50 protein-coding genes and 3 pseudogenes (1 of these 53 cut by a window edge) are annotated in these 56,824 nt (G+C 64.3%); 27 read left to right on the top strand and 26 right to left on the bottom strand.

Annotation, left to right across the window (positions count from 1 at the left end; translation table 11 throughout):
* From clpA to AC07M7_RS12020, 3 genes are all read left to right on the top strand, one after another.
* Positions 1–912, top strand: the final stretch of a protein-coding gene (clpA, locus tag AC07M7_RS12030; RefSeq protein ID WP_046982911.1) for an ATP-dependent Clp protease ATP-binding subunit ClpA. It extends 1,374 nt beyond the left edge of the window; 912 of the gene's 2,286 nt are visible here — the last part of the coding sequence; its start codon lies off the left edge, out of view; it ends in the stop codon at positions 910–912.
* A 114-nt stretch (positions 913–1,026) separates the two neighbouring features.
* Positions 1,027–1,371, top strand: coding sequence for a type II toxin-antitoxin system RelE/ParE family toxin (locus AC07M7_RS12025; RefSeq protein WP_495207479.1), 345 nt, complete (start codon positions 1,027–1,029; stop codon positions 1,369–1,371).
* 8 nt (positions 1,372–1,379) lie between these two features.
* Positions 1,380–1,667, top strand: a complete 288-nt coding sequence (locus AC07M7_RS12020) for a HigA family addiction module antitoxin (protein ID WP_482998745.1) — start codon at positions 1,380–1,382, stop codon at positions 1,665–1,667.
* A 56-nt stretch (positions 1,668–1,723) separates the two neighbouring features.
* Here AC07M7_RS12020 and AC07M7_RS12015 read toward each other — a convergent pair whose 3' ends face one another.
* The 4 genes from AC07M7_RS12015 to aat all read right to left on the bottom strand — a co-directional run bounded on the left by AC07M7_RS12015 (position 1,724) and on the right by aat (position 3,720).
* The gene (locus tag AC07M7_RS12015; protein ID WP_495207478.1) at positions 1,724–2,101 is read right to left on the bottom strand and encodes a hypothetical protein; all 378 of its coding nucleotides are present in this window, start codon (positions 2,099–2,101) and stop codon (positions 1,724–1,726) included.
* Positions 2,102–2,230: 129 nt separating this feature from the next.
* The gene (locus AC07M7_RS12010) at positions 2,231–2,503 is read right to left on the bottom strand and encodes a hypothetical protein (protein ID WP_495207477.1); all 273 of its coding nucleotides are present in this window, start codon (positions 2,501–2,503) and stop codon (positions 2,231–2,233) included.
* A 171-nt stretch (positions 2,504–2,674) separates the two neighbouring features.
* A complete protein-coding gene (gene infA / locus AC07M7_RS12005; protein ID WP_005409596.1) occupies positions 2,675–2,893 on the bottom strand; it encodes a translation initiation factor IF-1 in 219 nt (72 codons plus the stop codon).
* Positions 2,894–2,979: 86 nt separating this feature from the next.
* Positions 2,980–3,720: a leucyl/phenylalanyl-tRNA--protein transferase gene (gene aat / locus AC07M7_RS12000; RefSeq protein ID WP_495207519.1), complete on the bottom strand. Its 741-nt coding sequence runs from the start codon at positions 3,718–3,720 to the stop codon at positions 2,980–2,982.
* A 72-nt stretch (positions 3,721–3,792) separates the two neighbouring features.
* Between aat and AC07M7_RS11995 the strand changes: the two genes are divergently transcribed.
* Positions 3,793–5,061, top strand: coding sequence for a hypothetical protein (locus AC07M7_RS11995; RefSeq protein WP_495207476.1), 1,269 nt, complete (start codon positions 3,793–3,795; stop codon positions 5,059–5,061).
* Positions 5,062–5,188: 127 nt separating this feature from the next.
* Here AC07M7_RS11995 and AC07M7_RS11990 read toward each other — a convergent pair whose 3' ends face one another.
* Complete coding sequence (locus AC07M7_RS11990; protein ID WP_253078850.1) at positions 5,189–6,313, bottom strand: GNAT family N-acetyltransferase; 1,125 nt, start codon at positions 6,311–6,313, stop codon at positions 5,189–5,191.
* 101 nt (positions 6,314–6,414) lie between these two features.
* Positions 6,415–7,386, bottom strand: a complete 972-nt coding sequence (gene trxB / locus AC07M7_RS11985) for a thioredoxin-disulfide reductase (RefSeq protein WP_032970167.1) — start codon at positions 7,384–7,386, stop codon at positions 6,415–6,417.
* A gap of 232 nt (positions 7,387–7,618) precedes the next feature.
* Between trxB and AC07M7_RS11980 the strand changes: the two genes are divergently transcribed.
* The 5 genes from AC07M7_RS11980 (at position 7,619) to AC07M7_RS11960 (ending at position 14,688) form a co-directional block, all read left to right on the top strand.
* Positions 7,619–9,979, top strand: a complete 2,361-nt coding sequence (locus tag AC07M7_RS11980) for a DNA translocase FtsK (RefSeq protein WP_046982916.1) — start codon at positions 7,619–7,621, stop codon at positions 9,977–9,979.
* Positions 9,980–10,017: 38 nt separating this feature from the next.
* A complete protein-coding gene (locus tag AC07M7_RS11975) occupies positions 10,018–11,961 on the top strand; it encodes a DUF3857 domain-containing protein (protein WP_495207475.1) in 1,944 nt (647 codons plus the stop codon).
* Between the two features lie 111 nt (positions 11,962–12,072).
* Complete coding sequence (lolA, locus tag AC07M7_RS11970; protein ID WP_495207474.1) at positions 12,073–12,711, top strand: outer membrane lipoprotein periplasmic chaperone LolA; 639 nt, start codon at positions 12,073–12,075, stop codon at positions 12,709–12,711.
* Positions 12,712–12,963: 252 nt separating this feature from the next.
* Positions 12,964–14,241, top strand: coding sequence for a replication-associated recombination protein A (locus AC07M7_RS11965; protein WP_495207473.1), 1,278 nt, complete (start codon positions 12,964–12,966; stop codon positions 14,239–14,241).
* Positions 14,242–14,316: 75 nt separating this feature from the next.
* The gene (locus AC07M7_RS11960) at positions 14,317–14,688 is read left to right on the top strand and encodes a DUF805 domain-containing protein (RefSeq protein WP_046982920.1); all 372 of its coding nucleotides are present in this window, start codon (positions 14,317–14,319) and stop codon (positions 14,686–14,688) included.
* 72 nt (positions 14,689–14,760) lie between these two features.
* Here AC07M7_RS11960 and AC07M7_RS11955 read toward each other — a convergent pair whose 3' ends face one another.
* Entirely contained in the window at positions 14,761–15,135 is a 375-nt protein-coding gene (locus tag AC07M7_RS11955; protein WP_482998085.1) for a hypothetical protein, read from the bottom strand.
* Positions 15,136–15,417: 282 nt separating this feature from the next.
* Here AC07M7_RS11955 and AC07M7_RS11950 point away from each other — a divergent pair, with 282 nt between their 5' ends.
* The 9 genes from AC07M7_RS11950 (at position 15,418) to AC07M7_RS11910 (ending at position 25,440) form a co-directional block, all read left to right on the top strand.
* Positions 15,418–16,446: an alpha/beta hydrolase gene (locus AC07M7_RS11950; protein ID WP_495207472.1), complete on the top strand. Its 1,029-nt coding sequence runs from the start codon at positions 15,418–15,420 to the stop codon at positions 16,444–16,446.
* Positions 16,447–16,568: 122 nt separating this feature from the next.
* Positions 16,569–17,945: a YncE family protein gene (locus tag AC07M7_RS11945; protein WP_295380783.1), complete on the top strand. Its 1,377-nt coding sequence runs from the start codon at positions 16,569–16,571 to the stop codon at positions 17,943–17,945.
* A gap of 51 nt (positions 17,946–17,996) precedes the next feature.
* Entirely contained in the window at positions 17,997–19,043 is a 1,047-nt protein-coding gene (locus AC07M7_RS11940) for a heme/hemin ABC transporter substrate-binding protein (protein WP_253078844.1), read from the top strand.
* Entirely contained in the window at positions 19,040–20,083 is a 1,044-nt protein-coding gene (locus AC07M7_RS11935; protein ID WP_014037165.1) for a FecCD family ABC transporter permease, read from the top strand. Before AC07M7_RS11940 ends, AC07M7_RS11935 begins: the two co-directional genes overlap by 4 nt.
* Positions 20,080–20,841, top strand: a complete 762-nt coding sequence (locus tag AC07M7_RS11930) for a heme ABC transporter ATP-binding protein (RefSeq protein WP_253078842.1) — start codon at positions 20,080–20,082, stop codon at positions 20,839–20,841. Before AC07M7_RS11935 ends, AC07M7_RS11930 begins: the two co-directional genes overlap by 4 nt.
* Positions 20,842–20,905: 64 nt before the next feature.
* Entirely contained in the window at positions 20,906–21,655 is a 750-nt protein-coding gene (locus tag AC07M7_RS11925) for a hypothetical protein (RefSeq protein WP_046982926.1), read from the top strand.
* Between the two features lie 403 nt (positions 21,656–22,058).
* Positions 22,059–24,095, top strand: coding sequence for an elongation factor G (gene fusA, locus AC07M7_RS11920; protein WP_495207471.1), 2,037 nt, complete (start codon positions 22,059–22,061; stop codon positions 24,093–24,095).
* Positions 24,096–24,301: 206 nt separating this feature from the next.
* Positions 24,302–24,574 (top strand): hypothetical protein, encoded by a 273-nt coding sequence (locus AC07M7_RS11915; RefSeq protein WP_006366874.1) that lies wholly within the window; start codon positions 24,302–24,304, stop codon positions 24,572–24,574.
* 110 nt (positions 24,575–24,684) lie between these two features.
* Entirely contained in the window at positions 24,685–25,440 is a 756-nt protein-coding gene (locus AC07M7_RS11910; protein ID WP_495207470.1) for a SapC family protein, read from the top strand.
* Here the strand turns inward: AC07M7_RS11910 and AC07M7_RS11905 are convergent, their stop codons facing one another.
* From AC07M7_RS11905 to AC07M7_RS11855, 11 genes are all read right to left on the bottom strand, one after another.
* Entirely contained in the window at positions 25,441–27,768 is a 2,328-nt protein-coding gene (locus AC07M7_RS11905; RefSeq protein ID WP_495207469.1) for an ATP-binding protein, read from the bottom strand.
* Positions 27,765–28,391, bottom strand: a complete 627-nt coding sequence (locus AC07M7_RS11900; protein WP_430766522.1) for a LuxR C-terminal-related transcriptional regulator — start codon at positions 28,389–28,391, stop codon at positions 27,765–27,767. The genes AC07M7_RS11905 and AC07M7_RS11900 overlap by 4 nt, the downstream gene beginning before the upstream one ends.
* Positions 28,392–28,561: 170 nt before the next feature.
* Positions 28,562–29,095: a lipocalin family protein gene (locus AC07M7_RS11895; protein ID WP_046982930.1), complete on the bottom strand. Its 534-nt coding sequence runs from the start codon at positions 29,093–29,095 to the stop codon at positions 28,562–28,564.
* A gap of 8 nt (positions 29,096–29,103) precedes the next feature.
* Positions 29,104–30,177: an SAM-dependent methyltransferase gene (locus AC07M7_RS11890; protein WP_495207468.1), complete on the bottom strand. Its 1,074-nt coding sequence runs from the start codon at positions 30,175–30,177 to the stop codon at positions 29,104–29,106.
* Entirely contained in the window at positions 30,174–30,959 is a 786-nt protein-coding gene (locus AC07M7_RS11885) for a DUF1295 domain-containing protein (protein WP_495207467.1), read from the bottom strand. Before AC07M7_RS11885 ends, AC07M7_RS11890 begins: the two co-directional genes overlap by 4 nt.
* Positions 30,956–31,504: a DUF2878 domain-containing protein gene (locus AC07M7_RS11880; RefSeq protein WP_495207466.1), complete on the bottom strand. Its 549-nt coding sequence runs from the start codon at positions 31,502–31,504 to the stop codon at positions 30,956–30,958. Before AC07M7_RS11880 ends, AC07M7_RS11885 begins: the two co-directional genes overlap by 4 nt.
* A gap of 1 nt (position 31,505) precedes the next feature.
* Positions 31,506–32,765, bottom strand: coding sequence for a class I SAM-dependent methyltransferase (locus AC07M7_RS11875; RefSeq protein ID WP_495207465.1), 1,260 nt, complete (start codon positions 32,763–32,765; stop codon positions 31,506–31,508).
* Positions 32,762–33,529 (bottom strand): DUF1365 domain-containing protein, encoded by a 768-nt coding sequence (locus tag AC07M7_RS11870; protein ID WP_480982790.1) that lies wholly within the window; start codon positions 33,527–33,529, stop codon positions 32,762–32,764. The genes AC07M7_RS11875 and AC07M7_RS11870 overlap by 4 nt, the downstream gene beginning before the upstream one ends.
* Positions 33,526–34,803 (bottom strand): NAD(P)/FAD-dependent oxidoreductase, encoded by a 1,278-nt coding sequence (locus tag AC07M7_RS11865; protein WP_495207464.1) that lies wholly within the window; start codon positions 34,801–34,803, stop codon positions 33,526–33,528. Before AC07M7_RS11865 ends, AC07M7_RS11870 begins: the two co-directional genes overlap by 4 nt.
* Before the next feature lies 1 nt (position 34,804).
* Positions 34,805–35,755, bottom strand: coding sequence for an acyl-CoA desaturase (locus tag AC07M7_RS11860; protein WP_495207463.1), 951 nt, complete (start codon positions 35,753–35,755; stop codon positions 34,805–34,807).
* Positions 35,756–35,836: 81 nt separating this feature from the next.
* Positions 35,837–36,604: a hypothetical protein gene (locus AC07M7_RS11855; RefSeq protein WP_495207462.1), complete on the bottom strand. Its 768-nt coding sequence runs from the start codon at positions 36,602–36,604 to the stop codon at positions 35,837–35,839.
* Positions 36,605–36,737: 133 nt separating this feature from the next.
* Here AC07M7_RS11855 and AC07M7_RS11850 point away from each other — a divergent pair, with 133 nt between their 5' ends.
* Genes AC07M7_RS11850 through AC07M7_RS11840 form a run of 3 tightly spaced genes read left to right on the top strand, consistent with a single transcriptional unit; the run spans position 36,738 to position 38,743 of the window.
* Positions 36,738–37,361: a sigma-70 family RNA polymerase sigma factor gene (locus AC07M7_RS11850; protein WP_495207461.1), complete on the top strand. Its 624-nt coding sequence runs from the start codon at positions 36,738–36,740 to the stop codon at positions 37,359–37,361.
* A complete protein-coding gene (locus AC07M7_RS11845; protein WP_495207460.1) occupies positions 37,358–38,038 on the top strand; it encodes a ChrR family anti-sigma-E factor in 681 nt (226 codons plus the stop codon). The genes AC07M7_RS11850 and AC07M7_RS11845 overlap by 4 nt, the downstream gene beginning before the upstream one ends.
* A gap of 21 nt (positions 38,039–38,059) precedes the next feature.
* The gene (locus AC07M7_RS11840) at positions 38,060–38,743 is read left to right on the top strand and encodes a Rossmann-fold NAD(P)-binding domain-containing protein (protein ID WP_480982798.1); all 684 of its coding nucleotides are present in this window, start codon (positions 38,060–38,062) and stop codon (positions 38,741–38,743) included.
* Positions 38,744–38,772: 29 nt separating this feature from the next.
* Here AC07M7_RS11840 and AC07M7_RS11835 read toward each other — a convergent pair whose 3' ends face one another.
* The 3 genes from AC07M7_RS11835 to AC07M7_RS11825 form a co-directional block, all read right to left on the bottom strand.
* Entirely contained in the window at positions 38,773–39,258 is a 486-nt protein-coding gene (locus AC07M7_RS11835) for a TspO/MBR family protein (protein WP_495207459.1), read from the bottom strand.
* A gap of 72 nt (positions 39,259–39,330) precedes the next feature.
* A complete protein-coding gene (locus AC07M7_RS11830) occupies positions 39,331–41,526 on the bottom strand; it encodes an AsmA family protein (RefSeq protein ID WP_495207458.1) in 2,196 nt (731 codons plus the stop codon).
* 317 nt (positions 41,527–41,843) lie between these two features.
* Positions 41,844–42,692 carry a helix-turn-helix domain-containing protein gene (locus tag AC07M7_RS11825; RefSeq protein ID WP_495207457.1) on the bottom strand — a complete coding sequence of 283 codons (849 nt, stop codon included), beginning with the start codon at positions 42,690–42,692 and terminating at the stop codon, positions 41,844–41,846.
* Between the two features lie 89 nt (positions 42,693–42,781).
* Between AC07M7_RS11825 and AC07M7_RS11820 the strand changes: the two genes are divergently transcribed.
* The 5 genes and pseudogenes from AC07M7_RS11820 (at position 42,782) to AC07M7_RS11800 (ending at position 49,377) form a co-directional block, all read left to right on the top strand.
* Positions 42,782–43,243: a DUF6265 family protein gene (locus tag AC07M7_RS11820; RefSeq protein WP_295380820.1), complete on the top strand. Its 462-nt coding sequence runs from the start codon at positions 42,782–42,784 to the stop codon at positions 43,241–43,243.
* Positions 43,244–43,889: 646 nt separating this feature from the next.
* Positions 43,890–44,257: pseudogene (locus AC07M7_RS11815) on the top strand (transposase); the annotation flags it as partial.
* Between the two features lie 518 nt (positions 44,258–44,775).
* Positions 44,776–45,058: pseudogene (locus tag AC07M7_RS11810) on the top strand (DUF1153 domain-containing protein).
* Positions 45,059–45,924: 866 nt separating this feature from the next.
* Positions 45,925–47,181, top strand: coding sequence for an HlyD family secretion protein (locus AC07M7_RS11805; RefSeq protein WP_495207456.1), 1,257 nt, complete (start codon positions 45,925–45,927; stop codon positions 47,179–47,181).
* A 114-nt stretch (positions 47,182–47,295) separates the two neighbouring features.
* Positions 47,296–49,377 (top strand): peptidase domain-containing ABC transporter, encoded by a 2,082-nt coding sequence (locus AC07M7_RS11800; protein WP_495207455.1) that lies wholly within the window; start codon positions 47,296–47,298, stop codon positions 49,375–49,377.
* Between the two features lie 43 nt (positions 49,378–49,420).
* Here the strand turns inward: AC07M7_RS11800 and AC07M7_RS11795 are convergent, their stop codons facing one another.
* Together AC07M7_RS11795 and AC07M7_RS11790 are read right to left on the bottom strand one after the other, a co-directional pair.
* Entirely contained in the window at positions 49,421–50,452 is a 1,032-nt protein-coding gene (locus tag AC07M7_RS11795) for a DUF6624 domain-containing protein (RefSeq protein WP_495207454.1), read from the bottom strand.
* 33 nt (positions 50,453–50,485) lie between these two features.
* Positions 50,486–50,677, bottom strand: coding sequence for a hypothetical protein (locus tag AC07M7_RS11790; RefSeq protein WP_495207453.1), 192 nt, complete (start codon positions 50,675–50,677; stop codon positions 50,486–50,488).
* Between the two features lie 401 nt (positions 50,678–51,078).
* On the opposite strand from AC07M7_RS11790, the gene AC07M7_RS11785 reads away from it, so the two are divergent.
* Positions 51,079–52,194 (top strand): MvdC/MvdD family ATP grasp protein, encoded by a 1,116-nt coding sequence (locus AC07M7_RS11785; RefSeq protein WP_495207452.1) that lies wholly within the window; start codon positions 51,079–51,081, stop codon positions 52,192–52,194.
* A gap of 273 nt (positions 52,195–52,467) precedes the next feature.
* Here AC07M7_RS11785 and AC07M7_RS11780 read toward each other — a convergent pair whose 3' ends face one another.
* From AC07M7_RS11780 to AC07M7_RS11770, 3 genes and pseudogenes are all read right to left on the bottom strand, one after another.
* Positions 52,468–53,382 (bottom strand): hypothetical protein, encoded by a 915-nt coding sequence (locus AC07M7_RS11780; protein WP_495207451.1) that lies wholly within the window; start codon positions 53,380–53,382, stop codon positions 52,468–52,470.
* Between the two features lie 576 nt (positions 53,383–53,958).
* Positions 53,959–54,924 (bottom strand): annotated as a pseudogene (locus tag AC07M7_RS11775) (TniQ family protein); the annotation flags it as partial.
* Between the two features lie 171 nt (positions 54,925–55,095).
* On the bottom strand, positions 55,096–56,610 hold the full coding sequence (locus tag AC07M7_RS11770) for a P-loop domain-containing protein (protein WP_495207450.1): 1,515 nt from the start codon (positions 56,608–56,610) through the stop codon (positions 55,096–55,098).
* Positions 56,611–56,824 lie beyond the last annotated feature (214 nt).

Genomic DNA, 56,824 nt, shown 5'->3' with positions numbered 1-56,824 from the left:
AACCTGAAGATGGTGATCTTCGGGCAGGATCCGGCCATCGATACGCTGGCTTCGGCGATCAAACTGGCCCGTTCCGGGCTGGGCAATCCGGAAAAGCCGATCGGCAACTTCCTGTTCGCCGGCCCCACCGGCGTGGGCAAGACCGAGGTGACCAAGCAGCTGGCGCTGCAGCTGGGCATCGAGCTGGTCCGTTTCGACATGTCCGAGTACATGGAGCCGCACTCGATCAGCCGCCTGATCGGCGCGCCTCCGGGCTACGTCGGCTTCGACCAGGGCGGCCTGCTGACCGAGAAGATCGTCAAGACCCCGCACTGCGTGCTGTTGCTGGACGAGATCGAGAAGGCGCATCCGGACATCTTCAACATCCTGTTGCAGGTGATGGACCGCGGCGTGCTGACCGATACCAACGGTCGCGAGGCCAACTTCAAGAACGTGGTGCTGGTGATGACCACCAATGCCGGTGCGGCGCAGGCCTCGCGGCGCTCGATCGGCTTCACCAAGCAGGACCATGCCACCGACGCGATGGAAACCATCCGCCGCAGCTTCACCCCGGAATTCCGCAACCGCCTCGATGCGGTAGTGCAGTTCCAGGCGCTGGGCTTCGAGCACATCCTGAGAGTGGTCGACAAGTTCCTGATCGAGCTGGAGATGCTGTTGCAGGACAAGCACGTCAGCCTGTCGGCCACCCCGACCGCGCGCGACTGGCTGGCCCACCACGGTTTCGACCCGCTGATGGGTGCTCGCCCGATGGCCCGCGTGATCCAGGACAAGATCAAGCGTCCGCTGGCCGACGAGCTGTTGTTCGGCAAGCTGGTCAATGGCGGCAGGGTCAGCATCGACGTCCGGGACGACGAGTTGGTGGTCGAGACGCAGGCCGAGCCGGAGCGGTTGTTGCCGGTGACGGTGGAGTGAGCTGACGCCAGGCTTGGCGCGATAGACCTGAAATGACAAGGGCGGCTTCGGCCGCCCTTGTTGTTTTCAGCGGGCTTGTCGCCTGCGGCCTTGCAGGTGGGAATGGAAGTGCCAATGCTGTTTCGTGATCGCGATGGAGTGTCGCCCCTCTTGTATCGCGAAACGATACAGGATACGGTAACGATCATCGATTTCCGCCACAAGGGCCTCGAGCGGCTCTACCGCTCAGGTAGCAGCAGTGGAATCCGGCACAGCCACGCCAGCAAGGTGCTGATGATCCTGTCGATCCTGGATGTGGCATCGGGCCCTGGGGATCTCGCCATGCCTGGTTTGCGCCTGCACAAGCTGCGAGGCAGCCTGAAAGGGCATTGGTCCGTTTGGGTCAATGGAAACTGGCGGATTACCTTCCGTTTCACCGGTGGCGACGTGGAGTTGCTGGATTACCTGGACTATCACTGAGGCCGCGCATGATTCATCACCATCCACATCCAGGGCAGGCGATCAAGGCAATGGTCTTTGATCCGATGGATCTCTCCGTGACCGAGGCGGCCGAACGATTGGCAATGTCGCGCGTAGCGCTTTCGAGGGTACTTAATGGCAAAGCAGGCATCAGTCCTGACCTGGCCATCCGCCTGGAGATGGCAGGGGTGAGTACCGCGGCTTTCTGGATGGGGCTGCAATCCAACTACGATCTCTGGCTGGCGCGGCAGCGCGAGCAGCCGACGGTGTTGCCGCTGGTTGCCGCAGCGCGTTGACATGCATCGCGACAAGGCCACAAGGGCGGCTTCGGCCGCCCTTGTCATGTCCGGCGTCAGCGGCTGCGGTGGCGTGCTTCGCGCTTGAACCGCTCGGCGTCGATCGGCTCGATGCGCGACACTTCGCAGCTGCCGCGGCCGGTATCCAGTTCGCTGCGTCCATCGCTGCACAATTCCCCAGCCTCCTTGCCGTCGGTCTTGAAGCTCAGGCGGCGGGCCAGCACGGACGAGGTGCAGCTGTTGCGGAAATGCACGACATAGTGGTCTGCGCCGGAGCGGAACAGGATGTTCTTGTCTGCCCCGGCACGAACAATCTGCTGCTCGCCAGACAGTGGTGTGCATTGGGCTGGCGGGGTGTCGGCTGCATGTGCAGGCGACGCCAGCAGGGTGGCGGCGGACAGGGTCAGGGGGATGAGCAGCGAGCGAATGTTCATGGGGGAGCATGGGGTGGCGATCCGGACTGGATCGGATCCCACGATGCCGCCGCCGGCACCTTTGCGAATCTGCCGCAAGCAGGGCTGACCTACGCCACGGTGTGGTCGGTCACGATGACCTTTGGCGACTCAGGCGGCGATCGAGCGGAACCCCTGCTGGCGACCCTGGTCGCCGCCGTCCTCGATGACGAAGGCGACTGCCTCGTGCGGGATGTGCATGCACTGCTTCAGGGTGCTGCCCATGTGCGGGATCTCGCGCTGTACGGCCAGGTACAGCGGATGCGTGGCATCCATGCTGGTGCAGAACAGGCAAGGCTGGCCGAACCAAGTGCCGTCCGGGCCCTTGCTGGCATAGCAGCGGCTGGTGACGGACTGTGGATCCAGGGCGATCAGGTAGGTCATGCACGCAACGCCATCTGTGAAGAACGCATTGAGCCTGGATCGCCTGTGCAGCGCTGGATCTCAGACAAGGCCGAAAAGTGAGTGATCTCGAGAATCGCCACTTTGTTACGCGCACGACAAAGGGCCAGCAGCAAGGCCGGCCCTGTCGGAGTGGCGCCAAGCGCCGACCGCTTACTTCATGCGGTAGGTGATACGACCCTTGGTCAGGTCATACGGGGTCATTTCAACCTTGACCCGGTCACCGGTGAGGATGCGGATGTAGTTCTTGCGCATGCGGCCGGAGATGTGGGCGATGATTTCGTGCCCATTTTCCAGGCGAACGCGGAAAGTGGTGTTCGGCAGCGTCTCGCTGACGGTGCCCTCGAACTCGATGGAATCGTCTTTCGACATGTAGTCCTGTGCGGTTCAGAAAACGGCCACGCTGGGCCTAAGGCGCGGTATTTTACGCGTGATGGGCCCAGCTTGCAAAGTTTGTGTTAACCCCCGGCCAAACGCCGTGCTGGCAAACGCCCCACCGCCTGGGTCCAGGGGCCTTCACGGCCATCCTGGTGGATGGCCTGGCGCACGTGATCGAGGAATTCTGCGCGCGGCAGGTGTTCGGCACCCATCCGCAGCAGGTGCGGATTTTCCACCTGGGCATCAATCAGTTGCCAGCCCCAGCCGCGCAGCGTGGTCGCCAATGCGGCCAGGGCGATCTTGGAGCCGCCACTGGCGCCACTGAACATGCTCTCGCCAAAAAACATGGCGCCGATCGCGACGCCGTAGATGCCGCCGACCAGCGTCTGCCGGTCCCAGACCTCGAAGGAATGGGCGAAGCCGAGGTCGTGCAGTTGGCTGTAAGCCTCGACCATCGCCGGACTGATCCAGGTGCCGTCCTGGCCGGGGCGTGGCGCTGCGGCGCAGGCGTGCATCACCCGGCTGAAGGCGGTGTCGGCGGTGATCTCCCACGTGCTGCTGCGCAACTGGCGGCGGAAGCGGCTGGACAGATGCACGCCATCAGTACGGAATACCATGCGCGGGTCCGGTGACCACCACAGGATCGGCTCGCCCTCGCTGAACCACGGGAAGATGCCGCCGGCATAGGCATTGAGCAGGCGCATCGGGTGCAGGTCGCCGCCCACCGCCAGCAGGCCGTCGGGCTGGCGCAGTGCGGTCTCGGCCGGAGGGAAGGGGGCGTCCGGCGCATCGGCCAGGCGCCAGGGCAGCTGGCGGGTCATGCCGCCATTGTATTCGTCGTGGTGATCGCTGATGTCTGGCACCATCAGCGTCCAACGGCAAGGAGCCCACGCATGAGCGACGCGATCACCGCCATCCTCGATGTGCACGACACCCCGCGCACGCGCAACGACAGCCAGGGCATGCTGCTGATGCTGGCCGCTGAGCAGCCGCGCCAGCTCGGTGCGTTGATGCTGCAGGCACTGGCGCGACGCTCGCCGAGCTCAGCCTTCCTCGACATGGCGCTGGACCTGCTACCGGATGATGCGGTGCCCGCAGTCGTGGCCGAAGCATGGCGTCGCTATCGTGATGGCGAGCGCGGCGAGCTGCTGGCCAGCGTGATGGAGTTCGCCAGCTATCAGGCGCCACAGCTGCTGCAGGACGACTGGGAGGCATTGCTGGCGATCGTTAGTGAGGATGAGCTGCAGCTGGCTTCGCAGGTATGGCGGGGCCTGCCCTCTGCCACTGCCGCGCAGTGGGCGCAGATCCTGGCTGAAGCCGATGACGATCGCGAAATGGCGCGGGCCCGGGCGCTGCTGCTCGCCGCCCAGCCCGAGACCTACGCCATTGCTCGCGGCTACGTGGTCGACTGGGGGCGGTTGGATGCCGAGGTCTGGGCGCACTGGGCCGGCGTCGCCGACGGACCGCAGCCGCGGCGCCTGCATGGGGAGCGGCCGCTGCACATCCGCTTCGGCCGCGAGCAGCATCGTGCGCAGCAGGCGGACGAGCCGAGCTGGCGCAAGCGCATCTGGCGCCTGCATCCAACCTGGAATGGTGGCCAGGTGCATCACGCCGGGCACATGGGAGGACCGCTGGAAGCGCTGTGCGGTGGTTGTCACGCGCCGCTGCAGCGGCTGCTGCAGACCGATGCTGCTGCGCTGCAGCCGGGCGCGTCCGGTGAGGTCACGCTCGGCTTGTGCCTGGATTGTTGTGGATGGGAGGAGCCGCCCGTGCGCTTCTATCGCCACGATGCCGCAGGCCAGCCCGGCTGCCACCCCAGCCAGTACCGCGAGGTGCCGAACACCCCCACCGACAGCGGCGACCTGATGCAGGCGGAGGTGGGCCTTGCGGCCCTGAGCAGCGAGCGTTGGCGGCAGCAGGACTGGGGCCAGTCCAACCATCGGCAGAACCTGTCGCGCGTGGGCGGCGCGCCAAGCTGGGTGCAGAGTGCGTGGTACCCGGCGTGCATCGATTGCGGCGAAGAGATGCCGTTCGTCATGCAGCTGGATTCAACGCTGCCAACCACGGGTGAGGGCGCGCTGCTGTGGGGCAGCGGCGGCATGCTCTATACGTTCTGGTGTGCGAAGTGCCGGGTGAGTGGGCACTTCTGGCAGTGCACCTGATTACAGTGTCCTCGCCACCGCTCTGGCAGGTGCCGGATGGATGCGCGCGGCTCTCGCTGTTGCCCTGGTAGGTGCCCACCTTGGTTGGCACGCTTTTTGGCGGAGCCCAGGTCGAGCAAGCGCGACTCTACGTTCCTGCGCGGAACGGCCCATGCCCTTGCAGCTCCTGCTGGTAACGCCGCACATCGCGCCGCTCCTGCCGGCACCAGTCCTGCAGTGCTTCTGCGAAATCCGGATCGGCCATCCAGTGCCGGCTGCGCACCAGCGTCGGCAGGAAGCCCCGCGCCAGCTTGTGCTCGCCCTGTGCGCCCGGCTCGAAACGGCTCAGCCCTTCGCGCAGGCAGTATTCGATGCCCTGGTAGTAGCAGGCTTCGAAGTGCAGGCCGGGCAGGGTGGCGCCACCCCAGTAACGGCCATACAGCGTGTCTCCACCCCGCAGGCATAGCGCACCGGCAATCGGCTCGCCGTCCTGTTCTGCCAGGAACAGCACCAGCCCCTGACCCAAAGAAATGGCCAGGTGGCGCAGGAAGGCCTCGGTCAGCGCGGGGGCATTGCCGTACTCGAGGAAGGTCTGCAGATAGAAGCGGTACATCGCCTGCAGATCCGCGCGACTCGCTTCATCGCCGTGCACCACGCGGAAGGTGATGCCCTGGCGCGTGACCTTGGCCCGTTCCTGACGGATATTCTTGCGGTGCTTGTGGTCCATCGCACCGAGGAACTGCTCGAACGTCGCCCAGTCACCCGGGTTCTGCCACTGGAACTGCACGTCCTCGCGCAGCAGCCAGTCATCGCCGAACAGCGCCTCGTCCACTGCGGTGTGGAAGTTGATATGGGCCGAGGACACGCCCAGCGTCGGCAGTGCCTCGCGCAATGCCGACAGCAACGTGGCGCGCTCCGGATCGTGACGGGCCAGCAGCCGCGGACCGGTGACCGGCGAGTAAGGCACCGCCCCCAGCCACTTGGGGTAGTAGTCGCGGCCGTGGCGGGCATAGGCGTTGGCCCAGGCGTGGTCGAACACGAACTCGCCGTGGGAGTTGGTCTTCAGGTAGCCCGGAATGGCGCCGACCAGAGTGTCGCCCTCCCACAGCGTGAAATGCCGGGGCTGCCAGCCCCAGTCCTCGCGCAGGCAGCCGTGCTGCTCCAGGCCTGACAGGAAGGCGTGGCTGACGAAGGGGTTGCGGCCGTCGTGCAGGGCATCCCAGTCGGTGGTGGCAATGGACTGCAGGGAGTCGAGGAAGCGGGGGGAGGGCATGGGGGAAGGATAGGGTAGATGAAACAGAAAGGCCGACGCATGGGCGTCGGCCTTTTGCATGAGTCGAGCGTGGCTCGACTCTACAGATGCAGGTTCGCCTCTCAGCTCGCCTTGCCCTGTGCGTCCAAGTAGCGCTCGGCGTCCAGTGCGGCCATGCAGCCGAAGCCGGCCGAGGTGATCGCCTGGCGGTAGTGCTGGTCGGCCACGTCACCGGCGGCAAATACGCCCTCCACCGAGGTCTGGGTAGCGTTGCCGCCCAGGCCCGAACGGATTTCCAGGTAGCCGTTGTTCATTGCCAGCTGGCCGTCGAACAGCTGGGTGTTCGGGTGGTGGCCGATGGCCACGAAGAAGCCGTGGGCGTCGATGTCGCGGGTGGTGCCATCCAGAGTGGACTTCACGCGCACGCCGGTCACGCCGGCCTCGTTGCCCAGCACTTCCTCCACCTGGTGGTGCCAGACGGTCTCGATCTTGCCGGCGGCCACCTTGGCGAACAGCTTGTCCTGCATGATCTTCTCCGCCTTCAGGGTGTCGCGGCGGTGGACCAGGTACACCTTGCGGGCGATGTTGGACAGGTACAGCGCCTCTTCCACGGCGGTGTTGCCGCCGCCGACCACGACTACGTCCTGGTCGCGGTAGAAGAAGCCGTCGCAGGTGGCACAGGCGGAGACGCCGCGTCCCTTGAACTCGTCTTCTGTCGGGATGCCCAGGTACTTGGCGGTGGCGCCGGTAGCGATGATCAGGGCGTCGCAGGTGTACTCGTGGCTGTCGCCGATCAGCTTGAACGGGCGCTGCGACACATCGGCGGTGTGGATGTGGTCGAAGATGACCTCGGTCTCGAAGCGCTCGGCATGGGCCTGCATGCGCGCCATCAGGTCCGGGCCCATCAGGCCGTGGGCGTCACCCGGCCAGTTGTCCACCTCGGTGGTGGTCATCAGCTGGCCGCCCTGCTGCAGGCCGGTGATGACGACCGGCTTCAGGTTGGCGCGGGCGGCGTAGACGGCGGCGGTCCAGCCGGCCGGGCCGGAACCGAGGATGACGAGGCGCTGGTGACGGGAGGGCAGGCTGGTGCTCATGTAAACTCGCGAAAAGGTAGATGGGACAAGGCGCTGGCGATATTTGCGCAGCATCCGTGGCTGGTCATAGAGTGGCGGCTGGGGCAGGGCGATTCAAGCCGATGAACAGAACGCCGTCATCCAGCGGTGGTTCTGGCGGTCAAATGCCCTGTCCGATGTCGCATAACTGAAAACTGACGCCGTCTCATTTATTATCAATCACTAACAGCGCATTCCAAAGGTATGGTCTAAGGTGGCGAAGCAGGTCCCCGAACGCTCCAAGTCCGACGACAGCAAGGCGTCACGTCGCACGGCCGCGGCGGCGACGACCGACAATCCACGCCGCCAGCGTCTCTGGCGCGACCTTGGCCTGATCGCCATCGCGCCGGCGCTGCTGTACCTGGCGGCCAGTCTTTTCACGTATTCAGCCACTGATCCGGGCTGGTCGCATACCGGCAGCGTGGTCGCGCCGGTACACAACCTCGGCGGCCGCGCCGGTGCATGGATCGCCGACGTGCTGCTGCAGCTGTTCGGCTACATCGCGTTCCTGCTGCCGGTGGTGCTGGGCGCGCTGGCGTGGATCGCCATGTTCGGGCTCAAGCGCGAGAGCAAGGGCGAGAACGACCTGGATCCGGCACTGCGCCTGGTCGGGCTGGTCGGCTTCCTGATTGCCGGCACCGGCTTCCTGCACGTGCGCCTGTTCAGTGGCGACGTGGCCCATGCTGGCGGCATCCTCGGCAAACTGGTCGGCAACTCGCTCACGGTGGGCTTCGGCGCACTGGGTGCGAACCTGTTCGTGCTGGTGCTGCTGCTGGCCTCGATCACCCTGGCCACCGGGCTGTCCTGGTTCGTGGTGATGGAGAAGATCGGCCGCGGCGTGATGTCGCTGGCGCCATTGCTGGAGCGCAAGAAGGAAGAAGTCACCGAATGGCAGCAGACCCGGGTGATGCGCGAGGAGCGCCAGGAAGTGCGCAAGGCTGACGCTGAAGTGCGTGCCAAGCGCGAGCCGGTGAAGATCGAGCCACGCCCGGAACCAGTGATCGAGAAGAGTGACCGGGCCAAGCGCGACACGCAGATCCCGATGTTCCGTGGCGTCAACGGCGACGGCTCGGACCTGCCGCCGCTCGCCCTGCTGGACGACCCCAAGCCGCAGCCGGTGGGCTACGACAAGGAAACCCTGGACGCGCTGTCGCGGCAGATCGAGTTCAAGCTGAAGGATTTCCGCATCGACGCCCAGGTGGTTGGCGCCAACCCCGGCCCGGTCATCACCCGCTTCGAGATCGAGCCCGCGCCGGGCATCAAGGTCAGCCAGATCAGTTCGCTGGACAAGGACATCGCGCGCGGCCTGTCGGTGAAGTCGGTGCGCGTAGTCGACGTGATTCCGGGCAAGTCGGTGATCGGCCTGGAAATTCCCAACGTCACCCGCGAGATGATTTACCTGTCCGAGCTGCTGCGCTCGAAGGAATACGACAAGTCGGCCAGCGTGCTGACCCTGGCGCTGGGCAAGGACATCGCCGGCCGCTCGACCGTGGCCGATCTGGCGCGCATGCCGCACCTGCTGGTGGCCGGTACCACCGGTTCGGGCAAGTCGGTGGCGGTCAACGCGATGGTGCTGAGCCTGCTGTTCAAGGCCTCGCCGAAAGACCTGCGGATGCTTATGATCGACCCGAAGATGCTCGAACTGAGCGTCTACCAGGGCATCCCGCACCTGCTGGCGCCGGTGGTCACCGACATGAAGGAGGCCGCCAACGGCCTGCGCTGGTGCGTGGCCGAGATGGAGCGCCGCTACAAGCTGATGAGCGCGGTGGGCGTGCGCAACCTGGCCGGCTTCAACAAGAAGGTGAAGGAAGCCCAGGACGCCGGCCAGCCGCTGATGGACCCGCTGTTCAAGCCGAACCCGGAGCTGGGCGAGGCGCCGCGACCGTTGGAGACGCTGCCGTTCGTCGTCATCTTCATCGACGAATTCGCCGACATGATGATGATCGTCGGCAAGAAGGTGGAAGAGCTGATCGCGCGCCTGGCACAGAAGGCGCGTGCGGCCGGCATCCACCTGATCCTGGCCACGCAGCGCCCGTCGGTGGACGTGATCACCGGCCTGATCAAGGCCAACATCCCGACCCGTATCGCGTTCCAGGTCAGTTCCAAGATCGACTCGCGCACCATCCTCGACCAGTCCGGCGCGGAAACCCTGCTGGGCCACGGCGACATGCTGTACCTGCCGCCGGGTACCGCCATGCCCGAGCGCGTGCATGGCGCCTTCGTCTCCGACGAGGAAGTACATCGCGTGGTCGAACACCTCAAGGCGATGGGCCCGGCCGACTATGTCGACGGCGTGCTGGACGAAGTGCAGACGATGGGTGACGGCGTGGTCGTCGGCGCTACCGGCCTGCCCGAGAACAGTTCTTCCGGCGACGAGTCCGACCCGTTGTATGACGAGGCGCTGCGCGTGGTCACCGAGACCCGTCGAGCATCGATTTCCGGTGTGCAGCGCCGGTTGAAGATCGGCTACAACCGTGCAGCGAGGCTGATCGAGGCCATGGAAGCGGCCGGCGTGGTCAGTTCGCCCGAGCACAATGGCGACCGCACGGTGCTGGCACCGCCGCCGCCGAAGTAAGACCCGACGTATCCCCACGACGTCCAAGGAACCGACGCATGCTTCAACCCGTACCAAGCGCGCTGGCACTGGCGCTGGCAGCCCTGATGGCTGCCGGCCCGGCACTCGCAGACACCGCCACCTCCGCGCCCGCCACGGCGCCGCCTTCCACCAGCGGCGATACCGAAGCCAGCAATAATTTCAGCATTGTCCGTTACCGCGCCGACTACCAGGTGCGGCCGGATGCGGGCAATGTGCAGACCGAAACCTACGAGGTCCTGCTCAAGACCAAGGCATCCGTCGAGCAGTTCAGCCAGGTGCGGCTGAGCTACAGCGAGAAGATGGAGACGCTGGACGTGCTCGGCGCCTACACCATCACCGCAGACGGCCAGCGCCGCGACGTGCCCGCCGACCGCATCTATACCCAGGAAAGCTATTCCAGTGCCTCGGCGGCAATGTACGCCGACCGCAAGGTGCGGGTGATCGTGTTCCCGAACCTGGCCCCCGGTACGCGGTTGTACTACCAGGTGCGCCGTACCCAGGCCACGCCATACTTCCCGGGCTACTTCGGCCTGTGGGAGACCTTCAATGTCTTCACCGAGTACGAGGACGCCGAGGTCACCCTCAGTGCGCCGGCCAACCTGCCGATGTTCGTCGACAGCCGCGGCGTGCAGGGCAGCGATCGCCCAACGGTGAAGAACGGCCAGGCACAGTGGCGCTGGCGCTATCAGCGCCGCGAAGCCATGCCGGCACAGAACTGGTCGGCGGCGGGCTGGGAGTTCGGCCCGAACATCATGGCCAGCACCTATCGTGACTGGTCGCAGATGGGCCGTGCCTACCAGCTCAAGGCTGGTCCGGCGGCGCAGGTCACGCCGGAGCTGCAGGCGCTGGCCGATCAGATCACCACCGGCATCAGCGATCGCCGCGAGCAGGCCGACGCGCTGTACCGCTGGGTCGCGCAGAACATCCGCTATGTGGCGGTGTATCTGGGCAACGGCGGCCTGGAGCCGAACAGCGCGCAGAGCATCCTGGACAACCACTACGGTGACTGCAAGGACCATGTGACGATCCTGGAGGCACTGCTGGCCGCCAAGGGAATCGCCAGTTCGCCGGTGCTGATCGGTGCCGGCGGTGGCCCGACCCTGCCGAAGATTCCAGTGCTGGGTCGCTTCAACCACGCCATCACCTACATCCCCGAATTCGATCTGTACCTGGATTCGACCACCGCCTGGGCGCGCTTCGGGCAGCTGCCGGAAGGCGACCTGGGCGCACCGGTGATGCGCACCCGCGATGCGAGCCTGGCGCGCACCCCGGCCAACACGCCGCAGCGCAATGCCACTTCGATGGAAGTGCGCTTCACCTTCGACGCCAATGGCAACCTGCGCGGCGAGACCATTCCGAAGCTGGGCGAGAACGCTGAGATCGGAATGCGCGCCCAGTTCTCCCAGCTCAACGCGCAGAACCGTGCGCGCGCTGAAGAGCAGATCATGGCCGCGTCCGGTTTCGACGGGCGAGGGCAGTTGCAGATCCAGGGCGTGCCGGTCGACCTGACCCGGCCGTTCGGCTACCGCATGGCGTTCCAGGCTGAGGACTATGCCGACTTCAGCGTGGCCGGCGGCATGGCCGTGCCGGACCCGCCGGGTGGTGAATCGGTGCGCGGCCTGTACGCCACGGCCTCGGCGCCGGCCAACGAGACGCCGTTCTACTGCAACGCCAGCCTGCGCGAGGAAACCTATCGCCTGCAGTTCCCGGCCACTGCACCGATCATCGCCATTCCGGCCAGCCAGCGTTTTGCCAACGCTGCCGGCGAGTACCGGGTGGACTGGAGCCGCGAGGGCCAGGACGTGATCGTGCGCCACCGCCTGCAGCAGAACGCGGTGCGTGGCCCGGAGGCGTTGTGCCAGCCGCAGGACTATCCGGCGTTCCGCGCGCTGTATCGCGAAGTGCGGCGCGGCTTCCGGGGCCAGGTGCTGTACGGCAAGCTGCCGACGACTGGTGGCTGAATCGCCGAGGGGCGTTCAGGGCGGCATAATGTCGCCCTGATCGCCCATTCATCTTTGCCCGGGCACACTGGCAACCACCTTTCCTGGCGCCCGCGCCCACAGGATTCCCGCATGAACTTCCGCTTCCGCCGTTTCCTTGCCACCACCACCCTGGCCGTGGCCTGCGCCGCCGCCGGCAGCGCCTGGGCTGGCGCCCGCGATGACCTGAAGACCTTCACCAGCGGCCTGAAGGGCCTGGATGGTCAGTTCAGCCAGCAGGTGTTCGACAGCCGCGGCAAGGTCAAGGAATCGACCAGCGGCCGCGTGGCGCTGTCGGCGCCGCGCCTGTTCCGCTGGGAATACGTGCGCCCGCACGAACAGCTGATCGTGGCCGACGGCAGGAAGGTCTGGATGTACGAGCCTGACCTGGAACAGGCCACCGTGCGCGAGCAGGGCAAGGAAGAGCAGAACAGCCCGCTGACCGCGCTGATCAACCCGGCGCTGCTGGAACAGCAGTACGACCTCAGCGAAGAGGCTGCCCGGCGTGACGGCCTGCAGTGGTTGTCGCTGTCGCCGAAGCGCGATACCGAAGCCAGCTTCCAGTACGCCGCGCTGGGCTTCAACGCCCAGGGTCTGGCCAGGATGGAAATCACCGACGCCGTCGGCCAGCGCACCGTGATCAGCTTCAGTGGCTGGAAGCGCAACCCGGGCTTCGCCGCCGGCACCTTCAGCTTCACCCCGCCGAAGGGCACCGACGTCATCGGCAACTGATCTCTGGGCGGCACCGCCCTGGTGGGTGTCAACCTTGGTTGACACGCTTTTGATCTGCCGGTCAGCGGCCGGCACTACTGAACCCTGTGGCCTGATCCGCTACCGATCACGGCCTGGCGCTGCTGGGTGCCAACCTTGGTTGGCACGCTCTCGCGGTACAATGACCGCGTGGCAAGACATCGTTCAACTTCCTTTCCCGGTCCCGATCTGCTGAGCGTCGATCGGGATCATCTGCGCCCGCTGGCCGAGCGCATGCGCCCGCGCACCCTCGACGAGATGGTCGGGCAGAAGCGCCTGCTGGCGCCGGACAGCGCGCTGCGCCGCGCGGTCGAATCCGGTCGCGTGCATTCGATGATCCTGTGGGGGCCGCCGGGCTGCGGCAAGACCACGCTGGCACTGCTGCTGGCCGAATATTCCGACGCCGAATTCCGCGCCATCTCCGCCGTGCTGTCCGGCCTGCCGGAAGTGCGCCAGGTGCTGGCCGAGGCCGCGCAGCGTTTCGCTGAAGGTCGCCGCACGGTGCTGTTCGTGGACGAGGTGCATCGCTTCAACAAGGCGCAGCAGGATGCGTTCCTGCCGCACATCGAGCGCGGCACGATCCTGTTCGTCGGTGCCACCACCGAAAATCCGTCGTTCGAGCTGAACTCGGCGCTGCTGTCGCGCTGCCGCGTGCATGTGCTGGAGGGGGTTTCGCCCACCGACATTGTCGAGGCGCTGGAACGTGCGCTGGGTGATCGCGAACGCGGCCTGGGCGAGGAGGGCATCGAAGTCGCCCCCGAGCTTCTGCTGGAAATTGCGACCGCCGCCGATGGTGATGTGCGTCGTGCGCTGACCCTGCTGGAGATCGCCGCCGAACTGGCGGGTGGGGAGGGTGGCCGCATTACCCCGCAGACGCTGACCCAGGTGCTGGCCGATCGCACCCGCCGCTTCGACAAGGGTGGCGAGCAGTTCTACGACCAGATATCGGCGCTGCACAAGTCCGTGCGCAGCTCCAACCCTGATGCCGCGTTGTACTGGCTGACCCGCATGCTTGATGGCGGCTGCGATCCGTCTTACCTGGCGCGCCGGCTGACCCGCATGGCGATCGAGGATATCGGTCTGGCTGATCCGCGCGCGCAGAGCATGGCACTGGAAGCCTGGGACATCTACGAGCGTCTGGGTAGCCCGGAAGGCGAGCTGGCGTTTGCCCAGCTGGTGCTCTATCTGGCCAGCACCGCCAAGTCGAATGCTGGCTATGCCGCCTTCAACCAGGCCAAGGCCGATGTGCGCGACAGCGGCACCGAAGAAGTGCCGCTGCACCTGCGCAACGCGCCGACCAAGCTGATGAAGGAGCTGGGCTATGGCGCCCAGTACCAGTATGACCACGATGCCGAAGGCGGCATCGCACTGGACCAGACCGGCTTCCCGGATGCGATGGGCGAACGGGTGTACTACAACCCGGTTCCTCGTGGCCTGGAAATCAAGCTGAAGGAAAAGCTGGACCGGCTGCGTGCCGAGCGCGAAGCGGCGCGGGCCGCGAAGGGCCGCTGAGCCGGCTCGACGCCACATTGTTCTGCGCGCCTGCATTTGGCACACTGCGCGGCCACTTTTTCAAGGATTGATGCCGTGCAGGAAATGATTCTGCCGTTGAAGCGTTACGCCCAGTTCGATGGTCGGGCCAACCGTCGCGAGTACTGGATGTTCCAGCTGTTCCTGTTGATCGTCTCAGCCGTCCTGATGGTGCCGCTCATCGCCGGGTTGGTGATGCAGTCGGATGGCTTGGGCATCGCGTCGATCATCCTGTTTGTCGTGTTCTGGTTGGCTACCCTGCTGCCGGTCATCGCGGTCACCGTGCGCCGCCTGCATGACTGCAACCAGTCGGGCTGGATGTACCTGCTGGCCTTCATTCCGTTCGGCGGCCTGGTGATCTTCGTGTTCGCGCTGCTGCCGGGTACGCCGCAGGAGAATGCATATGGTCCGGTACCTGCGGGCCCCTGACATGGCATGAGTCGAGCACGGCTCGACTCTACAGAGACAAAGAGAAGAAGCCGGCGTTCGCCGGCTTCGTCCTTACTTGACGGCGCAGTCGCCGAACGACAGATAGTCCGAGCCGGAGCTGAACTGCAGCGTGCAGCTGGCGGTGAAGGCGGCGCCTTCTTCCAGTGCGCTGAGCTTGGCGGCCTGCTGCGCATCGTCGGTGGTCAGCCGGGCCAGGACATTGCCCTGGTCATCGCCGGCCTCGATCAGCGGCTCGCCCTGCAGGTTGCTGGAAACACCCAGCGCGACGGCGGTGAAGGTCACCGTCTGGTTGAGTTCTTCCATGCTCAGCGTCGAATAGCCGGCCTCTTCATAGGCCTGGTAGAGCGTCGGCAGATCCTGCGCGGCATGGGCGGCCAGCGGTGCGAGCAGGCCGAGGGAGAGTGCGATCAGGGTGGTGTGCTTCAAGAGAGTCTCACGATCATGGGATCCAATCCCATGGCGGTCATGGCGCGGATGAGCGCGACCGGATCGACGGCAGACTAACCGCCCTCCGTGGCCGCGCTGTAAGCGGGGCGATCCAATGCCCCGGTGGCCAGCAAAATAGGGGAAATGCCGTGCCCAGCGCAACCGGGTCATCGCGCGCGTGATACACAGCGTGACGTTCGATCGATGTGATAATCATTCGCGTTTAAGGTAGACTGCGGTCCCTTGTGAACCGGCGGCCCTGGGCCGCTTCTGCCGCCGCTGATGAAGCATTTCGTCCTGCCTTCGCGCCGTGGTCCGCTGGCCCGCGGACTGGCCGCCTTGATGATGGGTCTGCTCCTGGCCACCCCGTACGCCCACGCCCAGCAGCGCAATCCGCTGCAGAAGATCGGCCACACCGTGCTCGACGAGCCGGCGGCCAGCTATCGCTTCGAACATTTCGTGGTGGACAGCCCCGACCAGCAGCGCCGTTGGCGGGTGAATCTGGCGATTCCGGCCAAGGCCGGCAGGACGCCGTTGCCGGTGCTGTACGCGCTGGACGGCAATGCGGTGGCGATGGTGCTGGACCAGCCGCTGCTGGCCGAGCTGGCCGCGCGCAAGACGCCACCGGTACTGGTACTGATCGGCTACGACAACGACCTGCGCATCGATTCCAAGGCGCGCACACGCGATTACACCGCGTGGATCGATCGCGCAGACGACGAGAGCGGCAGCACCCAGGCGGTCGGCGGTGGCGCTGCGGCCTTCCTTGATGTGATCGAGCGCCGCATCAAGCCCGAAGTCGAGCGTCGCGCACGCATCGACGCGCAGCAGCAAGCGCTGTGGGGCCACTCACTTGGCGGGTTGTTCGTGCTCAATGCGCTGTACACCCGTCCCGCCTCCTTCCAGTCCTACCTGGCGGCCAGTCCGTCGCTATGGTGGAGCCAGGGTGCTGCACTGGGTGATCCGGAACAGCAGTTCGTGCAGAACGCGCATGGCCAGCCGGCGAAGCTCTGGCTGATGCTGGGTGGCGCCGAGCGCGTCGGTGATCGTGGCAAGCGCGACATGAACAATCCGCGCGTGGTCGCGCACCTGCGCCGTATCAGTGGGGCCACCCCGGATGCTGCCATGCAGCTGTCCGAGCGCTTGGGCAAGGTGCCGGGCATGCGCGTGCAGTACCGCGAGTTCCCCGGCCTCGGCCATGGTCCGATGCTGCCCGCGTCGTTCCACGCTGCGCTGCATGAACTGTATGGCGTGTCCGACCGCAGTGCCGGTGACGGCGCGCCCAACGGCGGTGACAACGCCGCCGAATGAATCCCTTCGCATGCCAAGGCATGCGACCCCACTACCCAGGCGAGGCTGCCGATGTGCAGCGGCCCAGGCAACCGATGAATCCCGCGTCACGTGGCGCGGCCTACGTGTGCAAGGAGCCTTCCATGTCGTTCCGTCCGTCTTTCCGTCTTACCTCTCTCGCCGCTGGCCTGTTGCTGGCCGTGACCGCCACCGCACAGCCGGTGTTCGATCAGCCGGCCAACGCCACCTTCAAGGGCGAGGTTGTCTCGCGCGGTGAGAACGTGGTTCCCGGCAGCACTGCCGACGTGGTGGGTCGCGGTTTCGTGCCGGGCCAGAAAGTCAGCCTGCTGCGTGGCGACAGCGTGCTGAACACGCAGCCGCTGGTGGTCGATGCTGATGGCAACTTCAAGACCCAGCTGAGCATCCCGGCCGACGCCGTGCCGGGCACCCATCCTGTGGTGGTGCGCGCCAGCCAGCCGGCTGCAGCCACCGTGCTGAAGCTGCGCGTCTCGCCGCAGTTGCCGCTGTCCGGCCAGGCGCAGTTCTCCACCCAGTCCAACAAGCTGGTGCCGGGCCTGTACCAGTCCGCCTATAGCGCCGCCAGCAACGCGGTGTTCGTGACCTCGGCCGTGGGCCGCCCGCCGGTGACCCAGTCGCAGCTGCTGAAGCTGGACCCGAAGTCGCTGAAGGTGACCAAGGCGATCACCCCGGCGCAGGTGCCGGGCAGCACCAATGGCGCGGTCTACGCGGTCTACGGTGTCGGCGTGGATGACACCAACGGCAATGTCTGGGTCACCAACACCCGCCAGAACTCCATCGCGGTCTACCGCCAGAAGGACCTGTCGCTGGTCCACCAGTTCCCGGTCGATGCCGTGCCGCATGCGCGCGACGTGGTGGTTGATGGCACCCACGGCAAGGTGTTTGCCTCGGCCACAGGTGAGGACCACCTGTCGGTGTTCGACGCCAAGACCCTCAAGGAGCTGCCGGCGGTGACGCTGGAGTCCGGCGTGGACGACGGCAAGTTCACCCCGATGAGCCTGGTGCTGGACGAGAAGGGCGGCAAGCTGTTCACCGTCAGCATCGGCACCCCGGAAGCGGCAGTGATCGACGTGGCCAGCGGCAAGGTCGAGAAGGTCATCGACCTGGGCAATTCGATCAGCGCCTCGGGCGTGGCCTTCGACGCAGCGCGCAACCGCCTGTACGTGGCCTCGCAGGGCACTGACAACCTGCTGATCGTCGATGTGGCCGCCGGCAAGGTGCTGCATGACGTGCCGGTCGGCGCCGGTGCGCTGAACGTCGCCTTCGATGATGCCTCCGGCCTGGCCTACGTCAGCAACCGTGGCGCTGGCACGGTCACCGTGGTGAACGGTGACGGCAAGGTGGTCGCCAACCTTGACGGCGGTACGCTGCCGAACCACGTCCGTGCCGATGGCAAGGGCAACGTGTTCGCGGTGAACAAGTCGCGTGGCGCCGAAGACCCGAAGGGTGACCGCATCACCCGCATCACCCCGAAGCAGTAAGTCACACGGCAGGGCGGCGTGCGCGTCGCCCTGCCAGCAAGGAGAACGAGCATGAACATCGCGTCCCGCCTGCGCCTCTGTGCGCTTCCGTTGGCTGTCTCGCTGGCACTGGCTGCCTGCGGCGGTTCATCTACGCCCTCGGACAGCGGCAAGCCGGTTGAGCCCGCCGCCGCAACCGCGCCTGGCGAAGTTGCGTTGCCGGCTGGCTGGCAGCGCGTGGCCGGCACCGATATGCCGGTCGTGCGCGACCAGAAGGCTGTGCTGCCGGCCAAGGTGCATTCCGATGACGGCGCCGACGTCGAGGTGGCCGATACCAGCCGCATCATCGCCGGTGGTGACGACGTGATCGCGGTGATCGAGGCGCTGGGACTGAACAAGCAGGTGTTCGCCGCGCCGACCAATACCACCACCCAGGCTGGCCTGGCTGCCCCGCACCAGTTCCTGTTCAACCGCACCACTGGCGTGGAGGGCGTGCTGAGCCTGCAGGGCTCGCTGTTCCTCGGCAACAGCCTGCGCCGGCACACCGAGCTGGCGAAGAAGCTGCGTGAGGTGGGCGAACCGGCGGTGGTCATCGACGATCTGCAGCCGGCGCCGGACAAGGTGCGCAAGGTCGCCGCCGCACTAGGGCTGGCCGAAGCAGGGCAGGCACTTGCCACGCAGGTGCAGCGCCAGCTCGATGAGGCTGCAGCGATTGGCAAGGGCCTGGGCCATGCGCCACGACTGATCCATGTATCGGCAACCGGCGCCGGAGGCTCGCCGACTGTTGCGGGTGCCGACAGTGCGTCGGCGCAGCTGATCGCACTGGCTGGTGGCATCAACATCGGCACCGAGGCGGGGGTGAAGAACTACTCGCAGCTGAGCAATGAAGGCGTGGTCGCCGCGGCGCCGGAGGTGATCCTGGTGACCGAGCATGACCTGCAGCTGTTCGGTGGTGCCGAGGGCCTGTGGAAGGCGTACCCGACGCTGAAGCAGACCCCGGCCGGGCAGGCCAATCGGGTCTGGGTGATGCCGGATGTGCAGCTGAAGTACACCAGTGTTGGTTCCGGTGCTGGCGCGCTGGCGCTGGCCAAGGCCCTGGCGGCGTTGCCGAAGGCATGAGTCCGGCGGATCGGCGCCGCCGTCGCGGGCGGACGATGTTGCTGGTGGCGTTGCTGGCACTGCTGGGTGCGGTGCTGGCCTCGTTCGCCGTGGGCCCGCTGCGGTTGCCGCCGCTGGAAGTGATGCAGGCGCTGGCGGTGAAGCTGGGCCTGCTCGATCCGCAGGCGGTCAGCAGCCGCGACCTCGCCGTGGTCTGGCAGCTGCGTATTCCGCGTGCCCTGTTGGGCGCGATGGTCGGCGCGTCGCTGGCGATGGCCGGTGCCAGCCTGCAGGGCTTGTTCGGCAATCCGCTGGCCGACCCCGGCATTGTCGGTGTCAGCCAGGGCGCCGCGCTCGGTGCGGTGGCCGCCATCGTACTCGGCGCTGCCGGTGCGGCCGGCTGGCTGGTGCCGGTGGCCGCGTTCGCTGGCGGCGCACTGGCAATCGGCCTGACCTACGCGTTGGCCCGGCCCGGCAAGGGCACGGGCAACGCCACGCTGCTGCTGGTCGGTATCGCGATGGCCGCGTTCTGCTCGGCACTGATCGGTTTCCTCACGTACATCGCCAGCGAAAGCGAGCTGCAGTCGCTGGTGTTCTGGCAGATGGGCTCGCTGGCGCGCGCAAACTGGGCCGATGTGGCGGCCGTGGTGCCGTTGTTCGCCATCGGTGTGTTCGCGCTGCAGCGATTGGCCACGCCGCTGGACATGCTGGCGCTGGGTGAGCGCCAGGCGCAGCACCTCGGGCTGGATGTCACCCGCACGAGGCGTCGCTTGGTGGCGTTCAGTGCGCTGCTGGTGGGGGCTGCGGTGGCTTTTGCCGGTTCGATCAGTTTCGTTGGCCTGGTGGTGCCGCACGTGGCGCGCCTGCTGGTCGGCCCTGGTCATCGCTGGTTGCTGCCGTTGTCCGGCCTGCTCGGTGCGCTGCTGATCGTGGTGGCCGACACCGCGGCTCGCACGCTGGATCCGCCGGCGGAGATTCCTCTGGGCCTGTTCTCGGCTGCACTGGGTGCACCGTTCTTCCTCTGGCTGGTGCTGCAGCAGCGCCGCAAGGCCGCGCCATGAGCGTGTTGTTGAAACTGCACGAGGTGGTGGTGCGTCGCCAGCAGCGCGAGATCCTGCACGGCATCTCGCTGGCGTTCGAGCCGGGTACGGTGACCGCGCTGGTCGGCCCGAATGGCGCGGGCAAGTCCACATTGCTGGCTGTGGCGGCCGGTGACCTGCGTGCCGACGCTGGCGAAGTAAGCCTGCTCGGCAAGCCGTTGGCCGGTTACAAGGCCGGGCCACTGGCGCGCGAGCGTGCGGTGATGCCGCAGGAGCATGGCGTGCGCTTTGCCTTCAGCGTGGAGGAGGTGGTAGCGATGGGGCGCTTGCCGCACCCGCCCGACTCTGTAGTGGATGATGCGCAGGTGGAAGCCGCGATCGATGCCGCGGAACTGCAGGCGCTGCGCCTGCGTGAGGTGCAGCAGCTGTCGGGCGGTGAATCGGCACGGACCACGTTCGCGCGCGTGCTGGCACAGGACACGCCGTTGCTGCTGCTCGATGAGCCGACTGCAGCGCTGGACCTGCGCCACCAGGAGCGCACCCTGCGCAGCGTGCGCGCCTGCGCCGAGGGCGGAGCGTGCGTAATCGTGGTGCTGCACGATCTGAATCTTGCCGCCGGCTATGCTGACCGCATCGTGCTGCTGGAGCAGGGCAGGGTAGCGGCCGATGGCACGCCGTTGCAGGTGCTCACCGAAGACAACCTGCAGCGGGTTTACCAGCAGGATGTGGTGGTGCTGGAGCATCCGCGGCGCGGAGTGCCGTTGGTCGTGGTGACCTGAGCATCAAACTGCTTTGCCAGGCGACGTATCATGTGCGGTTCGTTCTCTTCAAAGGACTGATGCAATGATCCGTACTGTTTCACATGGCGTGCTGCTCTCGGCAATGGTCGCCTCCGTATGCGCCGTCAGCACCGCGTCCGCATCCTCGGTCTCCCTGATGAAGGCCGCCGAGCAGGCCTCGCGGATCGAGAGCCGGTATTCCACCGGCGGGAGCGCTCCGGTGGTTCCGGTGACGACCCGCTATTTCGCCAATGATGAAGTGCTCATCAGCTGGGATGACCAGCAGGTGCTGATGCTGTGCAGGGAGGCGGTGTACCTGCAGATTCCTGCCGGCAAGGCAGGTGACGTTGCGCTGGCCACCGAACAGCGGCAGATGATTGCCTATCAGGCAATGATGTCCGGCCTGGGTTCGCTTGCGACCGTGGCCGAAGCGGCAGGTGATTCCGTAGTGGTGGCAGACGACGGTAGCGAGACCCGTCGCGCAGGTGAGAGCAGCTGGGCCTATGGGGTGGAACGCCATGACGTCACTACCCAGCGCATGGCCGATGGCGCGCTGCGGATCCGGGCGCGCAAGACCGAGACCGTGAACAAGGCCAAGCCTGCGGAGCCGGACGACATGTTCAGTACCGAAGACGACCAGGCGGCGCGACTGTCGGAGCTGGCGCCGGTCGGCAGCTGGACCGAGGTGGTGGTCCATGGCGGCCCGCGCCAAGCGCAGGTGGATCCGGCGATGTCGTTGAAGGGATGGATCTCGATGGGGGACGACCAGGCTGCGACCGTGGCTGAGGCCCGCAAGCTGCATGAGTGCAAGTAAGGCAGGGTAGGGGTCAGAGCCCTTTGCTGTGGCAAAGGGATCTGACCCCTTTCATTGTCGGCCTCATCGTTCCATTTATGTGCTCAATATTCACTTGCGCGCCAGATTGGCAGGTCTAGAATGCGCCCCATGAACCGGATGCCGCTCCTGAAGTTTTTCACCCTGACCCGCGCAAGCGCGGAACGGGCGTATCTGCCTGGAGCCCCACGAGGCCGTTGAGACGGCCATCGCTGGACCTTCGACAGAGCGCCCTCCGGGGCGCTCTTTTCGTTTCACCCATCACCCGCTGTACCGCAAGGAGAACGTGCCATGCACCAGATCGCCGAGACCGAACGCTAGCCGCGCGCCCTGTCGCCAACCGGGGTGCGCGGCCCTCGAAGTTGGCTTTGCAGGAACCTTTCTCATGAACACCCAAGTCCTTTCCCGCCGTCGCAACCTTGGCATCATTGCCCACATCGACGCCGGCAAGACCACGCTGACCGAACGCCTGCTATGGAAAAGCGGCGAAATCCATCGCGTCGGCGAAGTGCACGACGGCAATGCGACCACCGATTTCTCGGCGATCGAGCGCGAGCGTGGCATCACCATCGGCGCGGCCGCCGTGCAGGCGCAGTGGGCGCCGCGCGACCTGCCGCCGCATCGGCTGACCCTGATCGACACTCCCGGCCACATCGACTTCGCCATTGAAGTCGAGCGTTCGCTGCGCGTGCTCGACGGTGCCGTGGCCGTGTTCTCGGCCGTGGACGGCGTGCAGCCGCAGTCAGAGACGGTGTGGCGCCAGGCGCGTCGCCATCGTGTGCCGCTGATCGCGTTCGTCAACAAGATGGACCGCGTAGGCGCTTCGTTCGAGCGTGTGCTGGAGCAGCTGCAGGACAAGCTGCAGGCGCGGCCGTGGGCGCTCGGTATGCCACTGGGCAGCGAAAGCGATTTCAACGGCTGGGTCGACCTGGTCGATGAGCGCGTGCTGCACTGGCAGGATGGTGCCGTAACCACGGTGACCCCGTGGGACGACGCGGCGCGCACCCTGTGGCAGCCGCAGCGCGACGCGCTGGTTGAGGCCGTGGCCGACCACGACGAACTGCTGGCTGATGCCTGGCTGGAAGGTCGCGCGATCGATGCGGAACTGCTGCGTGCGGCGATCCGACGGGCGACGCTGGCCGGTGCAGGCGTGCCGGTGCTGGCCGGTGCCGCGTTCAAGGACAAGGGCATCGAAACCCTGCTGGATGCGGTGGTCGATTACCTGCCGTCGCCGCTGGATCGTCCTGCCGTGACCGCCGAGAGCGAAGACGGCGACGTGGTGCTGCCGCCGGATCCAGACGGTCCACTGGCCGGCCTGCTGTTCAAGATCACCCACCAGCAGCACGGCGCGCTGAGCTTCGTGCGGCTGTACTCGGGCACCTTGAAGGTCGGCGATGCGGTGGCCAGTTCGCAGCATCCGCAGGGGCGGCGTGTCAGCCGCCTGGTGCGGGTGCAGGCCGACCAGACCCACGACATTGAACAGGCCGTGGCCGGTGACATCGTCGCGGTGCTGGGCTGGAAGGATGCGGTCAGCGGCGAAACGCTGAGCGACCGCGCGCAGCCGCTGCGCCTGGAAAGCATTCAGGCACAGGCACCGGTGCTGGCCTGGCGGCTGGAACCGGCACGCGCGGCCGACCTGATCCGGATGGCGCAGGGCCTGGCCAGCCTGGCCCAGGAAGATCCGTCGTTCCGTGTCGAAACCGATCGCGACACGGCGGAGACCCTGGTCTGGGGCATGGGCGAGCTGCACCTGGAGGTGATGGTCGAGCGCCTGCGCAGCGAATGGAAGGTAGACGTAGGCGTAGGTGCGCCGCGTGTGGCCTACCAGGAGACGCCGATGCGTGCGATGGCCGGGGTTGTGGGCCGGCTGGTCAAGCAGACCGGCGGTCAGGGCCAGTTCGCGCACGTGGTGCTGGATGTGTCGCCGCGCGAAGACGGCCAGGTGGTGTTCAACGATCGCATCGTTGGTGGCTTGGTGCCCCGCAGCTTCATCAGCGCCGTGGAGAAGGGCGTGCGTGCTGCGCTGTCTGAAGGCCCTCAGGGTCATCCGGTGGTCGGTATCGAGGTCAGTCTTGTCGATGGCCAGACCCACGCCAAGGACTCTTCGGAAATGGCGTTCCATCGCGCCGGTGCCGAGGCGATCAAGGCGGCGCTGGCCGAAGGTGGCACGCAACTGCTGGAGCCGGTGATGGCAGTGACAGTGCATTCGCCGTCGGCGTCGGTGGGAGATGTGGTGGGCGACCTCAACCGTCGCCATGGCCGTATTGCCCGCATCGAAGACCAGGAGGGTCGCGCCGAAGTCAGCGGCTTTGCGCCGCTGGCGCAGCTGGTGGGCTACACCACTTCGCTGCGTTCGCTCAGCCAGGGTCGGGCGAGCAGCGAGGCGCACCTGCACGGCTACGAGCCGGTACGCGCTGCGTGAGGAAAGGTGAGGGGAGCCCGTAAGCGGGCTCCCTTTTTTTGTGGGGGTTGATGGCGTTCCGTAACCACGCTGGCGTGGATGAATCCGCATCAGCACGCGAGTATTTGCACTGCATTGCAACAAAACTGCAGAAAAAGCTGGATTAAAGTGATGCCTCACGATAAATTGCGCACCCCCCGTTGCTCGCCGCCGCCCGCACCCCTCTCATGCGTGATGACAAAGACCCCGGAACCCTGGAGCTGACCCTGCCGCGCAAACGCGGCCGTCCGCCCAAGTTCGGGTACGCAATGAGCGACGCACAGCGGGCCGCGCGCTACCGGGCGCGCCGGGCAGGGCAGGCCAACCACGCCGATGTGCGCGCCTGCAGCGACATGGTGTTGCTGGACAAGATCCGCGCTGCGGTCAGCGCCCGCGACACCGAGCTGGCCGGCTTTCTGGTCCACGTTCTCTGGCAACGCTACCCGCTGCAGTTGAAATAGGCCGCCGGTGGGGTGGCCGTTGTCATCGAGCTTGTTGATAATGCGGGATTCAGGTTGTTCCCGCTGGCGCGCCCGGGATGGCAGGCGCGCATGATCGAACGGTTCCCAAGATGACCACCACCAGCGACACCACCACCGAAGCGGCGCCCGCCGGTACCCCCCTGTTCTACACCCGTCCGGTGCCGCTGCAGGCCGATGTGCACGCCGACCTGCGCATCCTGCCGGGCAGGCTCGAGTTTGCCGCTGGCAACAACGCCATTCCGCTGGTGCTTGGCGAGTTCTCGCTGGCCCTGCATCACTTCCCGATCCTGTTCGCCGGCCCGACCGCGGTGCCGATGGCGGCCGTCGGCGTGTCGGAAGAGAACCTGTTCATCAAGGACGGCCTGTGGGAAGACGAGGCCTACATCCCGGCTTACCTGCGTCGCCACCCCTTCATCTTCATCGACACCGGCGCGGACAACGATTTCCTGCTGGGCATCGATGAAGAGAACCCCCGCGTGGTCAAGGGTGGTGACGAAGGCCAGCCGCTGTTCGTCGATGGCAAGGCCACCGAGATGGTGCAGCAGGCGCTGGAGTTCTGCGGCCAGTTCACCCGCGAGCACGAACAGACACAGGCCTTCTCCAAGGCGCTGATCGAGAACGGCCTGCTGGTCGAACGCAACGCCACCGTGCGTACTCCGGACGGTCGCGAGTTCAACCTCAACGGCTTCCAGGTGGTCGATGTCGAGAGATTCGTCGCACTGCCGGAAGCCACTGTGGTCGAATGGCACCGCAGCGGCTGGCTGGCGTTGATCCACCAGCATCTGATGTCGCTGGGTCGCTTCAACGACCTGACCCGTCGCCAGGTCGAGCGCCTGGCGGCCTGATCAGGCCGATGGTGCGGCTTCCGCCCTGCGGGAGCCGTGCCACTGCTGCAATCCCTGCAGCAGTCGCCGCGCCTTGACCCAGTCAGGCGCGGCCTTACGCCCCAGCTCCCACAGGTCGGCCGCGATGCCGGCTTGCGTGGTTGCGCCGCAGATCTGCAGCGTACCCTGCAGGCGATGCGCGTGATGGCGCAGCGCATCCGGAGCGGCGCCGGTAACGGCGCGCTCGATGGCAGTCAGTTCCATGCTGATGTCGGCCACATAGACGGAGTCGATGTGAGCCGTGCTGGCAGGTGCAACGTGGCTCCCCAGCGCTGGCAACGCCAGTACCTGCAGCAGCTTGGCGATCTGCAGCGGCTTGGTCAGCACCGCGTCGAATCCTGCTGAGCGACAACGCGCTGCATGGCGATGGCCCGTGCGTGCCGACAGCGCGATCAGCAGCAAGGGCGTGTGCGCCTGCGCACGCAGCCGGCGCGCGAGCGCATAGCCATCCATGTCGTGGAGCTCGATGTCGAGCAGCACCGTGCCGCGCGGCCGTCGCGCCTGTTCTTCCATCGCACCGCTGGCATCGGCAAGCGCATGCACATCCGCGCCCAGGCGCCGCAGCTGGGCGGCCATGAGGCGGCGGTTGAGGCCATGGTCTTCGACCAGCAGCAGATCCAGGCCGGCGAGCGGCTGCTCACTAGCGACCACGCTTGTAGTCGGCGGGCGGTCCCTGGCGATCCGCACCGGCAGGCGCAGGGTGAAGCGGCTGCCGCGTCCGTGGACGCTGTGGACAGTCAGATCGCCGCCCATCGAGCGGGCCAGTTCACGTGCGATCACCAACCCCAGCCCGCTGCCGCCGCGCTGCAGCCCGTCCTCGCCCTGCTGGAATGGGTGGAACAGGGATGTTGCCTGCGCAGCAGAGATACCAATGCCGCTGTCGATTACATCCAGCAGCAGCTCATGCGGTCGCGTTGGTGGTCGCAGCTGCACGCGCAGGTCGATGCCGCCGACATCGGTGAACTTCAGTGCATTGCAGAGCAGGTTGTCGACAATCTGGCGCAGCGCATCGGGATCCAGCAGGACCAGCGGCGCCGGCGCTGCATCGCAGTCCAGCCTGAGCTCCAGGCCTTTCCTGCGTGCGGGCGGGCGGATCGCATCCAGCGACTGGTTGCACAGCAGTGCGACGTCGCAGGCTTTTGGCTGCGGCGCGAAGCCACCACTGGCGAGGCGCGAAAAATCCAGCGAGCGATCCAGTAGCCCGCGCAGTGAGCGTCCTGCGGCAGCCATCGCCGCGAGTAGTTCGCGGCGGCCCTCCGCAGAATGCGCCTGGTGCAGCGGGGTGATCGAGCTCAACAGCGTCTGCGCGGCATTGCGTACCTCATGGCTGATCATGCCGAACGCGCGTGCACGGTCGCGTTCGCTGCGGCGGAAGCGGTGCCGTAGCGGATTCCAGAGAAGCGGGAGACCGGCCAGCGCGGCGATCAATGCCAACAGCCAGGCCGGCGGCGGCGACCGCACCCGGTCCAGCGCTTGCTCCACCGATGCTGGCAGCGTCTGCTGCGCCCAGAGATGCAGCAGGCCAGCGTGTTCTTCCAGCGTGATGTCGCGCAGGCCCCGGTCGATGCGCTCAAGCAGGTGCCTGTCCTCCCGACGAGCGAGCAGGTGCAGGTCGGTGGAGAAATCGCTGCTGATCGGCTGCAGCAGCAGATCGCCGCTGAAGTAGCGGCGGATCATTGGCCGCAGCGTCGTATCCATGCCGATCGCCGCATCCGCTGTGCCGGCAATGACCGCTTCAAGTGTCGCGTGCCGATTGGAAAGGGAATGCAGGCGAATCTGTGGATGACGCGCGCCCAGCCAGCCGGCGTAGGGGCCGCCCTCAACCACGGCCAGGGTCCGTCCATCCAGCTCCGCCAGGCTGCGTGGCAGCCATTGGCCGGAACGCCCGGCAAGCACCGTCCTGCCGCCACGAAAGGGGGCGGAGGCAATCAGATCCGGGCAGGGCAGCTGCAGATGTGCGGCGCCACCCACCACCAGCACCAGATCGGCATCGCGGCGACACACGGCAGCCACAGATTCTGTAGTGGTGGGGTGGGGCAGGTCGCGGAAACGCAGTTGGGCATGCCGCGCCACCAGGGCTGCATAGCCGTGGGCGAGCGTGGGCAAGGGCGTTGTTTCTGCAAGTGGGGCGGGTACCGGGCGAAGGGAAGGGGCCGTTGCAACCCGTACCTCGCTGCCCGGCCCCCAGCGTTGTGATCGGACATCTTCCGCAGATGCCGCCGGCAGCAGCAGAAGAACCAGCAGCAGGGCCAAGGAGGTGCGCAGGTGCGAGCGGTCCGGCCTGCTCATGACGGACTCGCGTGTGGGCGCATGGCGTAGATCTCGGCGTCGTTGCGCAGGCCAAGCTTGCGCAGCGCGGCAACCTTCTGGGTGCTGACGGTCTTGACGCTCCGGTGCCGGCGCAGCGCGATCTCGGACACGGTGAGCCCGGTGAGCAGCAGTTCCAGTACCTCGCGTTCATTGCGGCTGAGTTCGCTGCAGTCGGCAGGCAGGATGAAGTCAGGTGGCAGGCGGCCGAGCCCCTGATGCACGCGCACAATTGCCTCTGACAGCATCGGTAGTGGTTCGGCCTTGCCGACGATGCCGCTGACGCCGGCGTTGATCAGGTGGCTGAGGTTGGTCGCGGGTGAGAGCGTGGCGAAAACGAGCAGCGGAATGCTGGGGAAGGTATCGCGCAGCAGGGGGATCAGCTCGGCGCTAGCGCGGTCGCCGGGGGCCAGGCTCAGGTCGATGATCGCCACATCGACGTGCAGCATATGCAGGGTGGTGATGAGATCTTCGCTGAGGGAGTGGCTGGCGACGATGCTGAAGCGGCGGTCGCGGTTGAGGTGCAGGGCGATGCCGCGACGGACGACCTCATGGTCGTCCAGAAGCGCCAAGCGCAGCCGGCGCGGTGCAGGATGTCCATTCATGCGCAGGGAGGTGATCAGCGCCCCACGGGCGTGGTCATCATTTTGGCGTCACTGTCACGCCGGGCATCGGATTTCCGGGATTTTTGCGATTATTCCTAAGAATCGATGTGCTGCGCGCATCGGTTCCGCAAACGTCATTGATGTAGTGGATGGAACTCATCGGCACCGGATCAGCGGACCGACTGCGGCACCCGCCTCAACCTGGCAGTGTCGTAACCCATCGCTGCAATGCGCTGCACCGCCTGCCGGTAGTCGCTTTCCGAGACCTGTGGCGTACGCGCCATGTACCAGACGTAGTCGCGCTTGCTGCGGGCCACAATGGTCTGGCGGTAGCCATCATCGAGCCAGGCGATGATGTATTCGGCCTGGATCGGCCAGATGAACTGCATGCCCCAGATCGCACCGTTTCCTTCTTTCTCCACCCGGCCGATCGGATGCATCGACTTCTGTGGGGCATCGAAGCTGCCCTTGCGATAGGTGAAGGTAGTCTGGATGCGTCCATCCGGCCGTAGCGCGTAACTTTCCACCGCATCGAAGGCCTCGCGTTCCGGGCGCGATGGAATGTGTGCGATCACATACCAGTCGCCCATGAATCGCGGCACATCCACCGATGGTGGCCGCGGTAGGGGCCGGGTGTCGCTGGAGCTGCAGCCTGCACCGAACAGGCCGGCTGCGAGCAGAGGAAGCAGCGGGAAAATGCGCATGTCACACCTCAGCGTGGGCGGAACAGGTAATGGGCCACCAGCCACTGCTGGCCGTTGTCGTAGCCGAACAGCTCGGCACAGGCCATCCAGAACATCCGCCAGCGCTGCCACCAGATCTTTGCCGCGGCCTGGCCGTAGGTGGCGACCAGTACAGGCATGACCTCTTCGCGGGCGGCGTCCTGGTTGGCCAGCCAATGATCAGCGGTGCGCTGGTAGTGGCTGCCATCCAGCAGCCAGCGCTGTTCCAGCCGCAGGTCGCGCTGGAAATGCAGCAGGGTGTCGGCGGCGGGCATCAGCCCACCCGTGAAGAAGTGGCGGCCCATCCAGTTATCGCCGCCGCTGGTCTCGAACGGATACATCAGCGTGCGGTGGGCGAAGATGTGCACGAACAGCGCGCCATCCGGTTTCAGCCATCGTGCGATGCCTGCCAGCAACCGCTCATAGTTGCGTACGTGTTCGAACATCTCCACCGACACGCAGCGGTCGAACTGTGCCGTTGGCAGCTCAAGCTCGTTGACGTCGCAGGTCAGCACCTCGACGTTGCCCAGGCCGCGTGCCTGGCACTGCGCCATGATGTGCCTGCGCTGGCTGTGCGAGTTGGAGACGGCGGTGATATGCGCCTGCGGAAAGCGTTCGGCCATCCACAGCGTCAGTGAGCCCCAGCCGCAGCCGAGTTCAAGGATCTGCTGGCCGTTGGCCAGGCCGGCGCGTTGGCCGTACAGCGCCAGCATGGCGTCTTCGGCCTGGTCCAGCGTTTCGCGGCCAGTGGGGTAGTAGCAGCTGCTGTATTTCAGGCGCTTGCCCAGGCAGGCCTGGAAGAAGGCCGCGGGAACTTCGTAGTGCTGACGGTTGGCCACTTCGGTATGCAACGCGAGTGGGCTGTGGGCCAGCTCGGCGATGCGCCGGCTGAAGCGTGCCGATTGGCCTTCGATGCCGCCCTCGCTTTCCTCATGCAGGCGTTGCGCGCACAAGCGGCGGATGCCCGCACGCAGCGCCGCATCGGGCACCAGTCCGCGTTCGGCCCAGGCGATCAGCCCGGTTTCCGCATCTTCGGCCGGATTCAGTGACGGGATCGCGCTCATGCGGAATGCTCCTTGGAAGAACGGGGGAACCAGGGAAAGAACATCGACGTGCTGTGCTGGTACTCGCGGTAGTCTTCGCCGCGGCTACGCAGAGCCTGCTTCTCGGTGAACGGAATGCCGCTCAGATAGCGCAGGAATACATACATCAGCAGCGGGCCGGACCACGCCAGCCACCACAGTGGTGAGCCCGCCGCCAGCAGCACGTAGCTGAACCAGTGCAGCCATTCGAAGAAGTAGTTGGGGTGGCGCGAGTAACGCCAGAGTCCTTGGCGGCAGGTCAAGCCCTTGTTCGCCGGGTCGGCCCGGAACCGGGCCAGCTGCCAGTCGGCCAGCGCCTCGCCGCCGACGCTGATCAGCCAGACGCCTGCGGCGGCAACCACCCACAGCGACAGCCCCGGCCGTGGATTGGCCGCCACCGCGACGAAGGGCAGGGCGAACAGAACGATCAGCAGCGCCTGCGCCATGAAGAAGCCGAAGATCTTCCCCTGGTGGCCGTGCCAGTGTTCCCGCAGATAACGGTAGCGACCGTCCTCTTGTTCGTGACGGACCCGGTGCCAGAGATGCAAGGCCAGGCGGCTGCCCCACAGCCCACCCAGCAGCCCCAGCGCGAGCCGGGGCATCAACGCGCCATCGCCCAGCAGTGCCAGCAGCAGCGCCGATGCACCCACGCCTTTGGCCCAGAGCACATCAACCACGCCGATGTTGGTGTGGCGACGCTGCCAGGCCCAGCCCCAGCTCATCACCACTACTGCGTACAGCAGCACCCACCCTGGATTGATCATGACGATGCTCCGGCAAGTGGTGGATGATCTGAAGGCCGGGACCAGCGCCGGGCCGCGGCACACAGCAGCGGCAGAGCAATGCTCCAGCCCATGCCGAGCACCAGCAGCCCCTGCCAGGCGGGCGCCCGGAACTGCACCGCCTCGAAACCCCGGGAGGCCGAGAGATAGGCCAGTGGCGCGAGCAGCAGGCCGAACAGGATCGGCAGTGCGGGGTGCCGCAGCAGGAAGCGCATCGAGGTGGTCAGCGTCATCGCGAACGCGGCCCACAGCGCCATGATCCACGGCGGCGGTGCGCAGCCGTGCGATGCCGCCGCATAGCGCACCATGCCGCTGGCCGCTGCGCTGGCATCCACCAGCCAGGCGCAGGCCAGCGCAACCAGCAACAGGCGAAGGTCCACGATCGGCCTGGGGGATGTCAGCAACTGGCAGGCCACGTAGAGGCTGGCCGCCAACAGCGCTGGCCACTGCCAGCCGCGCCCGGCACCGGTCACCGCGCACAGCCAGACCAGCTGGTTGCCGATGAGGTTGGCCCAGAATCGGCGCATTTCAGTGGCCATCGCTCGCCGCCGCCATAGGCCGATGGCCCGGACGCGCCAGCAACAGATGCGACACGCCGATCGAACGCTCCAGGAAGCCCCCCTCGCAGTACGCCAGATAGAACTCCCACAGACGGCAGAAGCGCGCGTCGAAGCCCTGCGCATGCACCGCAGGCAGCTGGGCGAGGAAGCGATGGCGCCATGCACGCAGGGTCAGCGCGTAGGAATGGCCGAAATCCTGCTGTGCGATCAGCTGCAGGTCGCTTACCCGGGTCTTGGCCGCGATGATCGCGTTGATCGAGGGAATGAAGCTGCCCGGGAATACGTAGCGCTTGATGTAATCAACACTGCGTCGCGCCTGTTCGTAGCGCTGGTCCTCGATGGTGATGGCCTGCAGCAGTGCCACGCCGTCCGGCTTCAGCAGGCGCTGCAGCGTGGCCATGTAGGTATCCAGGTATTCGGCACCAATGGCTTCGATCATCTCGATCGACACCAGCTTGTCGTAGCGGCCCTGCAGGTCCCGGTAGTCCTGCATCAACAGGGTGACGCGCCCCTGCAGGCCGGCAGCCTTAACACGTTCCGTGGCCAGTGCGTGCTGCTCGGCGGAAATGGTGGTGGTGGTGACGTGACAGCCATAGTGCTGGGCCGCATGCACGGCGAAACCACCCCAGCCGGTGCCGATCTCGACTACGTGGTCGCCGGGCTTGAGTTGCAGCTGCTGGCAGATGCTGTCCAGCTTGCGTCGCGACGCCGTCTCCAGCGATTCACTGTCATCTGCGAACAGGGCAGAGGAATACATCATGTCCCGCGACAGGAACAGCGCGAAGAAGTCGTTGCCGAGGTCGTAGTGCGCCGCGATGTTGCGGCGACTGCCTTCACGGCTGTTGCGGCGCAGGCGGTTCCAGCCGCGCAGCAGCCAGCCGCCCACGCGGGCCGGGCCGTGCTCCATGCTGTCGAGCAGATCGCGGTTGCGTACCAGCAGCCGCACCAGTGCCACCAGATCATCGCAGTGCCAGTCGCCGTGGATGTAGCTCTCGCCAGCGCCGACGCTGCCCTGTGCAGCCACTTTCCGATAGAACGCGGGATCGTCGATAGTGACCGTGACCTGCAGGTCACCGCGGGGTTCGCCCAACCACACCTCGCCCAGTGCATCGCGCACGCACAGATGGCCGTCGCGCAGGGGCGCCAGCTGCGCCAGCAGGCGCCGGCGCAGGAAAACATCGAGCGCGCCCGGCTGTGGCAGGGCTACCGAGGGATTCATCTCGTTCATCGTGGTTTCTCGGCAAGGGAAGGATGGTCGTGCACCGGGTTGCGCTTCAGCCACAGGCGCAGCGCATGCCAATGGATGGCGGCCACCACCTGGGTGGTCATCAGCGGATAACAGGCGAGGACGCGCGCAAGGCCGCGTCCGTCCAGCGGGCGCCGCTGCATGGACTGAGTGGCATCGAACTGTCGCACGCCGTCACGCCACACCTGCATGTGCACGCGCAGGTCCTCGCCGGGCGCGTTGAACCGCCAGTCATAGCGGCAATCCATCGCCATGAATGGCGAGACGTGGAAGCATTTGTCGAACTGCCAGCGTAGTGACGCGCCCTCATGGAGCGCGGTCGATGCCGGCAGCACGTATGCGTGGCGTTCCTTCCATGGGGTATTGGTGATGTCGGCGACGATGCAGTCCAGCGTGCTGCCGTCAGCCTGGTAGCAGTAGTAGAAGCTGACTGGGTTGAAAACGTGGCCGGCAAAGCGCAGATGGGTGAGCAGGCGCACGGGCCCGCAGGGGCGGTGGCCGAGGGTGTTGGCGGCGTGGTCGCGCACGGCATCGGCGAGTGGTTGCGCGGGATTACCGAAGTAGTCGCTGCGGCGGAACTCGGCCAGGTTGCGCCGGTTGACCGACCACAGCCAGCGTCGTGCGAACACGGTCTCCAGCTCATCAAGATCCAGCAGCAGCTGTGCGACCGGATAGCGGAAGGCATGCGGATGCGGGTGGTGGCGCCGATGCACCACCTGCCCGAAATAGAGTGCACTGGCGCTCACGCGGCGACCTCGCCGAACGCCGGTACCAATCGATGCGGTTCGCAGGCACGCAGTGCGTCGACCACGCGGCGGGCACTGCGGATGCCGTCCTCATGGAAGCCCCAGCCCCAATAGGCGCCGGCGAACCAGGTGTGGCGCCGGCCCTGCAGTTCGCCCCAGCGCTGCTGCGCGCGTACTGCGGCATGGTCATGCACCGGGTGCGCGTAACGCAGCGTACGCAGCACCTTGGCCGGTTCGATCGCCTCGCTGCGGTTGAGGGTCACTACCAGCGGAGTGTCACCGGGCAGGCCCTGCAGCAGGTTCATGCAGTAACTGACCGTGCACGGCGCCGCGGGGTCACGCGGCACGTGCGCGTTCCAGGCGGCCCAGGCCTTGCGGTCGCGTGGCAGCAGCGATGCATCGGTGTGCAGCACGGCTTCGTTGGGTTGGTAGCGGATGGCACCAAGCACCTCGCGCTCGATGGCATCGGCGTCACCCAGCAGCGCCAGTGCCTGGTCGCTATGGCAGGCCAGGATCACCTCGTCGAAGCCTTCCACGCCGGCCGCACTGTGCACCCGCGCGCCCCAGGGCGTGCGCTCGACCGAATGCACCGGGCACTCCAGTCGTTCGCGCACCTGCCAACGGGCGCGCAAGGCTTCGACATAGCGCGCCGAGCCGCCTTTGACCACCCGCCACGGCGAACGCCCGGTCATCTGCAGCATCTGATGATTGGCCATGAACTGGGCCAGATAGCGGGCCGGGAAGTCCATCACGGTAGCGGTTGGCGAAGACCACAGTGCCGAGGCCATCGGCAGCAGGTGTTCTTCGATGAAGGCCTCCCCATAGCGCTGGCTGCGCAGGTACTGGCCGAGCGTGGGACCCTGGTCTTCCGCCAACAGCAGCGGCGCGTCGCGGTAGAAGCGGCGCAGGTCGGCCAGCATGCCCCAGAAGCGTGGCGACAGCAGGTTGCGGCGCTGGCAGAACAGGCCGTCCAGCGAGGTGGCGTTGTATTCCACGCCGCTGCGCTCGCTGTGCATTGAAAAACTCATCGTGGTCGGTTGCGAGGCCACGCCCAGCTCATCGAACAAGGCGGTCAGCAGCGGGTAGTGCAGCGGGTTGAACACGATGAAGCCTGTATCCACGGCCATGCGCCGGCCGCCCACCTGCACGTCGTGGGTGTGGGTATGGCCGCCCAGGTAGTCATTGGCTTCAAACAGCGTGACTTCATGTTCGCCGTGCAGCCACCAGGCGCTGGCCAGGCCTGCAATGCCGGAGCCGATGATCGCGATGCGCATGTCAGTACCTCGCCTTGGCCAGTACCCATTCGGGAATCGGCTTGAGTCCTTTGACCAGGCCGGCCGCGGACATCGCACGCAGTCCGTACCAGGTCAGGTCGATCTCCCACCAGCGGAAGCCCTGGCGGACCGTGCCCGGGAAGAAGTGGTGATTGTTGTGCCAGCCTTCGCCGAAGGTGAGCAGTGCCAGCCAGAGATTGTTGCGGCTGTCGTCGCGGGTTTCGAAGCGGCGGCGGCCGAACCGGTGCGCCAGTGAATTGATGGTGACCGTGGCATGGAACAGCACCACGGTGGAGATGAAGAAGCCCCATACCAGCAGCTGCGGTCCGGAGGTGTGCAGTGCGGGTACCCAGCGCTCAAGCGCGGCACCCAGTGCATAGAGGCCGGCGGCCAGCAGCACCGGCACCGCGGTATCGAAGCGGTCCAGCCAGCGAAGTTCCGGGAAGCGGGCGAGATCGGGCACCCGCGAAAGATCGGTGGCGAAGGCCTCACGGGTCAGGAACCAGCCCATGTGGCTGCGCCAGAAACCCCCTTCGCGCGGTGAGTGCGGGTCCAGGGGTTGGTCGGCATGGCGATGGTGGTGGCGGTGATGGGCGGCCCACCACAGCGGCCCGCGCTGCACGCTGGCGGCACCGATCACCGCGAACACGAACTGCACCGGTCGCGATGCCTGGAAGGTGCGGTGCGAGAAGTAGCGGTGGTAGAACGCGGTGATCGCGAACATCCGCACTGCGTAGAGTGCAACGGCCACGATCACCGCGGTCCACGAGATGCCGACCCAGATCACCGCCAGGCAGGCTACGTGCATCAACGCGAATGGCACCGCACGCAGCCAATCAATGCGGCCCGGCTGGCCCGTGCTGGCATCGGTGCCGCTGCCGCTGTCGATCCAGCGCATCAATGTACGCAGGAGACGACGGCTTCGGCGGGGAAGGGGCGCTACAGAGGCCATGACGGATCTCGGCTGGATTCGTGTCTTCCTCTACGCACCAGGGCGCGCAATGGATGCACCGCCGTGCAGATCACGTGGGATTCACCTGGGCGTCACGGCGCAGTCGGCAACGAGTGGCTGCGTCCATGCCCGTTGCCACTCGGTCGCAGCGCTCTCACGAGGCGGGGAAGCAAACCGCACCACCACTTGTGGGTAGCCGCCCCGCGCATCGCGAAGATTGCTGGTGCCACGAAATTCCAGCAGCCGCCGGTCTGCGCTCGCATAGACAAGCGACAGGCGTGGTGCGATGCCGCCATACCAGGTGTCCAGGCTGACCTCGATGGACTGGGCATCGATACCTTGCCAGCGTAGCGATCCGCTGCGCACCACCTGGACCGGGTAGAAGCGTTGCCGCGCCGGTACCAGAAAAGGCAGCGAGACGCGTTCACCACGCATCAAGGCAGGCCAATGCAGGCGCACTGCCGCGTCGAATCCGGCGTCGATCACAGCATCTGCCGGCAGGCTGAGGCGACGCTGGCGCCGAGCGGAGGCGGCCGCTTCCTTCCAGCCGACCACGACCGTTCCGCCGTCGGCCACTACCTCCGCCGCCTGGCCGCTGCGCCTGTCCTCCAGGGTGTAGCCGCGCGCCTGTGCCTGCAAGGTGGCGGGCAGGTGCTTGCGTGCGAAGGGGCGTCCATCCGGACATTGGTACAGCACCCAGCGCTCGGAGCCGTCCTGGGCGGAGCGCTGCCAGTGCAGCTCCCGATAGGCGGCAGCCCCTTGCGGCGTGGTGGCAACACCTTCGATGCGCAGCCAAGGGCTGGCCAGTGCGGTGCAGGGCAGGCAGAGCAACAGCCAGATGGTGCGCATGAGGGACAACCTGAAGGGGGGGGCTCAAGGCTTACGGTGCAGAGGCGCGGCTGGATGCGCAGCGCTGGCTGCATCCAAACGCTGCCCCCAGCCGTAGAGACAACAGACCTTCACCTGCCCGCCGCGAATGCAGATGTACCCTGACGCCGCCAGCCCTGCCTTCAACTTCGATAGCGTACGCATTGTGTCCAGTTCCCAGCAGCCGAGCAGCGAGCCGACGAACTGGGCCGGTGACATGGACGGTGTGGCGCGGCTGCGCGACCGCGATTGCTTCATGCGCATCTACGATCATTTCATGCCGCGCCTGTGTGTCTATCTGCGCGGTCTGGGTGCGCCCGAGGCAGTGGCCGAGGAGCTCGCGCAGGAGTGTCTGCTAAGGCTGTGGCTGCGCGCAGCCGACTACGACCCTGCGCAGGCAGCGTTGAGTACCTGGCTGTACCGTATCGCGCGAAACCTGCACATCGACCGGGTACGGCATGAGCGCAGCTGGATGCAGGTGCAGGCTGCGGTGGCGTACGCAGCGACGGCAGACGTGGTCGAGCGCAGCAGCGCCGAGCAGTTCGCCGACCAGGCCCGGCTGCGCCAGCGCATCAACGAGCTGCCTGCGGTGCAGGCGCGACTGGTCCGCATGTCCTATTTCGAGGCCAAGAGCCACGGCGAGATCGCAGAAGCGCTGGGTATGCCGCTGGGCACGGTCAAATCGCATCTGCGGCGCGCGTTCCTGCAACTGCAATCCAAGGTGGGAGGCGCGCTGTGAATCCGCACCACCATCTTCACGAATCCACCCTGATGAGCTATGCCGCGGGCGCGTTGCCGGCGCCGCTGAGCATTGTTGCCGGCACGCACCTGGAGCAGTGCCCGCAGTGCCGCCAGCGGCTGCGCGATGCCGAGGCGATCGGTTCGGCGCTGCTGGAGCAGACACAGCCGCCGCAAGGCGACGGTGATGCGCGTCGGGATGTAATGCGCGAGGCGATGTTGCGGCGCCTGACTACGGAGTCGTCGATCAGTGTTGCAGCGCCGGCGCGTCCAGTACCGCCAGAGCGGCCGGAAGCGGATCCCGATCATCTGCCGGCATCGCTGCATCCTTACTTCGGCACCTCGCTCAGTGGCCTGCGCTGGCGCTGGATGGCGCCGGGGGTGCATTGCATCCGCGCCGAACAGATGCCTTCACTGATCATGCTGAAGATCGCGCCCGGCAAATGCCTTCCCATGCACAGCCATGGCCGCAGTGAGCTGACCCAGATCCTGCGTGGCTCCTACAACGATGCCCTCGGGTTGTTCGCGCCGGGCGACGTGGCGGATCTGGATGAGGACGTGGAGCACCAGCCGGTGACCGCGCCGGGCGTGCCCTGCATCTGCGTATCTGCACTGGACGCACCGCTGGTGTTCAGCGGCTGGCTGGCGCGGAAGATCCAGCGTTTCGTGAAGCTCTAACGGGGTGCTGTGATGAGCGCGATGAAGGGAATGCGCGTGTTGCTGACCGGTGTCGCCGGGCTGGTGGGGCAGGGCGTGGCCAAGGCCTGCCAGACTTCGCCAAGGGTTGCCAGCCTGACCGCTCTGGTACGGCATCAAGGCAGCCTTGCCGTCGCCGGTGACGAGCTGGTGGTGCCGGACTTCCTGCGCATCAATGAGCAGCGCGATGATCTGGTTGGCTACGACGCCTGCCTGTACTGCGCAGGCGCGCCACCTGTGGGCACTGCCGAGGCTGAGTACCGGCGGGTGACCCTGGATACCACGCTCGCCGTCGCGCGCGCCTGGGCCGCTGCGAACCCCCGCGGTTGCTTCCTGTATGTGTCTGGCGCAGGCGCGGACCCGCAAAGCCGGATCATGCCGCTGCGGATCAAGGGCGAAACCGAGCAGGCATTGCGTGCGTTACCGATCCGGACAGTCATGCTGCGCCCTGGTGGCGTCCGCCCGGTGGCGGGCACCGGTACCCGGCATGCCGTGCTGAAACCGTTGTACTGGGGTGGTGCACCGCTGATGAAACTGGCAGGGGTGATCACCCCTGCGCTGGTGACCAGCAATCTTGCACTGGGCCAGGCGATGATCGCGCTGGCCGGCATGGGCAACCCGCCCGCTACGGTGGAGTGCGCTCAGATCAATCGGATCGCTGCTGGCGAAGGCGACCCGATGGCCTGATTTCCGCAGGCCTGCGGAAATCAGAACACTCACAGTGCCACCGGATTAGCCTGCCACACCGAAAAGTTCAGCGCAGCGGCGAAGGATATCCAAGCCAGGTAAGGCAGCAGCATCACCGCGGCACCGCGATGGATGCGCGCGAATGCAAAGATGATGGCGCAAACAAGTACCAGCAGTACAAGAATATCGATGAAAGCGAGGGCGCCCAGCTTCCAGCCGAAGAACAGCCAGCTCCACAGTGCATTGATGGCCAGTTGCAACAGATAGAGCGACAGTGCTGGCCAGGCCCCGCGCCAGCCGCGTTCACGCCAGACCAGCCACGCCGCAATCGCCATCATCGCGTAGAGCAGGGTCCACACCGGACCGAACACACGGGCCGGCGGCGCCCAGGAGGGCAGTACGAGGCTGGCATAGAAGCTGGCGGCTGACGTCGAGGCCCAAGCGCCCAGCGCAGCGGCGGCAAACGTGATCGCGATCCAGCCCAGCAGGCCAACACCTTGCGTGCTCCTCTTCATTGCATGCATCTCCTGAATAGGTATGCCGACGCATACGCACAAGCGCGGCAGATGGATGCGGTACGGGCACCTTCAGTCCGAAGAACTGGCGGCGCCTGTTCCCTGGCTCGTCGGCAACAGTGAAGGCCGCTGATCGAACCACTCGCGTGCCTTGGCCAGATGCCACTGGCGATGGTCGCCATCCAGCTCGATGCCGGCGCCGAGCAGTCCCCAGCGCAGGTAGAGATCGCCACGCTTGCGCTGTTCCAGCAGATCCAGCCGCGCGCGCACCGAAAGACGATCGTTCTCGGCCTGCAGGCCGTCGATCACCAGATGACCCGGGCGCCAGCGCAGCGTGGCCCGCGCATCGACCTGCCCGGAATCCAGCAGGGACAGGGTCCAGCGCGGGTAGTCGGTGCGTTCGGCAAACAGTGCCAGCAGTGGCCGTGCGTCACTCAAGGTCAGGTCGGTGGTGGCATCCACCTGGAACGGCGATTGCGCATCGATGCGCCCGCGCTTGAAGGCGGCGCGTCCTTTCCACGCCGTAGTGCGCTCGCTGCCCGCCACCTGCACATTGCGCAGTTCTACCGTGGTTCCGGACAGATCGAAGTGGCGCTGGTTGAAGTCGCCGCGTCGAAGCGTGGCATTCACGTCGAGGTCACCGCCCATGTCCAGGCCCGCAACCTTCGCGCTGGCGTTGCGACCCTGCAGGCGCGCGGTGCCGTGGCCGACGCGGCCGTCGGTGTCGAGCGTGGCGTCACCGCTGAGGCTGCCGGTGCCGCGCAGCAGCCGCACCTGTTGAGAGCCAAGGTAACGGTTGTAGGCGGCCAGGTCCGGGATGGTCGCTTCACTGAAGCGCAGCCGCGCGCGAACGCCCTTGCGCAGTTCCTGCAGGCGGCCGTCGCCGGTAAGGTCCACGGCCAGGTGGCGCCCATCGAACAGCCGCACGTTCCTGGCATCGCTGGGGCGCGCGGTGAAGCGCGGCAGCCGGATCGCCAGCTGTGCCTGAGTGGGTGTCCCGGCCTTCAGCTCGCCATGCGCGCTGGCCGTGCCGGCCAGACGCACGCCGGCCACCTCGGCCACGGCTGCGGCCGAGGGAATATCCACGGTGCTGCCTTCGATCAGTTCACCATTGCGCAGGCGTAGATCCGCCTTCAGTGTGCCGCCGCCATCCAGCTGCAACCACGGTTTGCGTACGAACAGGGCAGGGATCCAGTTGAGCGAGGTGAAGGTCCATTCGCCGCGCACAGTGCCGGAGCTGCGTTCCAGCAGCTGGGCAGGGTGCTGGAATGGAATCTCGCGCCCGGTGATGTGCAGGTCGGCATCGATGCCAGCGGCCGAATCAGGGCGTGGCGGCAGGCGTGCCTGCAGGCGCATGTCGTTGGCCACATTGAGCTGCAGGGCCAGCACGCCACGATCCGGCGCGCCGTCGCCGAGGTAGAGCGGAACCTGCCAGAGCGCGTGGTCACCAGGTTGCAGCTGGCCGTCCAACAGGTGGACCGCCAGTTGCAGGCGACCGGGAACCGGCGAGCTGGAGATGCGGGGCGTCTGCGCGTCCGTATCCATGCGCAGGCCCTGGCTGCGCGCGTCCACATCAAGTTGTGCATGCAACAACTTCAATTTGGCAAGGCCAGGCGCCTGGTCGCGATAGTGGCGCGGATAGCTGAAGTGCGCTGTCAGATCCATGTCGCCCAGCAGCTGCACGCCGTCATAGCTGGTGTCTGCTTTGCTGAACGACACCTCGGAATCGAACAGTTCGGACGGGCCGCCGCGCAGCTGCTTGAGGAAGCCAACCGTGCCCTGGCCCTTGCCGATGATCAGCAGCTTGCCGAGACGGGCACTGCGGATGCTGTCGCTGTGGATGGCGTTGAAGCGCAGGGTCCAGCCCCGATCGCTGCGTGGCGGCGACGGAATGGCGTCCTCGACGCGACTGATCTCGGCAGACACGCCTGTGGCCTGCAATCGGGGAACCCGCACTTCGTGGCGGAACAGGGGCAGCACGGCCAAGCGGGCGCTGGCGCGCTCGGCGTGCAGCACGTAGACGGTGTGATTCACGTGACCGCGCATGTGCACGTTCCAGGCAATAACGTGGCCAGGCATTAGCGTGATGGCCGGGCCGGTGGTCATCACGAACTTCTGCGGCTTGCGGTTGGTAACCTGGTCGAACAGCGGGGTGTTGAGGAAGATATTGCCGGCCAGCAGGTAGAGTACGTACACGCCCAGCAGGCTGTAGCCAGCGACGCGCCATCGGCGGAACCGGTGTGGAGTGCGTGCGGGAGTAGGGGGCATGTACTGCTCTAGAGGCCGGAATTTGCTCAACTATTGCGGAAATGATGGTGGTGGCGCGTGAAGCAGGCACGGGCCGCAGTGCGGCTCTGCTGGTGTCCGCCTTGATTCTCACGCCAGATCTGCAGGAGTCGCATGGAGATCCGAGCCGCCATCGCGGATGACTTCGGTGCCATGTGGGCGATCTTCAAGACCGCCATTTGCCGGCAGCTTCCAGGCCGGGATCTTATGCTGCCGGCGGCGTTCCGACATCGGTAGCTGGGCCTGGTCGATGTATATGTGATGCACAGGTGTCTGCAGGACGACGTAGAGCAGGGGACTCACAGTGAGCGGCCGCCACTGGTTCCGCGCACGAAGGCGGCGGCCAGCCGCAACGCATCGTCGCTACCGCGATCGCCCCGCAGCGCGTGGACCAGGCGGGCGGGCGTGACACCCGTCCAGCGCACCAGATCATGCGTGGCATGGGCCTGATCGCTGTAACCGTGGCGCGCAGCGGCGGAAGCGATTGTCATGGTTTCTCCATCCAATGTGCGCAGCAACGCCTGCAGGCGGCGCACACGGGCGTATTCCTTTGGTGTCATGCCCACGGCGGCCAGGAAACGGGATTGCAGGCCGCGCAGGGACATTCCAAGCTGCCGTGCCAACTCGGTGATGCGCAGATCGCCCTCCGTCGCATCCAGCTCCGCAACCGCTTGTTCGACGCGCTCGTCCAGGGGGAAGCTGGCACACCGATCCCGCAGGAGCTGCCAGAGAGGCGCGGGTGTATTGGTCGCCGCGCTGGCGCGTGCGGCGGCACTGAAGATCTCGGCGAAGGAGGCATCAAATGTGTACAGATCTGGCGCCTGGTCGCGAAGTCCAGGCAAGCAGGTGCCGGCAACCAGGGCGCTCGCGGCAGGCTGCAGCCGCACACCAACACAGAACACCGCACCAGCGGCCTGCAAACGGATAGGCCCTGACTGCTGTGCCGCGAAACAGAACGGCAGATCGGAACGGATCCGGCCATCTGCGCCATGCAGCTGCAGCGGCACGCCAAGTTCGGCCAGCAACTCGCACCGGCCATCGGGATAGATGACCTGCACGTCATTTCCGGGAGCGTCGTCCTGCAGCCACCAGATGCACTGGACGTGACGGCGGAGGTCGTCGGGGGCCGGGTGTTCGCAGTAGTCCATGCGGCATCGGACGCCATCCTGCGCGTTTTTACAAGCGCCCCAGGTGCCACGCCGCTAAGCTGCGGCCAACCCATCCAGGAGGCCAGGGCATGTTGAAGTCGAAGATGGTTGTGCTGGGCGCAGGATTGGCGTTGGGAAGTGGCGCGGCAGTGGCGGCGCCGGCCGAGTTCGACTGGCTGGCCGGGCATTGGTGTGGCGGCTCCGAGGAGCGCAGGCTTGATGAGGTCTGGCTGCCCGAGGCCGGTGGCGCCTTGCTTGGCATGTCGCGCACGCTGAACCACGGCGACATGGAATCATTCGAGTACATGCGTCTGGTGTCTGCAGGCAAAGCGGCTGGCCTGCACGTGCAACCCAATGGCGTGGCGCCGACGACATTCGTTATTGCCGGGCATGGTGAGGACTGGGTGGTCTTTGAGAATCCGCAGCATGACTTCCCAAATCGCATCGAGTACCGGCGGGATGGCGAGTCATTGCAGGCGAGCATCTCTGGACCGGGCGAGGATGGGAAGCTGCTGCGGATTCCGTTTGACTATCGGCGCTGCGGAGAGTGAGTGGGAAGGCTGTCCAGGGCTGAGGTCCGGGATCTCAGGGCCGGGGAGGCTCCCGCCTGTGTCAGCGTTCCTAGATCCTGTCCCAAAATGCGAGCCTGTACGATCAATGGCTTACGAGGGACTTCTCCTCTCAAGCATTCCTTGCAGCAAGGGTCGGGCGTCACAGTGACACGATGTTAGGTCAGATCTCGCGGTAGTGACACAAACTTCGCCCACTGTAATAGTGAACAGTTTTTCAGCAAAACTTAGTATAAAAACTATATTATTCAATTGCTTGCATTGCCCGAACGATCAGTCCGTGCTATCACCTCTGAACCTTTGACGTCGGGGTTCATAGCATGGCGTGATTCGGCAGCCGTCTTGGCTGAAACGCAGAATGGCCCGGGTGGCAGCCCGAGCCATTCCAAAAAATAGGTTTCTGGTTCCTATGCCGCTCAGCCTCCCACTTTGCTCTCCCGTCGTCAAGAGGGCTGGACAGCTGCTGTCTTCTGCCAGAGGACAGTTCAATGACAGCGCCAAGAAGAACGAAAAGTGTTGCCCCGGATCTGAAGATCAGAAAGGGCCTAGTGGTTGTATGTGAGGGGGGGTTCTACCCCGTTTTCACGGACACTTACAAGAAGGCCGATTCAGGCCATGAGGAGTGTTCATGTCAAAGCGTAGGAAGTTCAGTGCCGAGTTCAAGCGCGGTGCGGTTGAGCAGGCGAGCCAGCCCGGCATCAGCTGCGCCCAGGTGGCCCGGGAGCTGGGAATTCGCGACAGCCTGCTAACCCACTGGAAGCGCGAGGCGCAGAATCCAGAAGCGGCCGCTTTCGGCGGCGCCGGAACGCCACGGGACGAAGAGTTGGCTCGACTCAAGCGTGAATTGGCGCGGGTGAAGAAGGAACGGGATTTTTTGCAAGAAGCGGCGACGTTCTTTGCAAAGGGATCATCCTGAGGTATCAGGTGATCGAACGTTGCCGCGATGAGTTTCCGATCCGGCTGATGTGCCGGTGCCTGAAGGTATCGGCCACGGGGCAGCGCTGGCGCTGCACCGACGTTGGTCAGCGTTCAATTGTAGCGATCGAGTTGCGACCGGACCTAGAAGATGCCTGGTTTCGCGGGCCACCGTATCCGGTGCCGGAAGTTGTGTTCGATGAACACGATATCGCAGGCACGTTCCGGAGCCCCGAGGAACACATTATGAAGACACTGGACGAAGCCGATAGCGGTCTGCATCCGGGTTATCCGTATGAGGTGGTCAAGAAAATGATGGCGGCACGACATTCCGATGGCTCGCGCCATTATCCGCAGCCAAGACTGTTTCGTATTGATAGGATTGATGCCACTGGTGAGATTTTGCATCCCTATGCCGCGGAGCCCACGCCCGACGGCTGGCGCATCCTTTTGTATGCACCGTATACCGGAGTCTTCACTACTCTGCCAGAGAGGAACTTTGTCCGTCTGCAACTGGCTACGCCACAGGACTTCGAGGCGCGCATGTGATGACCCACTGATTTCCTGCTCAGGTGTTACTTTCCCCGAAGGAGACACCGATGAGCGAAATGATGAAAGAAGAGATCAAGCGTTGGACGGCCCGACGCAAGTCGGCGCTGGTGCTTAAGATCATCCAGGGCAAGATGACGGTGGCTGCGTGCCAGCCGCCAGTTCGACCTGACGCCAGCAGAGATTGAGAGCTGTGTTGATGATGGCAAGCGTGGGCTGGAAAACGCCTTGCGTGCCAAGCCTGAGGACGTGCGCGAGCAGTACGAGCGGCGCCTTAAGGACCCACAGGAAGCCTATGGCGAGACGATGCTGAAGATCCGCGCCCGAGAATAGCTGGTGTCCCTGAGGGGAAAGGACCAGAGCTGATGCGCTCGGTCCAGCAGGGCTTGAAGGATGAGGGCGTTGCGGTGCCGATGACCAAGCTGTGGCAGTGGTTCAGCGTGGCGCGACGACGACTTACCACAAGCCGACTCGGTCGCCGGCGAAGATGGGGTTTGAGGCGCAGTGGCACGGAAAGTGCAGTTAAGCCATCCCGCGGTGCCGCTCAGCCCTCGTATGCGAGGCTTTCCGGATAGAGCGCCATGATGGCGGACAAGGTGGCCTGGATGCCATCAAGCGCTTCCCCCCATTTGCCGATCTGGAGTTCAACCCCTTGGGCCAGGTCGAACAGCTCGCGGACGTTGGCTGACGTGCCGACCTGCGCGCCATCAGCGCCAATTGATGTAACCGCAGTAACGCATCACGGATTGTGCACCGGCCGTCTTCGCCAGGGTTCGGGCTGGCCAACTCAGTATGCAACTGGTCCAGGGCATCCACGGCGCGCAAGATCGCTCACGTGTCGAGCCCGTCGTAGGGAGCCAAGCCGGAACCCAAGAAAATTCCGCCAGCCCAGCTCCAGGACACCCGCGAAGCATCCCCGTCGATTCTCTTGCCATCTCCTTGGGAAGTGTAGTCCTATTCAGCAGGAGATCCTGCCGAGGTGGAGTCATCTGGACACTCCACATCCAATAGCGGGTGCTGACGAAGCTACTTGTTTTGCCCCATCTTATGCCGTTTTCAGCTCCCGTGCGCGCGCCAAGAAAGTGCTTTTGGGGGAGCATGACTTATGCTGTATGAGGCTGGCATTGCAATGTGCACCTTGGGTGTGCATGAATAAGAAACGATCCCAATAAGAAATGGTCAGAGGGAGTCGCGAACGGATGTCTCACGATCTTTTCCGCCCGGAAGTAGTTCAGGCACGGCGAACAGGCTGGCTTGGCGGTGTCGTGCTCCCGCAGCCGATGCGATTGTGGGTGCTGGCCAGTGGGGCAATGGTGGCGGCGGCTGCATTACTCATGCTTCTTGTGTTCGGAAGCTATACGTGGCGATCAACTGTTTCAGGAACGTTGGTGCCAACCAAGGGGCTGGCGGTGATTTCAGCGCCCGTTTCCGGTGTAGTTTCGGCGCTAAGCATTGACGAGGGAGAGCGCGTTCAGAAGGGGCAGTCAGTGGCGATCGTTACCATGCCACGGGCAACAGTAGCCGTAGGGGATACGAGCAAGGCGATCGAAGGAAGGCTACAGGAGCGTCAGCATAGCCTGGACGATGCCATTGCCGCACAAGTGAACGTTTATTCGGCGCAGGAGACGGGAACCCGCAGGCAGTTGGACAGCGCCAAGCGCGAATTGGTCGGCATCAGGGCAGAGATGCGAACGCGCCTTGAGCAGATCCGTATAGCCGAGGAGACGCTGGGGCGTTTGCGACAGCTTGAGGACGAAAAGTACGTGAGCATCCTGCAGATCAAACAGGAGCAATCCAATGCGCTACGCTGGCGCGGGGAGATGCAGTCGTTTCAGCGTCAGGTGACCGTAAACGAACGCCTAGTAGCCCAGCTCGAGCAAAAGCTGGGCGAGCTTCCAGCATTGCGTCGTGTAGCTGAGGCAGACTATCGCCGCAACCTCGCCCTGTTGGAGCAGGAACGAGTGCAGGCGCAGGCCAATGGCGCACTGAGCGTCACCGCATCTGTACGAGGGATCGTGACAGTGCGGATGACCAAGCCAGGGCAGGCTATCGAACAAGGGCAACCGCTATTGGTACTTTTGCCTGCGGAAAGCGAACTCGAAGTGGAGCTACAAGTGCCAAGTCGCGCCATAGGATTTGTGTCGCCTGGCGACGCGGTGCTATTGCGGTACGAGGCCTATCCCTACCAGAAGTTCGGCCATTACCAAGGGACAGTGGCCAGGATCAGTCGAAGCACGGTGGAGCCCGGGCAAACGGGCAAGAGTGGTCAAACTGGCACCACCGAGGCCTATTACCGTGTAACGGTGCGGTTGGCCAAGCAAACCGTACAGGCCTATGGCCGCGAGGAATTTTTGATGCCGGGCATGCGGGTGGATGCGGACATACTGGGTGAGCGCAGGAGATTGATTGAATGGCTGCTTGAGCCGATTTATTCGATAAAGGGAGTGGCAAAGTGAGTCTCGTATGCCTGTGAGTGCCGCTTCCTGTGTCGTGGAACGCCGACCTTCTCCACCTAGTTTCCCGATTAGGGATGGGTGCGTAGGCACAAGATCTGCCGTGCGTGACTCGAGATGAGGGTACTTATTCAATCGGAGGCTGCTGAATGCGGTCTGGCCTGCCTGGCGATGGTCGCCAATTACCATGGGCATGGCATATCGTTGCGCGAGCTTCGTCAGCACCACCCCCCCTCGTTGAAAGGCGCCACTCTGCGGCAGTTGATTCAGGTTGCCCAGCATCTTGGCTTCAGGGCGCGCGCCCTGCGGCTAGATATGGAGCAATTGGGCGAGTTACAGTTGCCCTGCATCTTGCACTGGAACCTTAGCCACTTCGTTGTACTTGAGAAGGTAGCGGGGGGCAAAGTCAGCATTCTTGACCCTGCGAACGGCGCCCACTCGTTGTCATTGGCCGAGGTCTCGAAGAGTTTTACTGGTGTCGCGCTGGAGTTGGTGCCGGGGACGGACTTCAAGTCCCGGACTGCGCCGACGGCGGTAACATTAGGGCAGCTGACCGGTCCCGCGCAGGGGCTGTGGAAATCGCTGGCGCTGGTCTTGCTACTGTCGCTCGCATTGCAGATGTTTGTGGTGATTTCGCCGTTCTTCATTCAGTGGGTAGTCGATCAGGTGCTGGTTTCCGCAGATCGCGACCTGTTGATTTTACTGGGGATCGGCTTTGCTACGGCCTTGTTATTACAGGTGGGGATAAGCCTGCTACGTGGGTGGGTCGTAGTGTATCTGTCCGCACACTTGAGGCTGCAATGGATGGGAAACGTATTCGCCCACCTTGTGCGCCTGCCTCTGGATTACTTCCAGAAGCGCCATGTTGGTGACGTCACCTCGCGGATGTCTTCGCTGCATGCCATTCAGAAGACGCTGACGACGAGTTTCATTGAGGCCATCATCGATGGCCTGATGGCGGTCGTAACACTAGCGATCATGCTGATCTATAGCTGGAAACTTTCGTTGGTGACGATACTGGCCGTTGGGATCTACCTCGCCATGCGGGTTCTTTCATATAGACCGCTTCGGGATGGCACGGAAAAACAGCTTGTGGCAGCAGCAAAGCAGGAGACGCACCTGCTTGAATCCATACGCGGCGTGCAAAGCGTGAAGATCGCCGGTCAGGAATCGATGCGTCGTGCAGCGTACGAAAACCTGATGGTGGATTCCGTCAACAGAGAGGCTCGCCTTGCACAGATGCAACTCGGATTTGAGAATGCGAACCTGCTTGTGTTTGGCATGGAGCGCATTGCAGTGATTTATATCGGCGCCTCGCTTGCATTGCAGAATGCATTTACGGTAGGCATGCTGATTGCCTACTTGGCCTATAAGGAGCAATTCGCGCAGCGCATTTCCGCTCTGATCGACAAGGCAATGGAACTGCGGATGCTTCGCCTGCACGGGGAACGGTTGTCGGACATTGTATTGAGTGAGCCGGAACCGGGTGTAGGTCTACCCATGGAAGTGGACGTGCGCCCACTGCGAGTGGAGGTGCGGAACCTGTCATTCCGTTATGCCGACGGTGAGCCGTGGTTGATCCAAGACTTGAATTTCACTGTGGAGCCGGGACAATCGGTTGCGATTATCGGGCCGTCAGGCTGCGGGAAGACGACGTTGATCAAGCTGATGCTAGGCCTGATGAAGCCAACGCACGGTCAAGTATGGGTGGATGGGAAGGACATCCATGGCGTAGATGGGGGCAGAATCCGTGCGTCCTTTGGCGCCGTAATGCAGGATGATGAGCTATTTGCCGGCAGCATCGCCGACAATATCAGCTTCTTCGACAACGCCTTTGACCAAGACCGTATCGAATCCTCTGCACGGCTTGCCTGCATTCATGAAGAGATAGTGGCGATGCCGATGGGATACCACAGCTTCATCGGTGACATGGGAAGCTCGTTGTCCGGTGGGCAGAAGCAACGGATCATCCTAGGCCGGGCCCTGTACCGCAACCCAGCGATTCTTTATCTCGATGAAGCCACTAGTCACCTGGATGTGGCACTGGAGAAGCGGGTCAGCCAAGCCATTGGTCAGCTTAGCCCGACGCGGATCATCATTGCCCATCGCCCCGAGACTTTCGGTAGTGCCGACCGCGTGTTATTGCTTGCAGATGGTGGAGTTAGTGAGATGACGCTTGCCAAAGATGCGCAAGCATAGCGGATTGGGATTGGCCTGCGATTGGCCTACGCCAAGCGACGCTTCAAGGTGCGGCTGAGCAGCTTGGAAAGCCCTGCAGGTACTTGTCGAGCGGAGGTAGGCCGATATTCTTGCGCAGTCCGTCGATCGGCCCGCTTCCATCAAGAGGCAGCGGTATGCGCTTGCCATCAGTGCATGTAACCTGGGTGCCATAGCGCTGTTTGCCGGTTAGCTTCAACATGACCCTGTCATAGAGGAACGCATACTGACGTGGCAATGCTTGATTGACGTAGGAGCGCTGCATGGCCATCAGGGCATCGTACTGCAGATCCGGGCGGTGGTCGCCGTGCTGTACTAGTGCCCAGAGTTGCTGATGCATGTCTTCGCTGATGGTCGGCGGAGCGGGCCAGCCACCATACTGGGCAAATTTTCTCTGCGCGTACAGAATGTTCTCATCGTCCTGGCGTCTGAGATCTGTTTCCAGCGCAAAGGCATAGAGTGAATAGACAGGACTGTGGGTGGAGACGTCATCCTGTCCGGGGAGGCTGTCAAACGCGTATCGCAGGATCTGGTCGTTGCTGAAGCGTCGGCCCAGTTCCTTTGCTTCTTTTACGGTAGCCTCTGCATCATCACGTGGCTCATAGACTTCGGTCACGATCTTTGTCACTTGACGGAAGCTGAGTACGTACGGCTTGGCCTGGAGCGCAGCAGCCTGGAAATCCTGCCAAGAACTGAAATCACGGGCCGCCGCTTCGGCACCGATGATCATCGCGCAACGATCATCGCCGTAACAGGAGGATGGTAGTGCATGCGCGTCGACGCCGCGCTCGGTGAATGCCTTGCGGATGATCTCCGTCTGTGCCTGGCTGGCAGGGCCGCGGGCCCATTCCAGCAACTCGACCCACTTCTCCCGTTCGGCTGGGATAGAGGAAAACCGGGGGGCAATCCAGTCCAGCGAGGCTAGATCAACAACGCGATCAGCTGGGACGGTGTTTAGCAAACCAGGTTTGGCTGCGTTGGTACTAGCCGGCAGCAAGCTGCCGGCTAGTACCAAAAGCACTCCGATGTGGAAGGGCGGGGCGCAGTCGTACTTCATGCAATCGAGCCGCAGTGGTAGCAGATCAGGGTTTCAAGCATCGGCATCGTCAACAACGACGATACTGGGAGCAGTCTCGACAGCAGCCTCCATACGGGTTCGAGAGGTGGTGCCGCCGGAAACTGCGTTGAGTTCGGCATCGGTGAGTTCCCGTGCCAAGGTCCGGCTCAACAGCCGGAAGGAACTAGGCGCGCAGCGGTCTTGGTTCGATTCTTGCTGGGGCATGACAAAGATCTCCGTATGATTATGCGCCACCCATGAACTTTGGCGCGAGTTTGCTATACCGCTGATCGGGATGAATGTCAAGTGGTGGCCTGATTGAGGGCGGAGTTTCAGCGTGGTCGCAGCCCGTGAGCGGCTGCAGATAGGGGGGGGGGGCATTGCTCCCCGGGGATTGGTGGGTAGCTATGAGTCGCGCACATTTCCAAACCGACCTTCATTGCCAGCGCCCCTCAGGCGCTGAAGCAACCCACCAACCAGGTGGAACGTGTGGCAATCCCTGCGGACTTGGCCGTTGGCGATGACCTGCTGAGTCAGGATAAGACCAAGCTGTCGGTCGTGCAGCCCCGTCCTTTGCGTATGATCATCGCGCAGCAGAGCATTTTCCAGGTCAAGAGGTATGGATCATGGCTGGCCGATTACGAGTGGTGACGTTACCCGGAGATGTGCATGCAGGCGCTGTCGAGTGGGCATTGTCTGATCGTGGAATCGCCACTGAATGGATGTGCCTGACGGACTTCCCGGCATTGACCCGCTACTCCTTCGCCTTAGGGGAAACGGCCCCGAGAGCAGGATTGGCGGGGGCCTTCCCGGACCAGGCCTGTGATTACGTGTGGATTCGGCGCGTTGGGCGTTCACCGGCAGTGCCGGGCGGCCTGGATACGCGCGACCGTGCGTTATGCCAGAGGGAGAGTGAGCGCTTCTTCTGGGGTCTGTTGCATGCGATGGCACCTGATGCGTGGTGGGTAAATCCGCTCGAAAGCTACATGTTCAGCCGGAACAATAAACTACGGCAGCTGCTGCTTGCCAAGGCCTGTGGTTTCAATGTGCCCGAGACGTTAGCCAGTAATGACCCAGAGAAAATCCGCACGTTCTTCGACGCACATGATGGAAGGGTGATCTCCAAGCCCTTCTTCCCTCATCTATGGAGTGGCGCAGACGGGCGTTCTCACGAATACATGTCCTCACTGATTAGTTCCGAGGATCTGGCCAACTCAGGTGTGCTGCAAGCGTCGCCACTTATCTACCAGCGTTTTGCTGAGAAGGCATATGAACTGCGGGTTGCTGTGTTCGGCCAAGCATGCATCGCCGCAAAGCTGCATACTGCAGGCGATCCAGATCTTCTGGTTGATTGGCGGCATCCAAGCAAGCATCCGGTGGTGGAGCCGTATCAGCTTCCGGATGGGCTGCGCGAGCGCTGCTTGAGGATGATGGAGGCATTGGGATTGGTACATGGTTCATTCGATATCATCGTGCAGCCCGATGGTGAGTTTGTGTTCCTTGAAGTGAACGAATCGGGGCAATGTTTGTGGCTGGAAGAGGACTGTCCTGAGTTGCCGGTGCTGGCAGCACTAGTGGGACTATTGCTCAAGCGCAGCCGTGGATTCTCGGAACGGGATATCAAGGAGTATCCGTACAGATTCGGCGATTTTCTCTCCGGTACTTGCTATACGGAGTTTCTTCGCCGTGTAGCACAGGAGCATCTGTCGGGAACAATGGAGGGAATCATGTTTCCGGAGTGACAAAAATCGACAGAAGCCGCCCAGGCTTCCACCGGCCTTGCCCCGTATTTCAGACACTCTTCTAAGCGACTTGGGCCGGCTCGTACTGAACCGCCCCGGCAACGGGGTTGACGGTACTATCATTCAGAAACCGGAGCACATTGTGAGTTTCCACTTGCACTTGCTCCTCGTACTTTGCGACTACCACCGTCGACCTGGTTGGGACCGCCCATGTATAAAATTATATGCCTAGTCGTTCTGGGAAGAACCCTGCGAGCGGAGCCAGAACAACGCTCAGGGATCGAGGTAGCCAGCGTGTGGAGCGCGGCGTATCCACGTCGTCACCAGATCGCGCATTGGTTCGGGAACCCGCAATGACTCTGTGGCAGAGGATAGATAGATCTCGCGTCCTTCGGTGCGCAGGAACCAATAAGTGGACTGCATTCTCGCCTCCTGAAATCCGAATGCTTTTGCGATTGCCCTCCGAAGCAGGGCTACAGCTGCGTTCTCCAGGCCGGCCGGCTCGATCTTGGCCATGAGCACTGACAGGTCGCGCACGGTCCGGGGTGGCCGATCCTTACCGGAGCTGCGCTGCGGCATGGTGACCTCCCAGCCCAGGACCGTTCGACCAAAGGTAAGCCAGCGGAACAGACTCGCCCGCGCGCCTGGATGCCGGCGCAGGAAGTGCTGCAGTTGGTCTTCACTGCACTGCCCGCTTTCGCCAAGCACCTCGATCTCACATAACTGGCTTGCGGCGGTCAGGTACAGGCGGATCGTCCGCGTCGGCGTTTCCTGACCGTCGAGCCAGTCGACATAGCACTTGAGTACCGCGGCATAGGGCGCACGGGGCGACGCGAGCAGCTTCTCCGTGATCCGGCTCCGCTCGACCTGCTCGGTCTTGGCAGCCTCGTCCAGACTGGCACCGAGGTGCGCTTTGAGAAAGCGCACGGGCAAAAGATGCTTTCTCAGCTCAGCGACGCTGAACGTCTCCAGCAAGCCGTTGCCCCGGAGCGTGTCCGGATCGGCGACCGAAGCATCCAATCGGGCGAAGAAGCAAAAATGGCCGGCAAAGACCTTGGCCAGATGCGGTTTGTTCGGCTGCGCCTCGAGCAGCCATTGGCCAAAAGCCAAGTAGGCCGCCCGTGACCAATCCCGCTCCAGCGCTAACACCTGAACTGCAGCGTCAACCTCGATGCGCTCACGGTTCAAGCAGGCGGCACATCGGCCTTGACCGCTACCTGCCTGCATCGATCCACACCCCGGGCATGCGTGGACCTGCTCGGCCCCAGGCGTGCACGCCTTGCAGTGGGGCCTGCTGTTAGGCAACAGGCCCGCCACCGATCGATAACGCCGGCAAATTCCACAGCTGCGATGGGTCAGCTTGTTACGGCAGGCGTTGCAGATCTTGTCCTCGATCCCAAGGCGCGGCGCCCGGGACAGGTGGACGCTCTCTACGCCACACCACACACAAGGTTCTGGCTGCAGGAAGTAAGGCGCGCACGAACCGCATACAGGCCGCCCGTCCACAAGTCGCGCGGCCTTCCCCGGCACCGGACGCTCGCAACGAAGGCATTTCCGGGTCCCCTGCGCGCATTGCCGACAGATGGGCTCAGTGGTGGCATGCCGATGGGTTCGCGTTGGCCTCGCGCAGCGGGCGCATGGCAGAGGAACAAAAAACCGGCGGGTAGCACGACGAGCAATACTCCGCTCCCTTGTGGAGGCGATGGGCGTTGATGATAGTACGGCCGCATTCGTCGCAGTACCGCTGTCCTTTGCCATCGACGCTCATTTGCTCGCCGCCTGCCACAGCAGTGCCGCGCGCGTGGTCCGCCAATCCGTACTACGACGCCTGCCCTGTTCCAGTTTGGCTCGCAGTGCGTGGCGCTTCCTGGGCATCGCGTGACGCGTCCTTCCTGCCGGCAGCTCTTCCACGGCTGACCTCAACCAATCCGGCAACGAATTCCTCACGAAGCTGCGTTGCGTCAAGTGTTGGTCTTTCGCGATACTCTTGAATCCCAGCGACCAGCCGGCCAACACCTCGGCAACGCGCAGCACGACGTCAGCCCGAGCTTGGACACGGGCCAGTTCCAATGTGCGTCGGTGGTGCCTGGCAAGAGCACGCGGCGAGGGTGAGCGAGGCGCCAGCAGGCTGATCAACACCCGCGCGCCTTGGAACAGATCCTCGCAACAGACGGTCTGACCGCCAATCTCCGCAATCCCGCCATGCAGGGCGCGCTCAAAGTAGGACTGCGCCCGCAGCAGCGTGTCGATCAGCACACCCGGATCCTGCGGAATCCTTCCCAGCGTGCGGCTGCAGTGGTGACACAGCTGCACCGAGAACATTTGCCGGTGAATGGCCAGTGGCGCATTGTAGTGGGGACAGGCGTCCTGCAGGAACCGCCGATGGCGGCTGCACACCACCATGAAGGACATGCGCCAGGCTCGGCAAAGGACCGGCCGCTCTGCCAGACAATCGAGGCAGTACTGCAGGCCCCAGCCTCGTCGCAAGCGGTGGTAGATGCCGACCCGGTTGATCCAGGGGCCCGAGCCACGTACCACGCCCTTGCTCAACCTGGCTTGGGCGCCGCGGAGTGTCATCTGCGCCACACGTACCGGCGACAGCCCTGCCTTGACGGCGACTGCGGCGATCAGCGCGTCCGATGCCGAACAATCAATGTCCCGAATCCAGACCGGAACACCGGGAAAGTGGAATGCGCAGAAGCGGTAGGGTGACAGACCGTGGCGCTGTGCGACCAACGGCGCGGACTCGCGACGTAGGGTCGATCAAGGTCGAGATGATCCTGAAAATCCACCTCCGCAGCCCGTGCGCTTATCCACGCGCTCGCCAATGGGGCTTTGCAACTTGTGGAATATGAAGAGATAAATGACAGTTTAGATCGAATGAGAAGGAATGATGCCGCCCTAGAAGTCGCATCGGCAGGACGACCCTAGCATTTGGCTCCATGGCACTGGATATGTGCCTTTTGTCTCATTCACCTGCAGCGCCACGCCTGAGCCAGAACGCCTAGAAGCGGGGCCTTGATGGAGTCGACCTGATGAAAATGATGCCTTCCAGTCGCTTGGCGAGCCCCATGCCTCCGGCCAGCCTTCCCATCGAAACGGCCTGGTCGATGCCGGCCTGAGCCATTGCGGGGGGGCGGCGGCTGTCACGCGTCCCCCACTGAACGACCCCTCCCGCCGCCGGCGGGACCCGGTCAGTGCTAAGAACGTATAAGTCAGAACAAGTGGGTGGCCTTCACTGCACCGCTCAAAAGCAGCTGCCAACTTTGAAATCTGGTCCGCGGGGAGAGATTCTGACTCGACCTGGAATATTCCCGCATCATGCTGGGCCAGAACCCATGCATGAATCGACGGTAGCCGCATACGGGGTAACTCGACCCAATATTCAGGCTGCAGGTGTGCGTTAAGTCGCGCAGGAAGGTGTTTATGGTCTACCCGCTGGGTACCAATGATCAGCGATGTATTCGCGGGAAGCGGCAGCAGCTGATCGAATAGTGACTTCAGCGGCCCAATCTCTTCGTCGTTCTCCCGCCAGACATGATCCAGTCCATCAACGATGATGATGAACCTTTTGCTTTCAGCCTCATAGGCCTTCCCGCACGCGCTAAACCATTGTCGGAGGTCTTCAGGATGGTCACCGAGATGATCCAAACCATCGATCCCAAGGGCGCGCATCTGGACCATCAGGGAGTCTGCCACTCGACCTGGATTAAAGCGATCCGATGCGTCCTGTAGGTCCAGGAAGTAGTGGTGGCGGATAACCGGCGATCCACCCTCCTTGAGGCGCTTGCATGCGTAGCTCAAGAAGGTGCTTTTGCCTTGGCCAGGAGATCCCCACAGCACGCGGGTGCCCCGGCTACCACGCTGCAGCTCGTCAATGAAATCGTCGGCAAAGTCAGCGTCTGGCGGGAGGTAGCCATTTGGAACCCGGAATTCCTGATCTAAGGGGCGGGGCCGACGTTGCGAGATGGTGCTTCGCACAAGATCGAGCGTTATTCGACCATCTGGGGCTGGACAGTTCTTGTGGATACTCCAATCCACCGAGGCCCGAAACAGGGCTAACCATCCAGCATGATCGGTGTGGCGTTCTTCGAGTGCGGCAACAATGGTCCGTTCCAGTGACGCGAGTCCAAAGAAGCTGTGATCGAATAGAAAGCGGTCGAAGAAGTCTTCTGCCCTTTGCGCTCCCCCCACATGGGCCTCGATTTGCGCCCGCGTCGCTGCCGGCAGTGCGGCCAGCTGAAGCTTGTTCCCAAGAAGCCATGAAGCGAACTCGGCATCAGGCCGCCGATTTGTGATCAACCTCAAGTCGGCGACCCTGTTGAGGTCTAGGGAGAATGTAGCAGCAGACCACTTCTCAAGCAGCGACTTGCCCTTCTTGCCGTTTCGATTGGTCAGCCATGCCAGAGAGAGCATTGGCATCGTCGAATGGGTCGACGGTGAACTTAACCTGCTTAAGTTCCAGGCGCCCGTCTCTGCGCTGCAAGACGATGTCATCCAGCCCTTGAGCTGACTTGAGATCGTCTGCCTCGAACTTCACCCATTCGAAAAGATTAGGGTTCTACCCCGATATCACGGACGGTTCTAAAAGAGCCGCAACCTTCTGATCCTGCCTGGCGACCCTTCGCCG

The sequence above is a fragment of the Stenotrophomonas sp. GW821-FHT09E08 genome (assembly GCF_059416125.1).
Note: the sequence above shows the minus strand (reverse complement) of the source record. Positions and strands in the feature narration are given on the sequence as shown.

Excerpts from the sequence above, each read along its gene's own strand:
- AC07M7_RS11925 (WP_046982926.1), top strand. The coding sequence starts at position 20,906 with ATGATCCGTACTGTTTCACATGGCGTGCTGCTCTCGGCAATGGTCGCC.
- AC07M7_RS11910 (WP_495207470.1), top strand. The coding sequence starts at position 24,685 with ATGACCACCACCAGCGACACCACCACCGAAGCGGCGCCCGCCGGTACC.
- AC07M7_RS12025 (WP_495207479.1), top strand. The coding sequence starts at position 1,027 with ATGCTGTTTCGTGATCGCGATGGAGTGTCGCCCCTCTTGTATCGCGAA.
- lolA (WP_495207474.1), top strand. The coding sequence starts at position 12,073 with ATGAACTTCCGCTTCCGCCGTTTCCTTGCCACCACCACCCTGGCCGTG.
- AC07M7_RS11965 (WP_495207473.1), top strand. The coding sequence starts at position 12,964 with ATGCGCCCGCGCACCCTCGACGAGATGGTCGGGCAGAAGCGCCTGCTG.
- AC07M7_RS11820 (WP_295380820.1), top strand. The coding sequence starts at position 42,782 with ATGTTGAAGTCGAAGATGGTTGTGCTGGGCGCAGGATTGGCGTTGGGA.
- AC07M7_RS11885 (WP_495207467.1), bottom strand. The coding sequence starts at position 30,959 with ATGATCAATCCAGGGTGGGTGCTGCTGTACGCAGTAGTGGTGATGAGC.
- AC07M7_RS11945 (WP_295380783.1), top strand. The coding sequence starts at position 16,569 with ATGTCGTTCCGTCCGTCTTTCCGTCTTACCTCTCTCGCCGCTGGCCTG.
- AC07M7_RS11860 (WP_495207463.1), bottom strand. The coding sequence starts at position 35,755 with ATGGCCTCTGTAGCGCCCCTTCCCCGCCGAAGCCGTCGTCTCCTGCGT.
- AC07M7_RS11990 (WP_253078850.1), bottom strand. The coding sequence starts at position 6,313 with ATGCCCTCCCCCCGCTTCCTCGACTCCCTGCAGTCCATTGCCACCACC.
- AC07M7_RS11770 (WP_495207450.1), bottom strand. The coding sequence starts at position 56,610 with ATGCTCTCTCTGGCATGGCTGACCAATCGAAACGGCAAGAAGGGCAAG.
- AC07M7_RS12010 (WP_495207477.1), bottom strand. The coding sequence starts at position 2,503 with ATGACCTACCTGATCGCCCTGGATCCACAGTCCGTCACCAGCCGCTGC.
- infA (WP_005409596.1), bottom strand. The coding sequence starts at position 2,893 with ATGTCGAAAGACGATTCCATCGAGTTCGAGGGCACCGTCAGCGAGACG.
- AC07M7_RS11900 (WP_430766522.1), bottom strand. The coding sequence starts at position 28,391 with ATGAATGGACATCCTGCACCGCGCCGGCTGCGCTTGGCGCTTCTGGAC.
- AC07M7_RS11890 (WP_495207468.1), bottom strand. The coding sequence starts at position 30,177 with ATGAGCGCGATCCCGTCACTGAATCCGGCCGAAGATGCGGAAACCGGG.
- AC07M7_RS11850 (WP_495207461.1), top strand. The coding sequence starts at position 36,738 with ATGTACCCTGACGCCGCCAGCCCTGCCTTCAACTTCGATAGCGTACGC.
- AC07M7_RS11865 (WP_495207464.1), bottom strand. The coding sequence starts at position 34,803 with ATGCGCATCGCGATCATCGGCTCCGGCATTGCAGGCCTGGCCAGCGCC.
- aat (WP_495207519.1), bottom strand. The coding sequence starts at position 3,720 with ATGACCCGCCAGCTGCCCTGGCGCCTGGCCGATGCGCCGGACGCCCCC.
- AC07M7_RS11935 (WP_014037165.1), top strand. The coding sequence starts at position 19,040 with ATGAGTCCGGCGGATCGGCGCCGCCGTCGCGGGCGGACGATGTTGCTG.
- AC07M7_RS11795 (WP_495207454.1), bottom strand. The coding sequence starts at position 50,452 with ATGAAGTACGACTGCGCCCCGCCCTTCCACATCGGAGTGCTTTTGGTA.
- AC07M7_RS11835 (WP_495207459.1), bottom strand. The coding sequence starts at position 39,258 with ATGAAGAGGAGCACGCAAGGTGTTGGCCTGCTGGGCTGGATCGCGATC.
- AC07M7_RS11825 (WP_495207457.1), bottom strand. The coding sequence starts at position 42,692 with ATGGACTACTGCGAACACCCGGCCCCCGACGACCTCCGCCGTCACGTC.
- AC07M7_RS11950 (WP_495207472.1), top strand. The coding sequence starts at position 15,418 with ATGAAGCATTTCGTCCTGCCTTCGCGCCGTGGTCCGCTGGCCCGCGGA.
- AC07M7_RS11805 (WP_495207456.1), top strand. The coding sequence starts at position 45,925 with ATGTCTCACGATCTTTTCCGCCCGGAAGTAGTTCAGGCACGGCGAACA.
- AC07M7_RS11915 (WP_006366874.1), top strand. The coding sequence starts at position 24,302 with ATGCGTGATGACAAAGACCCCGGAACCCTGGAGCTGACCCTGCCGCGC.
- fusA (WP_495207471.1), top strand. The coding sequence starts at position 22,059 with ATGAACACCCAAGTCCTTTCCCGCCGTCGCAACCTTGGCATCATTGCC.
- AC07M7_RS11790 (WP_495207453.1), bottom strand. The coding sequence starts at position 50,677 with ATGCCCCAGCAAGAATCGAACCAAGACCGCTGCGCGCCTAGTTCCTTC.
- AC07M7_RS11880 (WP_495207466.1), bottom strand. The coding sequence starts at position 31,504 with ATGCGCCGATTCTGGGCCAACCTCATCGGCAACCAGCTGGTCTGGCTG.
- AC07M7_RS11855 (WP_495207462.1), bottom strand. The coding sequence starts at position 36,604 with ATGCGCACCATCTGGCTGTTGCTCTGCCTGCCCTGCACCGCACTGGCC.
- AC07M7_RS11975 (WP_495207475.1), top strand. The coding sequence starts at position 10,018 with ATGCTTCAACCCGTACCAAGCGCGCTGGCACTGGCGCTGGCAGCCCTG.
- trxB (WP_032970167.1), bottom strand. The coding sequence starts at position 7,386 with ATGAGCACCAGCCTGCCCTCCCGTCACCAGCGCCTCGTCATCCTCGGT.
- AC07M7_RS11895 (WP_046982930.1), bottom strand. The coding sequence starts at position 29,095 with ATGCGCATTTTCCCGCTGCTTCCTCTGCTCGCAGCCGGCCTGTTCGGT.
- AC07M7_RS12020 (WP_482998745.1), top strand. The coding sequence starts at position 1,380 with ATGATTCATCACCATCCACATCCAGGGCAGGCGATCAAGGCAATGGTC.
- AC07M7_RS12015 (WP_495207478.1), bottom strand. The coding sequence starts at position 2,101 with ATGAACATTCGCTCGCTGCTCATCCCCCTGACCCTGTCCGCCGCCACC.
- AC07M7_RS11800 (WP_495207455.1), top strand. The coding sequence starts at position 47,296 with ATGAGGGTACTTATTCAATCGGAGGCTGCTGAATGCGGTCTGGCCTGC.
- AC07M7_RS11995 (WP_495207476.1), top strand. The coding sequence starts at position 3,793 with ATGAGCGACGCGATCACCGCCATCCTCGATGTGCACGACACCCCGCGC.
- AC07M7_RS11840 (WP_480982798.1), top strand. The coding sequence starts at position 38,060 with ATGAAGGGAATGCGCGTGTTGCTGACCGGTGTCGCCGGGCTGGTGGGG.
- AC07M7_RS11940 (WP_253078844.1), top strand. The coding sequence starts at position 17,997 with ATGAACATCGCGTCCCGCCTGCGCCTCTGTGCGCTTCCGTTGGCTGTC.
- AC07M7_RS11930 (WP_253078842.1), top strand. The coding sequence starts at position 20,080 with ATGAGCGTGTTGTTGAAACTGCACGAGGTGGTGGTGCGTCGCCAGCAG.
- AC07M7_RS11905 (WP_495207469.1), bottom strand. The coding sequence starts at position 27,768 with ATGAGCAGGCCGGACCGCTCGCACCTGCGCACCTCCTTGGCCCTGCTG.
- AC07M7_RS11830 (WP_495207458.1), bottom strand. The coding sequence starts at position 41,526 with ATGCCCCCTACTCCCGCACGCACTCCACACCGGTTCCGCCGATGGCGC.
- AC07M7_RS11785 (WP_495207452.1), top strand. The coding sequence starts at position 51,079 with ATGGCTGGCCGATTACGAGTGGTGACGTTACCCGGAGATGTGCATGCA.
- AC07M7_RS11875 (WP_495207465.1), bottom strand. The coding sequence starts at position 32,765 with ATGAACGAGATGAATCCCTCGGTAGCCCTGCCACAGCCGGGCGCGCTC.